Raw genomic sequence first — 40,513 nt, 5'->3', positions numbered from 1 at the left:
GTATTGAAACTACACCCCGCGTGCTGTCAGTTTGGCAGCCCAACTGTTGGAAATCCATCGGCAAGCGATTCAGCAAATCAGCCTGATTCCGGCCAAAGGTGGTTGTTTTGAAGTTGAAGTTAATGGGCAACTGCTCTATAGCAAACTGCAAACCGAACGCCACGCCGAAACTGGCGAAGTTGAAGGATTAATCGCGGCCTATCTCGACCAACAAGCCTAAAACGCTACTGCCAGCCCATATGCGGCGTGCAGTGGGCTGGCATATTCCACCTATGCAAATCCGCATGCTATATCGCAGCCACGACATACTATATGTAAACTGTGTTAACTACCTAGTTTTTAAACCAAAAGTGATATTTGGTTTAATGACAAGCCATTCAAGAGGTACTATTTTATGCCATCTGAAACTGAAATTATTATTGTTCCGGTAGATAATCTTGAATTTGATCCAGAAAATCCACGCCTGCCGACTCGTCTACGAGGTGCTAGCAAGCGAGATGTTCTTGAGTGGATGTTACGTGATGCCACGCTTGTGGAGCTTATGCAGTCTATTGGTGAGCAAGGATATTTTTCAGGTGAACCTTTATTAGTTATAAAAAGTCAAAAGACTTCTGATAAATATATTGTAATTGAGGGTAATCGTCGCCTTTCAGCATTAACACTGCTTAATCATCCTCATGATGCGCCTGTTAAAATTTATGCCGTAGAGCAAATTGTAAAAGAGGCAAGGAGTATACCAACAGAAGTTCCAGTTGTTGTATTTGAAAATCGATCAAAAATAATTGATTATTTAGGATATCGCCATATTACTGGAGTTAAGCCATGGTCATCATTAGCAAAAGCTCGCTATTTAAAGCAACTGGCCGATACCTCTAGTCTACCTGTAGTTGAACGAAATCGACATCTGGCAAAAATTATTGGTAGTAGAGCTGATTATGTAAGTAAACTTCTTTTTGGATTAGAAGTATATGATCTTATCGTATCAAAAAACTTTTTTGGTATATCCGATTTGAATGATGAGAATTTTGATTTTTCTATTCTCACAACTGCCTTATCGTATAAAAATATTGCTAAATATATTGGTACAAGTAATTATGAAGATACAGATTCTATTAACTATTCTAACTTGGCTGATATAGTTTCTTGGTCATTTCAGAAGCATAATGGAGTAACAAGAATTGGAGAATCAAGAAACTTAAAAGACCTTAGTATTATTGTCGATCATAAAGATGCATTACAAAGATTTAAGCAAGGTTCTACATTAAAAGAATCGTTGTTATTTACATCTCATCCGGTTGAAATTTTCATGGAATCTATTGAGGAAGCAAAAAAACGTATTAATGATGCTGCATCAATTATTATTTATATTGAAAATATTGAAATGCTTGATCAAATGATAAGTAAAGTAAAAGAAATGCAAGCTGGATTAAGAAGTATAAGTGTATTATTAGCTGATAAGAAAAAGGGAGATGACCATTATGAGTAAAGCTGAAAAGCTTATTAATACTGAAGTGATTCCAGATAAAAGAGATATCTATCTTTGGTCAGATTATATAGAATTATTATGTTTAGTAAATATCGATGGCGAAATATCTACTAGTTCTATAACTAATATGATAAGAAAAGATGATGATATTTCGCCAGATTTCAACGAGTATGGCCTTACACCAGAGAATAATGATAAGGAAGAAACATTTTTAAATGATTGTTTTAGGCAGATACAATATAGGATTGGACTATTTGATGATTTTTACCCATTTATACTTTCATCAGATAATAATACTCTCATAAAAAAGCAAGTTATTACTGAAAATCATAACCTATATTTATTCTTGCTTTTTGCGTCAAGTATGAGTAATATACCATCTAGGGCTATGCGTAATAAATTAGCAAAAAGCTTTGAAATACTTTCTCAGCAATACTTACGAATTTTTTTGCCTAGCTTTGCTCAAGTATATGGATTTGGTGCTGGATCAAATGAAAGGTATACGGGTAAACTTCTATCAAAACTCCAAAAATTAGCTGAAGATCTAAATTGTCGGTTTATAGGATCAGAGAGTGATTATAATGTTAAAAATAGTGGCGATGGAGGTATTGATATTGTAGGATGGATACCACTGGATACATCTTTTGGTACGCTTAGTATTTTTGGGCAATGTGCCTGTACATTAGAATGGGTAAAAAAGCAATTGACTGCAAGCGCTGAACGATGGCGAACTACATTTAATTTCCAACCTCTTCCAATTACGATGTGCTTTATTCCTTTCTGCTTTCGCGATAGTGATGGTGATTGGTATCAAACTAAAGATATCAATAGCCTCTTGATCGATAGAGTGCGACTTATTTTGCTTATTAAGACTAATCCTGATATGATAAAATCGATGGAGTTGCCAGAGTTGCTTCAGGACTACCTTTCATTTCGTGAGCATTTAACATAACTATTTGTAATACGAGTATGTACATTTTGAAAGGAGTTACTACAATTTTGATATAAATCTAAGTTGTACAATGTCGGAGGAACAAACGTTATGCCTACAGCAGTATCACTTTTTTCTGGTTGTGGAGGCTTTGATTGGGGTGCTCAACAGGCTGGAGTAGATATTATTTGGGCAAATGATGTTGACCCAAGAGCCGTCTCAGCCTATCAGTCGGTATTCCCTAACGTGCCAGTTGTACTTGATGATATTGCTAATATCAATGAGTTTCCCCAGGCAGATATTATCATTGGATGTTATCCCTGTACGGGATTTAGTTTGGCTGCTCGTCGCCGTGCTAGGGGACAAAATCAACGAGATTTGATTCAAAACGAAACAAATTTCCTTTATAAGCAATACTTGCGGGCAGTAAGAGAAATTAATCCCCGTTATATTTTTATTGAGAATGTTCGTGGTATGATATCTGCCAACAATGGCTGGTTTTTAAATCAACAGCTTGAAGCCTTTAATAGTTTAGGCTATACCATAACCTATAAGCTCCTTGATGCGAGTGACTTTGGTGTTGCCCAAACACGAAAACGGATTTTTCTTGTGGGTGTGCGGAATGATGTTGGTTTTGATTATGCTTTCCCTGAACCAACACATGGAGTTGGTAAGCACCCAATTCAAACTCTTGCAGATGTTGTAAATCAACCTTTCGAGAATGATGATATTTGTGAATACCCTTTTCATGGACATTACTTAACCCGTAATCGCAAGCGTGATTGGAATAAGCCTAGCTACACTATCGTTGCTGATTCTCATCATGTACCTCTTCACCCTTCTGGGGAGCCAATGAGATATCTTTACAAAGATACTTGGACTTTGCAAGGAGATATTAACAGGCGTTTATCTTGGAAAGAATGTCGTGCAATCCAAGGGTTGCCTGATCATATGGAGGTTGATGGCCCGTTATCAGCAAAGTATCGTGTCGTCGGGAATGCCGTACCTCCCACATTTGGTAATATTCTGGTGCAGCCAGTGGTTGCATTTGAACAAGGTCAAATGTCAACACAAGCTTAATCTTAATAACTGGTAGGTAGCTTCCGCCCATCTGGGCGGTTTTTATTTAAGCGAAATCTAACAAAATTACCATGATCGTCGATTGATCCTTTCTCAAATACAGGAGAAAATATAATTAGGGTAATTAATTAAGCTATTTGTGCAGTGGGCTGGCACATTCCACCTATGCAAATCCGCATGCTATAATCGCAGCCACGACATACTAATCAAGGAGTCTCCCGTGTTGGTTTTGATCACAGGTTCCAGTGGGCAGATTGGCACCAATTTGGCGCTACGCCTTCTCGCAGATGGCCATGAAGTGTTTGGGGTTGATCAACGGGTCAACACGTGGACAAAAGCCTTTGAGTATGTGATTCAGGATCTTGGCGCACCCTACCGCGATTTCCAAGGCGGCATAGGCGGCGTGCCTTACCCTAAGCCTGATGTTGTGGTGCATTTGGCGGCCAATGCCAAAGTTCATGAACTAGTAACCTACCCCCATCGAGCGTTGGAAAATGTGATGACCACCTACAACGTATTGGAATACTGTCGCCATCAACAAGTGCCAATCATTTTTAGCTCATCACGCGAAGTCTATGGTGATATTCATCGCTACTTAACCGAAGAAGCCCAAGCCGATTTCGTCTATACCGAAAGCCCCTATTCGGCCTCAAAAATCAGCGGCGAAGCATTTATCTATTCCTATGCCCGATGTTACAACTTGCCCTATTTGGTTTTTCGTTTCTCGAATGTTTATGGGCGCTACGATAACGACATCGAACGCATGGAGCGGGTAATTCCCTTGTTCATTCGCCGCATGCGCGACGGCCAACCTGTGACCGTCTTTGGGCGTGAAAAAACCCTCGATTTCACCTATGTCGATGATTGTGTCGATGGGATTGTGCGCGGAATCGAGCGGATTGTCAGTGGCCAAGTTGCCAATCAGACCTTTAATTTAGCCTATGGTGAAGGCAATACCTTGGTTCGTATGGCCGAATTGATCGCCGAGGCTCTGCAAATTGAAGCAACGATTAACGTGCAACCGTCAAAACTCGCTGGTGAAGTGACCTACTATGTGGCCAACATCGGGCGAGCACGCCAACTCTTGGGTTACACGCCCCAAGTTGCTTTAGCCGATGGTTTACGGCGAGCAGTCGCGTGGAACATTGCGTGGGATGAGGAACAGCGGCGATGACTGAACGATCACGGCAACGCGGCCATCAACAGCTCCAAACAATGCGCAGCAAACGGATTCAAGCGCGGCTCCTAGCGCTCTCACGGGTCATGAACGATATTATGAATGTTGATGATCCAGCGCGATTGATAACCGCTGCCAGTGCCAAATTGCGCCAGGTTTTAGCTGTTGATGCCATTGCAGTGTGGTTTTATAGTCCTACTTCACATCGTTACCTACTAAGCCACTTCAATAATGCCAACCACGAAGATTTTAGTGCTGACGATCGCGAGGCCTTAAGTGCCTTGCAAGTGCGTAGCGGCGAGGCACTAGCTGGGCGCGTGGTCAGCGAAGGCCATGCGATCAGCGCCCGCAACGCCGACGAATATCGCAGCATGTTTGGCGCATTGGGTCGCCGCCGCGAGGCCTTATTCAATCGCTGGCGAGCGCTGCTGCCAATTTCGTTTCAAGTAACCGGTTTCACGCTTGGCGGCAATGGGCGGCCCAGCGGCGTGATTGAGTTTTTCAGTAGCAAACCCAGCATCAATGCTAACTCGGCAGTTTGGTTGCAACCAACCCTCGATCAGCTTGGTTCGCTGTTGCAGCTGGTGCGTCAACAGGCCGATGCCCGTAGCCAACGCCGCCGTTTAGCCGCCCTCGATGCTGTCGTCACCGCGATTAGCACCTCTTCCGACTTGCCCGACCTGTTAAATGTTGCCTTGTTGGTGGTAATTGAGGTGGTTAGCGCCAATGGTGGGGCGATTTGTTTGGCCTCGCCTGGTGGCCGCAGCATGACTTTAGCCGCGCAACATCAACTCCCGCAGCGTGAAGCCTTGCTACTTGGTTCGAGCCAAGCCAACAGCGTTTTGGAAGATGTGGTCTATTATGGCCAGCCAACCTTGCGCCCCGTGATTAGCACCAGCGATCAGGGTGAGGATATTATGGGTCGCGCCGCCATGCCTTTGCTGGCTGGTGGCACAATCGTCGGGGTTTTGGTGTTGTATGGCAATTATCAAACGCTCTCGAATAATATCGATTGGCCTTCGCTGGTGTCGATGGGTTCGCAAATTGGCATTGCAATTGCCAACACCCGTTTATACGAAGAAAGCCAGCGCGAACGCCAACGGCTGGGCACGGTGATCGAATCGATCGCTGATGGCGTGGCAATTTGTAATGGAGTTGGCGAATTAATTCTGGCCAACGAGACCGCAGCGGGCTTAGTTGAAATCTCAATTTTGCCAACCTTGGCGACCACCAGCGAATCAGGTGCACGCTATCTTGATGGCACATTTGTTGAGACCGATATGTTGCCATTTGCCCGCGCTTTGGCTGGCGAGGTTTTTCGTGATTATCGGTTAATCGTGCCAGGCAGCCAAGATCAAGATGTGGTGTTGAGCTTCAGCGGTGCACCATTGCGCCGCTCAGTATTAATTGATAGTACTGAAACGTCGTTTGATGGTGCGGTAATTGTGTTTCGCGATATTACCGAGCAACGCCGTTTGGAAGAGGCCAAAGATGAGTTTTTGGCGGTCGCTGCCCACGAATTGCGCTCACCACTGGCGGCAATCAAAGGCTACAGCGATTTGTTGCTGCGCCGCGAGTTGAAGCAAGCCAGCGAAGGCCGTGATTTGCGTGGTTTTATCACGCTGAGCCAACAAGTGAATATTATGGTGCAGCTGGTCGATAATTTGCTTGATGTTTCACGAATTGATGCCGAGCGCTATACGATTCAGCTTGATGCGGTTGATTTGGGTATCTTGCTTGATTCGGTTGTGACGCATGCACGCCAAACTGCCAACAACCATACTCTGCATTTTGAGCAACTCAACCCTAGCGTAGTCTATGGCGATTCGCTGAAATTGCGCCAAGTTGCTACCAATTTTCTGACCAATGCAATTCGCTATAGCCCGCAACAAACCCAGATTTGGGTTCAGGTTTTTAGCGATGAACAATTTGGCTATGTTCAAGTTGACGATCAAGGGCCAGGCATTCCACAAGGCCAACGCGAACGTTTATTCGAACGCTACTACAGAGTACCGGGGATTCGCCGGACTGGGGCAAGCACTGAAGGTTTAGGTTTAGGCTTGTATTTATGTCGCGAAATTATTACACTGCACAATGGGCGAATTTGGGTTGATAGCGCTCCGAGCGGCGGCGCACGCTTTTGCATCGCCATTCCGCGCTTTATTCCTGAAAAGCATGAAACCAACACAACCCAAACCACCCTCGATCTCGATGCCTTTTTATTCTCGCCCCAACCAGGCCGGAGGAACGATGAATAGTAGTGTGATTGCAGTGTTACGGCGCGTCGATATTTTTGCTGGGCTGAGCGACCTTGAGCTAAGCCAGATTGCCCAATTGTGCAAAGTTGCCAAGGCCAAAAAAGGCCAAATTATCTTCCGCGAAGATAGTGACGGCGATGATTTGTATGTTGTTCACGATGGTGCTGTGGAAATTCAAGTCCAAACGCGTGGCTCCGACGGCCAACAGCGCTTATCAACGATTAACACCGCCTATGAAGGCCAAGCCTTTGGCGAGATTGCCATGCTTGGCGGCGGCAGCCGTTCAGCTACGGCGGTTGCCAGCATGAATCCAACCACCTTGTTAGTGATTAATGGGCCAGAACTTTCGACGCTCTGCGACACCAACACCGCAATTGGCTATCGCATTATGCGCAACTTTATCAACGATATGATTTACAAGCTGCGCTCGGCCTCGTTGCTGCTGCGCGGCCATATCAAATGGCAAGATAATCAATTGAGCCAGATTGATTAGTCTGTTTTTATAGTTCGCCATCCTTCCGTCCCTTCGCCAGAGGGAAATGTGGGAGTCATCGCTTTTCAAGCGAAGCCTTTTAACCAAGTATTTAACGATCACCACCCTTCCGTCCCGCCTCGAGGCGGGAAACGCAGGGGGCTTTAATCCCCCTGCACCCCCTAAAAGTACAATTGGTGGCAGCCAGTGGTTGCTTGATAAACTTCAAACTGGGCGTTAACTTTTGCCCTTATTCTTCGTGCTCTTCGCGTCCTTCGTGGTTTCGTCCCTTCATGCGCTTCGCGTCCTTCGTGTAGCTTCGTGGATCAAATCTGTGGTACGCAACTTGCGATAGTGCTCAGTAGATTGCAATAGCCTGCTAGTGAAGGAGTTTTCGGATGGCTACTGAGAAAAATGTGCATCAAACTGAGCGTTTGCTTTCGGTAGCAAGCGGCAGCGCTTTGGTTGCGTTTGGGATTATGCGTCGGCATTTGCCAGTAAGTTTGGTCGCGATTGCTGGTGGTGCGCCGCTCTTGTGGCGCGGCTTGACTGGCCATTGCCCAGCCTATAGTGCACTCAATATCAATACTGCTGAGCCAACGACCGAAGCCATGTGGAGCAAACCCGCAGCCCCAGCAACTCCACGGATTCCAATTCCTACCAACCATACCAATGCCGATCAAGCTGGCGTAGACCAAGCCAAGGCGATCAGCGTTGAGCAGACAATTACGGTTGATCAGCCAGTCGCCGAGGTGTTTCGCTTTTGGGGTAATTTTGAAAACTTGCCTAAATTTATGCATTACCTCAATAGCGTCAAGATGTTTCAAAATGGTACGAGCCACTGGGAAGCCAAGGCTCCGCTGGGCTTGAGCATTTCGTGGGATGCTGAAATTGCTGATGCCAAACTGAATGAATATATCGCTTGGCGTTCGTTGCCCAACTCCACCTTGCCCAATCAAGGGCGGGTTGAATTTAATGCCTTGAGCGATGAACAAACTGAAGTTCGGGTGCAACTTGATTATCAACCACCAGCAGGCGCGGTTGGCGAGGCTGTCGCCAAATTGTTTGGCAATGATCCCCAAAAGGCGATTGCCGAAGATCTTGAACGTTTTCGCAAGGTGATTGAGAATGAAGAAGAGCGCACAGCGGTCAAGGCCAATGCCGTTGGCGAACAGCCCAATGCTAACGACCCTGAATATAGCGATAAGCTGAAGGTTGAGGCCAAAACCAACAAAGAAGAATCGCTGGAGAATGAAGATAAAGCGGTCGATACCAGTTTTCCTGCGAGCGATCCGCCAGCAACCTGGTAGCAGTTTGCGTATCTGAGGCGTTAAGAGCCGTGGCTATGCTCGTAGCCGCTGCCTTGCAATACGGGAGCAACGCTGTTGGTTGCTCCCGATCAATTTAATCAAGCTGTTTTTCGTAAATGCGATAGGTTTTGTAGCGTCGCCCGCCTAAACCAGCAATTGTATTATTCATTACATCGTTATTTTCAAGAATCCACGACATTTCGGCGGTATGATAACCACGTTTGAGGCCAGCATTGCGGACTTCGCGATAAAAGACTGCATCGATCCCACGCCGCCGATATTCGGGCAAAACCCCCATAATCAACACTCGCATTTGGTTGATCTCGCGTTTGCGCCGCAACATAGTGAGCCAGCCAAATGGCAACAAACGCCCATCACTATAGCGCAAGGGAATATTAATATCGGGCACAGCGATCAGCAAGCCGACCATGCGCCCCTGATCTTCGGCCACAATCATCACTTCGGGGTCGAGAAAAGGCTTGAAGCTATAGGCCAAATGGCGAAATTCAGCCAAAGTCATATGAATTGCGCCCCAATTGTTGGCCCAAGCCTGATTGTAAACGTGCCAGCCCGCCTCAACTTCTTCAGCGAAGCGCCGCATATTTAGTTTGCGAAAAGTTAAGCCAGTTTGGGCTTGCGCCAAGGCTGCCACCCGCTCGATTTTCACCCCACGGCCTTTTTCGGCATAGCTGCGCTGATCGACGATCCAGGCATATAAATCGATCGCCTTGCTAAAGCCATGTTGCTCGATATATTCAACATAACGGGCAGGGTTATAGGTCATCATCATCACGGGGGCTAGATCAAAGCCTGCGATCAGCAAGCCACATTCATCATTAATCGAGAAGTTCATGGGGCCGCGAATCGCTTTATAGCCGCGATCACGAACCCAAGCGCAAGCAGTTTGCAGCAGTGCGGCAGCCGCTTCGGGGTCGTCGAGCACCTCAAAAAAGCCAAAAAAACCAATATGCTCGTTATGGGTGCGATTATGTAGAAAATTGATGTGGGCCGAGATTGTGCCGACAATTTCCACGCCGCGCTGCGCCAGAAACAATTGCACATCGCCATGGGCAAAAAAGCCGCCATGCTTGGGGTTGAAAAAGCGTTCGCGTTCGATCAACAAAGGCGGAACCCATAGCGGGTCGGGGTTCGCGCCACGATAAACCTTCCAGGGAAAACGAATAAATTGTTGCCGCTGGCGGGCATTACGCACTGGTACAATCTGCAACGGCAGCATTAATTAACCTCAAATCAACCTTAAGCGAATCAAGCTCCCCTCGCTCACCGCAGTGGGAGAGGTTTTCAAGGGTAGTTTTTAACAATGATTGGGTGGAATTCGCCGCCGATTGCTATGCCCTCACCCCCTGGCCCCCTCTCCCGCACGCGAGGCGAGGGGGTAACCCTCGCTCATGAACGTTGGCTCCCCTCTCCCGCCGCAGTGGGAGAGGGGTTGGGTGAGGGCATGTCTAGGCTTTACGCCGTTTTGGCCGCACTAAATCATATGAATGGGCGATCAGCGCCAAACATTCCTCGTCGGGCACGCTGCCATCAAGCACAATTGTGTTCCAATGGCGCTTATTTAAATGATAGCCAGCCGTAATCGCTGGATATTGTTCGCGCAACATCTCAGCCCGATCAGGATCGCATTTCAGGCTAATTTGGGCTGGCTCACTACGCACGAGCAGGGCAAACATTTTGCCGCGCTCATCGCCAATTTTAAACACCAATGGCTCAATCCCAAACGGATAATCTTCAATCGCGTCGTCAAGGCTCAGGCAATAGCTGCGAGCTTGGGCATAATCAACGTGGTTGCTCATTGGCTGGCTCCTTTGCTTGGTCTTTGTTTTGCTTGGGGGCTTCGCCATTGACGGCATTCATGGCTTTGGTCACGCCATCACTTAGGCATAATTCGCACGCCTCAACCGCCCGATCGTAGAGTTTTGGCAAGGTTTCACGTTCGGCAGCATTCCAATTGCCGAGCACAAAATGAATCACTTCCCAACCTTCGGGTGGGCGGCCAATGCCAAAACGCAAACGGGCAAATTTTTGGGTTCCCAGCAATTGGATAATCGAATTCATGCCGCGCTGACCACCAGAACTCCCTTGATTGCGCAGCTTGATCGTGCCAAAAGGCAGATCTAAATCATCATAAACCACCAATAATTCGCTGGCTGGGTCGATTTTGTACCAATTTACGAGGCCAACGACCGATTTGCCACTATCGTTCATAAAGGTTTGCGGGCGAGCCAAGGCCACTCGTTGACCATTGACCAAGCCCTCGGCAATCCGAGCATCGGAGCGCTTGCCATCGAAACTTAAGTTATGGCGACGAGCAAACTCAGCTACACATTGAAAGCCCACATTATGTCGATTATTCAGATATTTCTCACCTGGATTGCCCAGCCCAACAATTAAAAACATGACATCCCCACGACAGGTTTGGTTAAAATCGCGATATACTACAGGCAATGCGCCGCCAATGGCGCAGGCTGAAGCATTGTACCATAGGGAAGTATGCGCATTCTACGATTTCTGTTTGTGGCACTAGCGCTGCTGGTGCTCCTGCCCAACCGCGCTTTCGCGGATAATCCAAACGAGCAAGTGTTGATCGACGAGGTACGCGGAGCCTATCGGGTTGTTGCCACACTTGCCCCGAATCCTCCAGCAGTTGGTGAGGCGCTTTTGCGGGTTGTGATTACCGATGCGACCTCGGGCCAACCTTCGCCACTCAATTTGGTGCAGCTTTTTGCCGCGCCCGATAGCATTGGCCGCGAAGAATTATTTACCATGCTGCCGGAAAATCAAGATCGCAACGCAGGCCGTTATACCAGTGACCGCCTACGTTTTACGATTAGCGATCAATGGAATTTACGCTTGGTACTCGGCGCTCCCGAAGGCGAAATGGTGTTTACCACCAAAGTCCAAGTTGATTCTGTGTTTAAGGAGATCGGCGAAGCAGCAGTGATTGCCGTGCCTGCAACCTTGGTCGGTTTGGCAGTGGTCTTTATTGGCTATAAAATTTGGCGCAAAAAACGCCAAGCAGCCAGCTAAATTACGGCCAATTTTTGGTGGCGCTAGGCTACTCAACACCCATTAAGTACGTTTTAGCGTCGCCACATTGAGTTAATCCATGCAACTAACACCAGAAAATTATCACGACCAGTTGATCGCATTGGCGTTAACTGATGATTTTGTGCGTCTGACCATGAGTGGCGCTGCCCGTGCCGCCGATCTACGTTGGCAACGGGTGGTGGTGCGGCCTGTGCAATTGAAACAAGGTCGCGCTTGGCAAGCAGCCTATTTTGACCAGCGCCAAAATATCACCAAAAATTACTCAATCGAGCAAGCCAACAGCGCTCTCAGCGAGATTATCGCTATTCCGCTGAGCAATATTACGCTGGAAACCACCAGCGAGCGGATTCAAGTTCAACGCAGTAAAAAGGGCAAAGTCATTATTAGTCGGGCACGCAATCAAGCGGCAGCCCCAGATTTGCGCCATAATCATGTTAAAGCCCTGCCCTTGCCCAGCGACCGTCCTGATGTCTATTTGCAAAAAACGGGCATTATGACCAACGATGGGGTGATTCGTGCCAGCATGAGCAAAAAATACACCCAAATCAACGAATTTTTGCGGGTGTTCGATGAGCTTGATCTCAAGTCCAGCCCTGAGCAACCGTTGCGAATTCTTGATGCTGGCTGTGGCTCGGCTTATTTGACCTTTGCGGCCTATCATTATCTGGTCAACATTCGTGGCTTAGCAGCAGTGGTCATTGGAGTTGATTCAAACGAGTATTTAATTGATAAATGTCGTGCTCAAGCAGAAGAATTAGGCTATGTTGATATGCAATTTATCGCCATGCCCTTAGCCGATTGGCAGCCTGAGCAGCGGCCAGATGTGGTCTTTTCGTTGCATGCCTGCGATACAGCCACCGACGATGCCTTGGCTTTGGCGATTCGTAGCCAAGCCCAAGCAATTTTGAGCGTGCCATGTTGCCATAAACATCTGACTCATCAAATTCAAGCCGAGGTGCTCAACCCCATGTTACGCCATGGCAGCATTCGCCAGCGCACCGCCGATTTAGTTACCGACAGCCTGCGTGCCCAACTGTTGCGAATCAACGGCTATCGCAGTGAGATTATTGAGTTTGTTGATGCTGAACAGACTGGCAAGAATTTAATGATTCGGGCTATTCGTAGCAAAAATCCTGATTCTAAAGCCGTAGCCGAATATCAGGCACTTAAGCAATTTTGGGGTGTTACGCCCTATTTAGAGCAGTTGTTGGGGTAGAACGAGGGCACAGGGAGCAGGATTCAGGGGCTTAGAGAATAACTTCAACTGCCTGCGCATGATGTTCCATAAACCCAAAACCTCGTGGCGTTGGTTGGCGAATTACTTCCAACCTACCACGAGGTTCGTTCAACCCACTTTTGGGAGTTTTAGGGCTTAATAGAGCTAGGGGATTCAAGCGCGACAATTGCTTACTCACTCAATCGTTATCTGTAGTTTTTAGGCGCGGGCAGTAATTTGGCGGCCCGTCAAGCGTGGGCTGAGCAAGTTGTCGAGCGCCAATGAGCCTGAGCCAAGCAACACCAAAGCCACGCTAGCAGCGATCAATGCCAACACATATTCGTAGCCACCTTCGCGTGATGAGAAGCCAGCATCCAAGTGCACGGTAACCAAAGCCACAACCATAGCGATTGCTTCAGCCACTGCAACATAACGAGTAAACAAGCCGAGCATCAACATAATCCCGCCGATCAATTCCGTTGCAATCAACAAAATTGCCATAAAGGTTGGCGCTGGAATTCCAAGGCTGCTCAAGAAGCCAGCAGTTCCGTCAATCCCGCCATTGAATTTATCCAAACCGTGCATAAAGAAAATAAAACCAACAACAATCCGCAAAATGGCGATGCCAAAACCTGGCTTATCGAGTAGTTTATTGATGCTTGCCATGACCGTTTGCTCCTTTCAAGCAGTGGTTGATTAGACTGCGCTCACTATAAAGCTAGATAGTCCGAAACAACGTCCTTGCTCACGTCCCAAAGGTCAATAAAAGATTAATAAACGATGAAGTAGCGATGAAGATTAAGCAAAATGGTTAATTTTCGCAGTTAAATGCTCGTTTTAGCAGCTAAAATCTGCAAGGCTTTAAACCAAAGCCCCTCGCCTGCCGCAGCAGGCGAGGGGTTGAGGTAAGAGCATTTTTCTATTTATTTGGCGGTCACGCTTTGGCGTTTGACGGCAACCTCAGTTTTGCGCTGCTGCAAGTGCTCGGCAATCACATAGGAGCCAATCACGAATGCCCCAGCCGCAACTTGGGCTGCAATGCCTTCCCATGTCGCATAGAAGCCCAGCCACATATTAGCCCAATAGGGGATTTCAAGGCTGCGAATTGGGTGCAGCGGCATCCAACCAACCAATTGCATAATGTGCATGGTGTTGCCAACCATAATCAACAAGACTGCGCCAATCATCACCCCAGTTACAATTAGCATCTTCTTGTGCGGCAATTTGGCTTGCAGCCCAAAGACCAGCACGCCAACCAAAGCTGTGCCACCAAGCCCCATGGCCACACCTGCTAACACCACTTGGGTACTGGCTTCGAGCACGAGCGCTTGCAAAAAGAGCACAGTTTCAACGCCTTCGCGGTAGATGCTGGTAAAGCCCAAGGTGATCAAACCGAGCCACAGCCCAGCCTTGCCACCAATAATCCGGCGCTTTTGGGCATGAAAATTGGCCATCCAGCCCGTCCAGTAGACTTTGTGAAAAAACCAGTTGGTAATTAACAACAGCACGGCAATGGCAATTAATGAAACAATCGCTTCGATCTTTTCTTGATCACCACGCCGAATTAGTTCGTTGATCAAGCCGCGAGCCAGCACCCACGTTAGGGCTGTCGCAAGCATAGCGAGGCCTGCGCCGATCCAAATTGGTTTGCGATAGCCGCGTTGTTCACCAACTTTGAGGCTCGCCAACAACGAAGCCAAAATCAACACCGCCTCTAAGCCTTCGCGAAACACAATCACGGCGGCGCTGGTTGCCACCGCTTCGGGTGTACTAGAGCCACCAAGCGCATCTTGAGCTAGATCTAATTGTTTATCCAAGGCTTGGCGGCTAGCACGAATATCACTGAGCGAAGCTTTTTGGCGAATCAATTCGGCCAGGCCAGTAAACTCATCTTTGCCATACCAAAAAAGGTTTTCAATGGGCGCTTTATATTCAGGCGCAAATACAATCAAACGGGCTTCTGGGCCAGATTCCAACACAGCGTAGGCTTCCAAACGAGCCGATTCAGCCAAATCATATTGGTCGCCAGCCACCGCATTTTCCATCTGATCAAGCATCGAAGCGATCACATCAAAATCGCCTTCAAGGCTGGATTTTTGCCAATCGGCGGGCATAATTTCGGCCAAGGTTGTGGTGATATGATCGACTTTGGCTTGAACTACATCTGGCTCGGCCACGCTAGTACGTTGGGCCGCAGCGGTCAGAATCGTTTCAAGCTCACGCAGATCGCTGGCAACTTGTTGGGTTTTACTAGGATCAATTGCAATCAAAAGGCTTTCGAGATCGCTAAAGGCAGCGGCTGCGCCATTGCGAAAGGTCGTCGCCTCTTGAATTTCGAGATCCAGCGTAACTTCGCCGTTGCGCACGCCCCGTTCATATTCAACTGGAACCAAACTTAAGAAACGGCGTAATTGGCCAGCGCGGCGGACTTGCTCGGCTGGGCTAAGTGGCGCTGCCCGAAAACCGCTTAGCGAGCCTTCAAAAGTGCTAATTGCCGCTTCAAGTTGGTTGTTGCTGAGCGCTGATTGGCGCAAGTTTTCGGCATTGACCAAAGCCGTATCGGCCTGCTCGGGATATTGGCTACGATAGGCTGGCTCTAAAATAGCGAAATAGCCTTGAATCGCTGCCCCAGCTTCGGCTTGTTGAATTAAATTGCCTTTTTGGGCAGCACTGCGTAAGGTGCGCAAACTTTCATTCAGTTTAGCTTGATAGGTATCCAACAAATCGGCATCAAGGGCAGTGCGGGCATCGGCAGCGCTGTAGGCTGCTTGTTTCCATTGCTCGATTGCCCGAGCCGCATCGCCGTTGGGTCGCGAAAAACGGGTGGCATTGCGAAATTCGCGCACTGGCAACCATTGTAGTGCTTGCTCCGGCTTGCCGCTGTCAATCGCTTGCCCAACAATCGCATAACTGGCTTTGAGCAAATGCGTCCAGAGCAAAGCCCGTTGTTGGGCAAATCCGGCGACATCTTGGTTTTTCAAGGCTTGGGTTAAATCGGCCCAGCGTGTGCTGATTTCAGTAGCCTGTTGGGGCGCTAAATTGGTTAAATCTTTAGCCAGTGCCTGATCATACAAGGCTTGGGCATCATTGAGTAGGCTTTGGGCTTTGGCAGGATCATTGGTGAGAATCAATTGGGCTTGCACCAGCAACGAACGCACCGATTCGCTGGCTTGGGCTGGTGATGGTTCGGCTGCCATGGCCGACCATGGCAATAAAGCGACAACCAACGCCAGCAAAAAACGACGCAACCACATACAAGCTCCTAAAAATGTGATTTGCTGCTGCTCACGTCGGGCAACAGCACAGTAAACCGACAAAGGACGTGACCTGTATGCCAACAGTTCACGCCCTTTGCTGCTTAATGGAGGGACGCACACCCAGCTCCATCAACCTTACTCCGTTGCAACTTCTTGCTCATTGCTAGCCTAGATATAACTGTGGTGTAGCCAGCATATCTATTTTACGAGGATTTGTTAATCCGTTCGCGAACCTATTTCATGTTTAGAATAATCAGATTATTCGCTGATTTTAACATTCAAGCGAGCAGCAATTTGGCTAACTTGACCCGTAATTGCATCAGCACGGTTTTGAGCTTCAGCACCAAGCAAATCGGCTTCCTCGCCTGTAAAGCGTTGACCATTTTGCTCTTTTTTATAGACATCGGCCACAAAATCACGCAACGCTTGCAAATTAGTTTTGATTTGGCGATCTTGGTCGGCATCGAGGGCGGCAACTTTGGGGCTAAGGCTATCATACACCACTTGCAAACTGCCCAAAATATCGCCAATATCGGCCAAGCGTGAGATTGCCACAAAATCGCGTTGGGTGCTGCTATCGCCAGCAACAAAGCGCGAGTTCTTCCACGAATCGAAATATTCGTTCATGGTTGGCACCATCACCACCAAAGCGCTAAATGCATCGGTGTCGGTTGGTTCCCAGGCCTTGGCAGCAGTATCAAGCTCGGTTGCGGTGGTTTTGAGCTTTTGGGCGGCGGCCAACAGCACATTGGCTTCGGGCAAGGCTTCGCCAAATTCTAGCGTGCCATTGCCATTGATATCAGCTTCAACATCGGTAACGCGGAAGGCATCGTAAGTGCCCCAGAGCGTGCTTTCGGTTACGCCAAACAAATTACCAGGCTTGGCAATTGTGCGGCCATCAGCCAACGTCAAATCATAATTAACCACGCTATCGCCGCCTTCTTGTGCTGAAGCACCAGCGTCAAGCGTCACATCAAAATCGGCCAAATTGCTGACGCCTGCAACGATCCCTTCCATTTGTTCGTAGGTAGGGCTGGATTTCAACCAAGCGGCTTTGGCATCGTTTAATGCAGTGCCAACTTCAGCTTGTTTGCCACTCCAGAGGGTTGCATAATCAAAATTGGCAGCTTTGGCCAAATCATAATAGCGCTGACTAGCGGTTTCCAAAGCGGTGGTGCTGGTGATCAAATCGCCAGTTTTGCCCAAGAGATAGGTCTTGATTGCCCCAAGGTCGCCAGCAGCAGGTGCTTGGGTTGGTTGAGTGGTAGGAGCAGTTTCAGCGCCACAGCCAGCGAGAACTGCCACAAGGGTTAATGCACAAAGCCAACGATACATGAGCCAGAAACCTCCAAATGCCAAAGCATGTAATTAAATCGGTTAATACTGAAAAAACAGTTTTTATTGTGATTGGCAGAGTATACGTCGCGCTAATGTATCTGTCAAACGAGAATGATTCTTAGATTTAGCTAGTTAAACGAGGGGAAACATGTGTTAAGGTGAAGGCCAGACAATGGTACAATTTGTGATAATACAGCGCTGTTGAAAATAGGATGTATGTGTCATAGATGCCTTCACCCCTCGCCCGCCGACCAAGCGAGGGAGAACCATACATTTGATAAATGTGGTTCGGCCCCTAATTGTGCTTAAGGGGGTGCAGGGGGCTTTAATCCCCCTGCGTCTCCCGCCTTGAGGCGGGACGGAAGGGTGGTGATCAACCAAGGTAGTATTAACAAGCTATCCTTGATTAAGGATGAGACAACCCACTGCATTGCTAACTTAATCAACTATTACCCAAACGCTGTAACTATTTTATTTTATGAGAAAGGAACAATTGAATGCTAAGTGACATAGCCAGCGAGCTAGGAATTGTCTTGGTATTGCTGGTTGCCAACGGGGTTTTTGCTGCATCGGAGCTAGCCATGGTTTCGGCGCGGCGTTCTCGCTTAGAACAACAAGCCGCCGATGGCGATCTTCGGGCAAAGAAAGCCCTGCAACTCGCCGACCAACCTGATCGTTTATTAGCCACGGTTCAAGTTGGCATCACATTAATTGGTACGTTTGCAGCAGCTTTTGGGGGCGCTAACATTAGCAAGCCCTTTGCCGAATACCTTAAAACGGTTCCTGCGCTCGCTCCCTATGCCGATTCAATTGCATTTACGGTGGTTGTGCTGCTCATCACCTATCTTTCGTTGATTATTGGTGAGCTTGTGCCCAAACGCTTAGCATTGCTCCATGCCGATGCGATTGCCCGTAATTTAGCACCGCTGCTGGCTTGGCTTTCGTGGTTAACCCGCCCAATTGTCTGGGTGCTGACCACTTCATCAACCGTGATTCTGACGATCATTGGCCAGAACAAAAAACCAGATTCCAGTGTGACTGAAGATGATATTTTGTATATGACCCGCGAAGGTCGGGCTGGCGGCACAGTCGCCCTACACGAAGAGGCCTTGATCTCGCGCGTGTTTGATTTTTCGGATCGTACAGCACGCATGTTGATGACTCCACGGCCCGATGTAGTGGCGGTGAGCGCCAACACGCCTTTGGCCGAAATTACGCGGATTGCGGTTGAACATGGCTATTCGCGCATGCCAGTTTATGAGGGCGATTCGCTTGATCGAGCGATTGGGACGATCTATATTAAGGATGTGTTGCCTTCAATGCTCGGCAACGATCAACGTCAATTGCGCGAACTAGTGCGCCCGCCAACCTATGTGCTGGAGCACGAACCAGTTTCCAAGATGTTGACCCTGTTTCGGCGAACTGGCTCGCATATGGCTTTGGTTGTTGATGAATATGGCCAAATTTCGGGGATTTTGACCCTCGAAGATGTGCTCGAAGAATTGGTTGGCGATATTCGCGATGAATATGATTCCAACGAAGAACAAACCATGGTCAAACGTGATGATGGCTCATGGCTAATCGACGGCTCGGAATCATACGAAGTGATTGCAACCCGCTTGAATATTCCAATTAACGACGCGAATGACTTTGTGACGATTGCTGGCTATGTGTTGAACGAGCTACATCGTTTGCCCAACGTTGGCGATCATGTAACTTGGGATGAATACGATGTTGAAGTGATCGATATGGATGGTCGGCGCATTGATAAAGTGTTGATCAAAAAACGCGCCTAAACTGCTAAATCGACAATCGAGCAATGACGAAGCTCCTTGGAGTTTCGTCATTGTTGTTAATCGGCCTAGATTTGAGGTGCTATGCTTGATTTAGCGCGTGCTTTAGCCCAATTCCCGTTGTTGGAAACTGAGCGTTTGGTGTTACGCCAGCCCGTACTAACCGATCGTGATGCAGTTTTTGCGATTATGGCAGATCCGCAGGTGCTGCGCTATTTTGGCCAATTGCCAATGGAAGCGCCGGAGCAAGCCGAACGCCGTTTGCGCAACATGAGCCAATCATTTGAACAAAAAATTGGTGTCCGTTGGGCGATAACCTTGCGTGAAACTGGCGAATGGCTTGGCTCAGCTGGTTTTTGGCGTTTTATGAGCGAGCATGCCCGGGCCGAAATTGGCTACGAATTGGCCGCCGCTTGGTGGGGCAAAGGCATTATGGTCGAGGCGTTGCAAGTTATGCTTCAATTCGGCTTTGAAACGCTCAAATTGCATAGCATTGAAGCTCAGATTCATCCACTTAATCATGGTTCGCGGCGGGTGCTCGAAAAACTTGGCTTTCACCAAGAAGGGCTGCTACGCGAAAACTATTTTGATCTGGTTGAGCAACGTTTTACCGATACAGCTGTGTTTGGTTTGTTGGGGGCTGATTGGCACTTACAGCATGGTGTGAAAGATTAAGCGTAGTTAAACCAAAGCTTTGACTTTTTATCTCCGCTACGGTAGCATAACCTGCGATTGAAACCCATGGAGGTTCTTACAGATGCGCAAACAAATTTTGGCTAGTCTCTTAGTTTTGGCAATCTTAGCTGGTTGTTCAACTACGGGTTCGGCCCCGACCACCGCGCCAGTGGTCAGCCAACCAACCAGCGCCGCTCCGGCGGCAACTCCTGCGGCCTACCCAACCCCAGTCGAGGGTAATGTGGTCGGCGAACCGACCTTGGAGCCAGCCCAGTACCCAGCGCCACAAGCCTATCCGGCTCCAACTCCCTAGGTTGCACGGGCTTGGTGGTAGTGATATACTGTAACCAGAATGAAGTACACAGACCGAAACGTGGGTGTCCCCCACGTTTCTTCTTGTCAGCAATGTTAACCAACGCAGGGTGGCTCGATCAAAGCAGGTATTATGCTGATGCCTGACCCACTGCACCCCCTAAGCGAGGCTAGATATGAAAAGTGATTTTTACGCAGCTATTTCACAGATTGCCGCTGAACGTGGCATTCCCCGCGAGTCGGTGCAGGATGTTGTCGAACAAGCCTTAATTTCTGCCTATCGGCGTTATTTGGGCAGTAATCCACCACCAGTTGACGTTAAGATTGAATTAGAGCCAAATACTGGACGGATTCGGGTTTACGCTGAAAAGCAAGTCGTCGATGAAGTGATGGATGATCGCTTCGAAATCGACATTGAAGATGCCCGTAACGTTCGCGCCGATGTTGAAATTGGCGAAACGGTTTACGTTGAAAGCACTCCCGACGATTTTGGACGGATTGCCGCCCAAACCGCCAAACAGGTAGTGTTGCAACGGATCAAAGAAGTTGAACGCGACCATATCTATGGCGAATACTTTGATCGTGAAGGCGAAATCGTGACTGCCACAGTGCAGCGCACCGCCAAAGGCAACGTGATTTTAGAAGTTGGGCGAGCTGAAGCGATTTTGCCCCAAAAAGAGCAAATTAGCCACGACAATTATCGCCATGGTCAGCGCCTCAAAGTCTATTTGATGGAAGCTCGCCGTGATGATCCACGTGGCCCACGCTTGGTAGCTTCGCGCACCCACAAAGATTTGATCAAACGCTTGTTTGAAATGGAAGTGCCCGAAATCTACAACGGCACAGTTGAAATTAAATCGATCGCCCGTGAGCCAGGTTTACGCTCGAAAGTCGCCGTGCATGCCCGCCAAGAAGGCATCGATCCGGTTGGCTCGTGCGTGGGCATGCGCGGGATTCGGATTCAAAATATTGTGAATGAACTAAACGGCGAGAAAATCGACGTGGTGCAATGGGGCGCTGATATGCGGGTATTTATTGCCAACGCTCTCAGCCCAGCCCAAGTCGTCGAAGTTCATCTTGATGAAGGCGAAAAAACGGCCACGGTGGTCGTGCCAGATAAACAATTGTCGTTGGCAATTGGCAAGGAGGGCCAAAACGTTCGTTTGGCAGCCAAACTGGTTGGCTGGCGCATCGACATCAAGAGCGCATCTTCACTCTTAGAGGAAGAACGTGCTGCTGCTGAAGCGCGTGAGGCTGCCGCGTCGGAACAAATGCTGCAAGAAGCAGCGCTTTCAACTGCCAAAGTCGAAACGCGCAAGGTGCGGGTCGATTCCTTGGTCACCTATCAAGGCCGACAATATGGCCCCTTGCCAGTTGAACTGATTGGCGAAGAAGTCGCGTTGCGAGCCGCCGCCCAAAAACTCAATATTTATTTCAATGACAAGCTGATTGCTAGCTATATCATCGATGATGAGGCTGGTGACAGCGACGAGACGGATACCGAGGCATAGCCTATGGCTGCTCAAAAGCAGTCGCCGCGCCCACGCCATGTGCCACAGCGCATGTGTGTTGCTTGTCGGCGTACCGAGAGTAAACGTCAGTTGGTACGTCTTGTGCGCTTGGCCGACCAAAGTGTTGTGGTCGATCCAAGCGGCAAGCAAGCGGGCCGTGGTGCATATCTCTGTGCTGAACGCCCATGTTGGACGAATGCGCTGAAACGCGGGGCTTTAGAACGAGCCTTGCGCGTTGAATTGAGCGCGATTGATCAGCAGGCACTCCAAACGATTGCTGATCAATTTCCCGATGCTGAACCAGCGGTGGAGGCTGCGATGAACTAAGCCGCATCACTGCCTTCGCCTCTGGCTTCGGCTTCCCAAACCTCAACACCCACTTGGTGTTGGGTATTAGGAGGACCATAGATGCCAGTTTCTCAAAAAAATACTCGCGATGGCGTAAGTGATCGCGCAAACAATCGCAAATCTGGCCGTGAAGGCTTCTCCGCTAGTAGCGGCGGCAGCGGTGGTAACCGTGGCGGCGGCGGTGGCGGTGGTGGCAACCGTGGCGGTGGTGGCGGTGGCGGTGGTAACCGCAATCGACCGCAATCGCCTGGTGGTGCTCGCCCTGCCCGTAGCGGCGAAGACGACCGTAACCGATCTGGTGGCGGTGGTGGTGGTGGTGGCGGTGGCAACCGCAATAATAACCAAAGCCGTGGTGGCGGTGGCCCAGGTGGTAACCGTGGTGGCGGCGGTGGTGGCGGTGGCGTTCCACCGCGTGGCAGCGGTGGTGTTCCACCGCGTGGCAGCGGTGGCCGTGGCCAAAACAACAATCAGCAAGGCGGTCGTGGCCGGGGCACGCCGATTATGGCTCGCCCAGTTGCCCCTGCTCGCCCACGTGGCCCAGTTGAGCTTGGGCCGGTGATGACGGTGCGTGAGTTATCCGAAGCACTGAGCGTTGGCGCAGCCGACATTATTAAAGAAATGCTCAAGCAAGGCATTTTGGCGAATATTAATCAGCAGCTTGATTATGAAACTGCCGCTGTAATTGCCGCCGAGTTTGATATCGAAACCAGCGAGCATGTGCCTGAACGGATGGCTGGCTTGGTTGATGATATTGGCGATGCGCTGCGAGCTGAAACTGCCGAAAATCTCAAAACCCGCCCACCAGTCGTCACGATCATGGGTCACGTTGACCACGGTAAGACCAAATTGCTCGATGCTGTGCGCTCAACCCGCGTGGCTGAAGGCGAAGCTGGCGGGATTACCCAGCACATCGGTGCCTATCAGGTTGAAATCCATGGCCGCAAAATTTCGTTCTTGGATACCCCTGGTCACGAAGCGTTTACCGCAATGCGGGCGCGAGGAGCCACGGTTACCGATATTGTTATTTTGGTGGTAGCTGCCGACGACGGTGTGATGCCGCAAACGGCTGAGGCGATTGCCCACGTCAAAGCGGCTGGTGTGCCAATGATCGTCGCCATCAACAAAATCGATGTGCCTGGAGCCAACCCCGACCGCGTGCGCCAACAACTTGCTGGCGAAGGTGTAACTACCGAATCGTGGGGCGGCGATGTGCCCGATGTCGAAATTTCGGCCAAGCACAAGAAAAATATCGATGGGTTGCTGGATATGGTGTTGTTGGTGGCCGATTTGCAAGAATTGAAGGCCAACCCCGATAAACCAGCGATCGGTACAATCGTTGAAGCTGAGCTTGACAAGGGTCGTGGTCCTGTCGCAACCGTGCTGATTCAAAACGGCACGTTGCGCCAAGATGATATTGTGGTGGTCGGCGCAACTCACGGCAAGATTCGCGCAATGTTTACCGACATTGGCCGCCGGATTCGTACCGCTGAGCCAGCCACGCCAGTCTCGATCATCGGGCTTTCGGAAGTGCCACAAGCTGGCGATATTTTGCAAGTGCTTGATGACCCACGGATTGCCCGTGAAGTCGCGACAGTACGCCAACGCCAACGCCAGATGGAGCATATGGCTAATCAGCTTGGCAAAGCTACCACGCTTGATGAAGTTTACAAACAAATTCAAGCGGGCAAAATCAAAGATCTCAATATTATTCTCAAAGCCGACGTGCAAGGCTCAATTGGCGCAATTGAACACTCATTGGCGCAGTTGAACGAGAAACAAAGCGAGATTCAAATCAAGATTTTGCACCGTGGTACGGGCACAATCAGCGAATCAGACGTGAGCTTGGCGGTGGCTTCGCATGCAATTATCATTGGCTTTAATGCACGGCCCGATGCTGCTGCACGCCGCAGCGCTGAAGCCAACGGGATTGATATTCGCTTCTACAACATCATTTACCAATTGATCGAAGACCTCAACAAGGCCATGATCGGGATGCTCGATCCTGAGATCAAGGAAGTAACCGATGGCTTTGCCGAAGTGCGCAATACCTTCCGCTTGCCCTCACGCGAAGTTGTGGCTGGCTTGATGATGATCGACGGTAAAGTTACCCGTAACTCATTGGTACGGGTCTTGCGCTCAGGGGTCGTGTTGCACGATGGTCGGATTGGCTCGCTACGCCGTTTCAAAGACGATGTGCGCGAAGTGCTTTCAGGCTATGAATGTGGGATTCAGATCGATGGCTTCAACGACATCGAAACTGGCGATACCATGGAATTCTATCGCAAGGAAAAGATTATTCGCACCTCGTAAGCTGAAATAAACCTTAGCGTGGAGACAAATAGATCTGTTGGCGACAGCAGATGTGTTTGTCTCCATTCTGCATTATCACTACCGTGGGAGTGACTGTTATGGCAAAAAACAAACGAGTTGAACAAGTTGCCGAAGAAATCAAAACGATTTTGAGCAACGCGATTCAATTTGAAATTCAAGATCCACGCTTGGGGTTTGTAACCCTCACCAGCGTCAATGTTAGCCCAGATTTGTATCATGCCAATATTAATGTGAGCGTGATGGGCGATGATACCGCCCGTAAAGATTCGCTGGCAACGCTTGATCGAGCCAAGGGCTTTTTACGGCGTGAGCTTGGCCAACAGATGAAACTGCGGGCCGTGCCTGAGTTACATTTCCATCTTGACGTGACGATTGATACCCGTCAATATATGGACACGCTGTTTAACCAAGTCGATGAGGAACGGCGGGTTAATCCACCCAAACTAGACGACGAATAAGGATACCACGATGCTGTATACCACTATTCAACAAGCGGCTCCAGCCTTGCGTGAAGCCATGACCGCCGCACGCCACATTTTGGTTACCTCGCATATCAATCCTGATGGCGATGCAGTTGGTTCGAGCATCGGGCTAACCCGCATCCTACGGGCGATGGGCTGTCGGGTAACCATGGTTTTGCCAACCGATCTGCCAAGTTTGGCGGTGGTGTTGCCCGATGCTCCCGAAGTTGGGGTCTATAACCAGGGCGCAAGCTTGCCCGACGATGTTGATTTAGTGGTGTTAGTCGATACTGGCAGCATCTCGCGAATTGAACCGATTTTTAGTGCTGAACGCGCCTATTTGACTCAGCGTCCGCTATTGGTAATCGACCACCATGCCACCAACAGCGGTGAGGGCTTTTTAAATTTAGTCATGACCGAGGCAGCGGCAACCTGCGAAATCTTGGGGTTGCTGGCCCATGCTTGGAATCAAGCGATTGATGCTGAAACCGCCACAGCCTTGTTGATGGGCTTGGTGACTGATACCCAAAGTTTCCAGACCGCCCACACTAGCCCGCGCACCTTGCGGGTGGCCGCCGATTTGTTGGCAGTTGGTGGGCGCTTAAATGATGTGATGCGTTCGATGATGTATGGCAAGCCGTTTGCCCATGCCAAAGCTTTGGGCTTAGCGATAGAGCGCATGCACGATGAAGGCGATATCATCTGGACTGAATTTACCCAAGCCATGCAACAAGGTACCGGGGCTGATGATGAGGCAGGCGATGAAATTACCGCCTATCTCAGCCGCGTAGCCACCGCCAAAGCTTATGTGCTGTTTAAAGAGCGACGTGATGGCACGGTCAAAATCAGTTTGCGCTCGAAGCCAGGCATAGATGTTGGCAGCGTGGCCCATGCGCTGGGCGGTGGCGGCCATCGCGAGGCGGCTGGCGCAACCTTGCAAATGGGTTTGACCGAAGCTCGCGATTTGGTATTAAATGAATTACGAGCGGCCTTAGCCTAAATTAATAGAAAGGTTGATGGCTCGTTGATCAACGGGCCATTGTTGTATATGGTGCATGGATTTTTAAACATCGATAAACCTCAAGGTATAACCTCGACCGATGTGGTGCGGGTGGTCAAACGTAATGCTCGTCAGAAACGGGTTGGTCATGGCGGCACGCTTGATCCCATGGCAACAGGCGTACTGCCGATCGCCTTGGGTAACGCCACGCGCTTGCTAGAATATCTGCTTGAGGAAGAGCGTAAAGCCTATACTGCAACCCTGCGGCTTGGCATTACCACCGATAGCGACGATGCTGAGGGCGCGGTGATCGCCGAAGCACCCATTCCCACGCTTGATCCAGCTTTGATTGAAAGCGTACTTAGCCAATTTCGCGGCGCGATCGAGCAAGTGCCACCCCAATATGCGGCAATTCGGGTTGATGGCAAGCGCATGTATGAATATGCCCGCGAAGGCAAGCATATTGAATTACCAGCCCGCCCAATCACCATTGAGCAACTTGATCTCTTGGCATGGGATGCCCAACAATTAACAATTGCTGTCGATTGCAGCAAAGGCACGTATATTCGAGCGATTGCCCGTGATATTGGAGCATTGCTTGGTTGTGGTGCGCATTTAACTGCCTTACGCCGTACCCGCGCTGGAGCCTTTGATTTGAGCAACAGCATTAGCTTGGCCAAACTTGATCAACAGCCTGAGGCTTTTGCCGCAGCTTTATTGCCACCACAGGCAGCGCTTGCCAACTGGCCATTAATTAATTTGGCTGATGCGGCTGTGGCGGATGTGCGCATGGGCCGAGTCGTGCAGGTTGATAGCCAGGTTGAACGGGTTGGATTGCTCGATCAAGCAGGCCAATTAGTAGCGATTGCCGTATTGCGCGAAACCGGCTATCAGCCAATCAAGGTTTTCGCCGTAGAGGAATAAAGGATGAGACTATGGGCTTTTGGCGATAGGGGTTTATGGTTTAGCTTCCGGTTGCCAATAGCCTCATATGCTCTGTGCCTCTGCGCTAAAATCTAAACTCTGATGAGCTAATCTCTGACCCCTAGCTCCTCATCACTCTGCGCCTCTGCGTTAAAATCTAAAACTCTGCTGGCTAGCCTCTTTCCTACATCATCTACTCAGTCAGCTTACCGAATATCACCACACCGCTATCAGAAGCTAGCGTGTTCATCCAGCGCGGCAAAGCTTGCGTAAATCGTGATACAATGCACAAAGATTTGTGAGCAGCATCTGCAATGGAGCGTTATTGTGGCAGCAAAAATACCAACGACGTTCAGCGATTTACGCGAATGGATCGCGTTTTTGGAAAAGCGCGGCGAATTGAAACGGATCAAAACGCCAGTTTCGGCTGATCTTGAAATCACTGAAATTACCGACCGTGTTTCTAAAATGAAGCAAGGTCAAGGCAATGTCGCTTTATTATTTGAAAATGTAATTGGCTCAGACATACCAGTTTTGATCAATGGAGTTGGCACTGAGCAGCGCATGGCTTGGGCCTTGGGCTTAGAAAAGCTTGACGATCTGCGGGCCCGTTTGGCTAGCGTGGTCAAGCCTGAAGTTCCCGAAGGCGTTTTCGATAAGCTTAAAAAAGTCAGCGAGCTTTCGGAACTTGTGCGCTATCGGCCTAAAACGGTTGCCAGCGCTCCCTGTCAAGATATTGTTTGGACTGGCGACCAAATTGATTTGAATAAATTGCCAATTTTGAAATGCTGGCCTGATGATGGTGGCCGCTACGTCACCCTGACCACGGTGATTTCACGCGATCCCTACAAAGGTATTCGCAATGTAGGCATGTATCGAGTGCAGGTTTACGATGAAAAAACCGTTGGCATGCACTGGCAAATTCACAAAGGTGGCACTGAACATCAACGCGAGGCGCTGCGCAAAGGCGGGGTAAAACTGCCGGTTGCCGTGGCGATTGGCGGCGATTATGCCACGATCTACTCTGGCTCGGCTCCGTTGCCACCAGGCATCGACGAAATTATGTTGGCTGGTTGGTTACGGCGCGAACGGGTTGAGATGGTCAAATGTAAAACGATCGATCTGGAAGTGCCCGCCAATGCCGAAATTATTCTCGAAGGTTATGTTGACCCCAGCGAAAGTCGGCTTGAAGGACCATTCGGCGATCATACTGGCTACTATTCGCTGGCCGATCAATATCCTGTGATGCACTTGACCGCAATTACCATGCGCAAGGATGCAATTTATCCCACGACAATTGTGGGCTATCCACCGCAAGAAGATTATTGGCTGGGCAAAGCGACCGAGCGCTTGTTCTTGCCATTGATGCAGTTGGTCGTGCCTGAGGTGATCGATGTCAATATGCCTGCCGAAGGTACATTCCATAATCTGTTGGTAGTCAGCATCAAGAAAAAATACCCTGGCCAAGTACGTAAAGTAATGTATGGCTTGTGGGGCTTGATGCTCATGTCGCTGACCAAATTTATTATTGTGGTCGATGAAGATATTGATGTGCAGGATATGAACCAAGTGCTGTTCCATGTCACATCGAACGTTGATCCGCAGCGTGATACGGTGATTGTGGAAGGGCCACTTGATGCCCTCGATCACTCGGCTGATCACTTTGCTTACGGCCACAAAATGGGGATTGATGCCACCCGCAAGCGCCAAGATATTGATCGGTTCCCCCGCGAATGGCCTCAGGACATTCGCATGACCCAATCGATTGTGGATCGAGTGACCAAACGCTGGCGTGAATATGGCTTCTAGTTAATCGATTGAATTGATCGAACAGCGCTGACCAATTTTGGTTGGCGCTGTTTTTTTATTGGCTGCGACAAGCTTTTAGCTCAAAAATTGTCGCATGGCTGTCGCATGGCCTTCGCTAAGGTATAGCTGTGTCAATCGAGCGCGACACACTAGACAATGGTGGAGGCCAGAATGAACTCGCATAAACAATATTTGACGCTTGTCGCAACCGTCGCAATTGCCCAAGATTGGAATTTAACCCCAAAACAACACAATCACTTAGCAAAATTACTTGCCCACTATAGTCAACATGCTACAAACGCTACATTAACTGATATAACGATTAATCTTTGGCATGATTATGCGACAGTTCAAGCGGCGCTTGATCCACTGCATCCTGAGCATGAAGCGGTCTGCCACCAAGTGTATCAGTATATTATGCACTGTTTAAAGCAACGCCATGTGCTCGGTGTTGATGATCTTTACCTTGATGATCGCTCACCAGATGTCTGCGCCTATGCTGATGTGATCCAAAATCTTGACCAATTTCGCTTTGAAGCGCGACTAAGCACCTATATTTATCAGATAACGCGGCGAGCCGTGTTGCAGTGGCGACGGGCTACCAATGCCTTGAAACGTGGTGGAATGGGATTTAATCAGCAGCATGCTGATATGCCGAATCTATCAACCCAGCAAGTTTATTATTTAAGCCAAAGCCAATTTCAGCAAGATAGCTTAGTCGCGCCTGATCCAGCGGTTGATGATCTGGTGATGTTACGTCAACTGAAACGCGAAATTTTCAAGGTTGTCGTGGCAATGGATGATGACCCGCTGTATGCGGTTGCCCAGCGTTTATGGAATGAACTCTTGTTTGAGCAAACCAATATTTCGGCCTTGGCCCAAGCTGAGGGCTTAACCGTCAACGAATTGTTTAACTTACGGGCACGCTTGGGGCGGCGCTGCCGTGGCGTGGTTGAACGTTGGCGCGAAGGCTTTAGCGAGTGAAATTTAACCTAGATCGCTCCTACACTTTATGGTAAGATAGTGAACAATTATTGAATAGACAAGCCAGTGGCAACGGCGCTGCTGGCTTTTAGCTAGTTCAAAATCAAGGAGTATGGCCCCATGAGCAACGAGCGCGAACCGGTGTTGTTGAGTGCTGCCCGCACGCCAATTGGCAAATTTGGCGGAAGCCTCGCTGATTTAACTGCGCCTCAACTCGGTGCGATCGCAATTAAGGCCGCGTTGGAGCGAGCTGGAATCAACGGCGATGTTGTTGATGAAGTGATTATGGGTAATGTGGTTGGGGCGGGCCTGGGTCAAGCACCTGCGCGACAAGCGGCTTTGGGTGCTGGTGTGCCCGATGGCGTGAGCGCCCTGACCATTAATAAAGTCTGTGGTTCAGGCTTGAAGGCCGTGATGTTGGCAGCCAGCATGATCAAAGCTGGCGATGCTGATGTGATTGTGGCTGGTGGCATGGAAAACATGTCGCGAGCGCCCTACCTCTTGCCTCAAGCCCGCTTTGGCTATCGCCTTGGCAACGGCGAAATTCAAGATGCGGTCGTCCATGATGGCTTGTGGTGTGCAGTTGAGCATCATCACATGGGCAATTCAGCCGAGTGGGTGGCCGCTGCTTGCAATGTTAGCCGCGAAATGCAAGATGAATTTGCTTACAATTCACATCGCAAAGCAGCAGCTGCGATTGCCCGTGGCGCGTTCAAAAACGAAATTGTGCCAGTTGAACTCAAAAGCCGCAAAGGCGCAACCATTTTTGATACTGATGAGCCAGTTCGCGCCGATAGCACGGTTGAAGCCTTGGCCAAACTAAAACCCGCCTTCAAAGCTGATGGCTCAGTTACCGCTGGCAACGCGCCTGGCATTACTGATGGAGCTTCGGCCTTGGTGGTGGCAAGCATGGCCAAAGCCCAACAACTGGGAGCCAAACCACTAGCACGAATCACTGGCTATGCCCAAGCTGGTGTGAAACCACTTGAAATCTTTACCGCCCCAGCCTTTGCCGTGCGCCGGTTGCTTGAAGTAACCAATACCAGCTTGGCCGATTATGATTTGTATGAATTCAATGAAGCCTTTGCAGCCCAAGCTCTTGCCAACGGCCACGACCTCAAGATCGATTGGGATCGCTTGAATGTCAATGGTGGGGCGGTTGCTTTGGGTCACCCGATTGGAGCAAGCGGTGCACGTGTCTTGACGACGCTGGTGTATGCCTTGCAAGAACGTGGTGGCAAGCGTGGCCTCGCGACCCTCTGTTTAGGTGGTGGCGAAGCCGTTGCCTTGGCGATTGAGTTGATTTAAGCCAGAGTGGAGAAGGTGATGACGGCAGCAAACAACCAACATAAGGAGGAACAATGGGTACTGTTGAGTTGATCTCTACTTTGGATGAAGGCGTTCGTGAAGGTCGAATTGCGCCCTACTTGGCTGATTTTATTGCAGCGCAAGCCCTGAATGTCTCAGCCGACGAAGTTGGCTTTAGCGAATGGGGCAGCCCTGACCGCGACGTGCTATCCCGCGATGGAGCAACCACCGAAGCCCTTTCCCGTCATCAATAAAAAACAAAGAGCGGCGCGGCCAAATTGGCCGCGCCGCTCAGGTTGTATTAGATTAAAAAGTTTGTGAACCTTATCATTTGCAATTTTATTAAGAGTGTGCTATACTCCCACGCGTTGGGCCGGTAGCTCAGTGGTAGAGCATCGGACTTTTAATCCGCTGGTCGTGGGTTCGATCCCCACCCGGCTCACCAACTAGAGTTGTTGCTGAAAAGCGACAACTCTTTTTTTGTACTCGAAATTAGGCTTTGCTGACCTGCATACCAAGAAACATGTGTAAGTGGGCGGCATGCTCTTGAACATGGCGCAAATTGTAGAGCAACAACTCACCAAATGGCACTTGGCCCCAAGCAAAGCTACAGTTGCGCAAGGCTTGTTCGGCTGAGAGATTGTTGATCGTGGTTTGGCAGGCTTGGCGACAATGAGCCAAATATGCAAGTAACTCAGCGCGAGTATAGGTGCGCGGAAGGTTTTCGTTGGCCTGCATTTCTACCAAATCAAATGGTGCTGGTGGCATAAAGCCTTCTTCAGCTCCAGTCAGATAGAGATCAAGCCAAAAGAGCGTGTGATAGGCCAGATACCAAAAGCGCGAAAAGCCCGCCGCGACCCATTGCTCTGGCTCGTCTGGCCATAATTGGCTTTCCCACAGGTGATCGGGGCAAGTGCTAATCGCCTGGTCAAGGTTGGTGATCGTCGTGTCGAACTGTCGCCAGAGCATCGCTTGGTTAATAATCATTCAACAAAGCTCCTGATTGCTAAAACGCCAGCAACGACTCGCTAAAAGTGGACCGCTGAAGCGTGAAACATGAATTATCAAGCGTGCTATGGCCTATACGCCTGCTTAATATTCTTCGGGCAAGGCTTCACCTGTTTCGAGTAAGGTTTTCAAGTTGCTCAGAATCCATGTCCAGCCACCGCTGTTTAGCCCTTGGTAGGTAGCGGTTTCGCCTTGGAAATCTTCGTGCACAACCGTAACTTTGGTGATGCCGCCTGGCAGTGCTTCTAGCTCCCACGTTACTTTGGTTGGCGCATCTTCGTTCATCGGTGGCCAGAGCGAATGGTAGGTATGCACTAAGCGATTGGGAGCATCGACTTCAACCACTTGGCCTTCAACAATCGCTGCTCCATTGCTACGCTGGTAGTTGAAGGCTGAACCAACCGCTAAATTGGTGTCAACTGCGCAGCCATAGTAGTAGCGCGTGGTAAATTCCGGCTTGGTGATTGCCTCCCAGACTTGTTGCTGTGAGGCTCGGATAATGGTTTGATAGACCAACTTCGGCTTTGCTGCTGTGGTCATGCTACTTCCTCCTTCTAGCGCCATTTTGAGATCAACTAAGGCCATCACTCGCGCTGCGGCATATTTGCTGATCCAACGGTCGGAAATAAGTTGAATTGGGACTGGATTGAGATAGTGCAAGCGTTCGCGGCCAACTTTACGGGTGACAATTAGGCTAGCTTCTTCAAGCACCCGTAAATGTTTCATTACCCCAAAACGGGTCATCGGTAGTGCCGCTTCTAACTCCTTGAGCGTGCGGCCATCGCGCTCAAATAGCAGATCAAGCAACTGCCGCCGTGATGGGTCGGCCAAAGCACGAAAGATAAGTTCTTGTTCCATAGCTCTATTATATGTGACTAAATGGTCACATGTCAAGAGTTTTTGAAACATTTGTTTGTAAATGCTCAATTTGCTGCTTGCGAAGAGGGAATAATTTGCAGATCGCGCTACAATTGAAGCGCTAGCAGGATTGATTGCTTGATGGAGAATTCAATGGCTAAATTACACCCTGAGCTAACCGCTGAATTACAGGCATTTATCGCCCAACAACCACTATTTTTTGTGGCGAGTGCCCCCTTGGCTGCCGATGGTCATGTCAATCTATCGCCCAAAGGCTTGGATTGCCTACGCATTCACTCGCCCAAGCAGGTTGCTTACTTAGATTTAACTGGCAGTGGCAATGAAACCTCAGCCCATATTTTAGAAAATGGCCGAATTACTTTGATGTTTTGTGCCTTTGTGGGAGCACCACGGATTTTGCGTTTGTATGGGCGTGGGCGGGTAATTGTGCCGACGATGGCCGAATGGGAAGCCGAGCTAGCGCAGTTTCCGCACTATCCAGGCATCCGCCAAATTGTGCTGGCTGATATTGAGCGGGTGCAAACATCATGTGGTTTTGGCGTGCCCTTGATGGAGTTGGTTGGGCAGCGCGATACTGCCTTACGTTGGGCTGAGGCCAAGGGCGAACAAGGCTTAGCAAATTATCGCGCCGAGAAAAATCTCGTGAGTATTGATGGCTTGCCAACTCATTTGGCGGCTGAGGGTGATTGATGAAGAATCAATGGAGAGCCACATACCAAGTGCATGTGGCTCGATTAGTTTATAGCTAGGAATTCTGCTCAATAAATGTGATTAATTCGGTAAACCTTGGCTTGGTTAGTAAATCTTTCGCACGGGGATGATTGCGAACTTTTTCAAGAATGAAAGTAGCAGCTTTAACTTGTAATTTTGAGTCTTGTAAAGCTTTACAGCGGTCAATAAAACGACCAATTTGATTATTATATTGATGCTGTGGCAAGCGCTCAAGATCGTTTTTGAATTGCTCAAGCGGATCTGGTGGCAGTGGGGCCAACTTCAAACGGCCATAGCCACTAGAGGTTTTAGCCCCCACGCCATATTCAAGTAAGGCTTTTTCCAGAATTGCAAAAGCTGCCGTGACCCACGCTTTTTCGCCACCGATGGCAAATAAATAGCTACCCGTTGCACTCAGAAAGGCCACCGGATTGGGCGAATCGAAGTCGGTGGGCGCTTGTAAATTGCCCTGCTGATAGCTCATATGATGCGGAGTCATCACATCGATTGCCAATGGTTGGCTACTATTGGGAATATGCAAGGCATCAAAGAAGGTCAGATAGCCAGCACTTTCAGGATGCCCGAACATCGTTTGGTAGGCATTCAACGGCTTTTCAGCTTGGGTCTCTGAACCCTTAGCCCATTCATCGCCAAGCTGCTGCCGCGCATAGGCCGCAACCAAGCCTTTGATCGCGCTGCCTGGAATGTAGGGGACACCATACGTATGCTGCAAGCAAATTGACGTTTCGATTGGACTCGTGTTGCCCAAGCCCACAATCATGCGTCCTTGCACCGTGGCTTCGCGACACATAATATCATCCTGATCAAGACTAGCTTTCCAGCGCTCGTAAACCCGGTTATAAAGCTCTGGAACTTTCAACCCGGCTACCTCCTCGACCAAACTGGCTTTAGCTTTGGTCTGATCATCAGCGCCAGCTTTAGGTAAAAATCGATCAAGCCACAAGCCTGCATGAGTTGTAGCGCTTGACTTGATTTGGGATAGTGCGTCTCGTCGCATTATTCTCCCTCATTCGCTAAATCTGTTACATCACTGGCCTCAAGCTCAAGGATCGATTGGGCAAAGCGTTTGAACCAAACCAACACTGCCAAGGTTTGCCGCGTCAAGCGCATATATTCGGTGATTTGGGCGGTTCGACTCTTATCAAGTAATTCTTGCGTATTCTTAAATTCTAAAATCTCAGCCAAATCTTGTAAAAACTGTTTTTGTTCAGCTTTTTTGCGGGTGCTGGCAAAATGCAGCGCTTGGACGAGGCCTGCGCTATGAATCATAATTGGTAAGCTAAATGCTAAATTCCCATAGCGTGTGCGTTCCTCTTTTGTTTTCTCACCGTAAACATTGGCTTTTTCGTAAACCTTGGTTGCATAGCGTTGCTCGAGGGTTTGGCGTTCTAGGTTTGACATTAATGATCTCCTCGCACTACCGTAAGTTGACACAACCCTCGACCAACCGTTGCATTGCCGCCAAATTGAATGAGTTTTTGTTTAGCGACTTGATCAAGTGCATCTCCAACCTCTGCTGCATTGTTATTGCCCTTTTGATCATTGATCGCCACAATTCCAGCTAAGATTGTTTCAGCAGGCAAGGCTTCTTCATACCAAAGGCCGCCCTTTCTCACGACTTTTGTATCATCTTCCAATCGGATGCGGGCGGTAATTTCGGTTGCGGTGGTCACCAAGAAGTTAAAAATCTCATCAGGCACAATACATAGTCGTTCTTTAAGAATTGTTTGCCAATCGGGCTTATCGGGAAACAGTTGGCTAGCCAGCCAGCCAGCCCAAGCATCAGCATCTGGGCCTGCCTCAAGGTCAAGATCTTCAAGGTAGACTTTTTGTTGATAGCTTAATACACTATTTTGGCTAATTAAGGCTAACTCACTGTGCTTAATTTCTGGTGGCCGAAGCTTGCTGGTTTGGGCCTCACGCACAAATCGGCTGAGCACATAGGGCGAGGTTACCCAAGCAAACGTGCCATACAAACTGCGAATTGGCAAGAGCAGCAAGCGTTGATCGGCAAAAATCGCATCGCCAGCCTGTTGTTCAGATCCAAAAATCCTATCTTTCTGATCAGGTTCGGCATTAAAAACATCACGAATCACCCCTTTGACCGATGATCCAGGAATATAGGGTAGATTGGTGGCTTTTTCGCGGGCAATCGGTAAGTCAATCACATCGACGCTTTGGCCCGTGCCAGCATGAATTGGCGAAAGTGCATGCACAAAAATGAGATGAGTTTGCATTATTCTTCCTCTATCGTTGCAAGAAAGCTAGTAATAACACCGGAAGTTGTAAGGATGGGATGGCGATGATTATCAACAATTGTCCTAGCCTGATTCTCCGATACTTCGATGGTTACTGCGGCAGCAGTGATCCGGCGATTTTTGATAATTGGCTGCCGACCATTAAGCGTGCTGCCTTCAAGTACTGCGATTAATCCAAAAAGTTGACCATTTGAAGCGACGGGCTTGAGCAGCATTGGGCTAGCAAAACGATCACCCTTCTGTTGTTTCAAGTCTGAACTGGCTTGGAGTCGCAGTTCTGAATCAACCGGATCATCGCTATCTTTGAAATGGAACATAATTGGTAAGCCAAATTCGCCGCGTGGGAAGGCATCAAGCTCGCTAACTGGCCGTTCATGCATGCGTGAGCGTTGGCGAGTGAGTCGTCGCAGCGCATCTGGCTCTGGCCAACGGCTGCGACCTGGGCGGTTTGGCTGATCGCTCTCGTTGCGCTGTTGGCGAAATTCTTTATAGCGTTTGAGCAAATCAGCCCAAATCTTCAAAGGATCTTGCGTGAGGTTAAGTAAGCGTAATTGCATCTTGGCAGAAAGATGGGGAACATCATTTGGCCAATAGCTGCGGTTGCCAATAATCTCCTTGATCTGTCGTTCTAATTGAGCTTTATTAGTAAAGGCATAGTGATCAACTTGGCTATCAATTCGTTGCAAAACCCCAAAGCCCCGCCGCGTGCGTGCCCCAATGCCACCAAAGGTTTGCCAAGCCCACAGGACTTTCTCCAATTCTCCACGCTGGTCTGCATAGTTCAAGCGAATAGTTAGTGTAAATTCAATATTTATCAAGGGATCATGCGCGTCTTTTAATGGAAATGCGGCATAGCTGTAGGGAGAATCGATATCATAAATAGGAATCAAGCCTTTCTTATGATGTGGATACTGAATTGTTTTCCCTTTGTTGGTCACATTAACTTCAATTTGGATTGCTGACGCACCTTTGCCAATTACTTTTTTTGGCTCACTTGAATCTTCGCTATAGTAAGCAGCTTGGCCGAAAATTGCTGATTCACGCTCAAACATCTGTTCAAGGAGCCAACGTTGTTGCGCAGTTTCATCTGGCAATGTATCAGTGTCAAGATTTGCGCTGCCACCAAAACAAGCTCGCCACCAAAAGCGCAATTGGCCGCGAATACTAGTTGGCCGAATCAGAAAACTAAGGTCATTTTGATTCGTTCTGACCCCGCCACCCATCAAGGGCGTAATTACACGGTAGCTGCGGATGATCGTCACACTTTTATTTTTATCTGGAATTTCAATCTTGGGTGGTTCAGCTGAAGGTTTACGCTTAAACATCACGCTAGCTCCTGTAAATAGCCATCATTCCATGTGCCCAACACCGCTAAGCCAAAGCCATCTTTCGCAGCTTGGTCAGCGATATGGCCCTCTTTAGGTTTTTTATCGCAACTACTAATGTTGTGAAACCAGATTTGGTGCGCCCATTGCTCAATCTCAGCCTCACTGCCAGCCAATTCAACGAATAGCACAGTTCCAGCGGCAGCGAGGCGGCGGGTCTCTCTGGGTGTTTGGGCTTGCAAATCCCAGCCTGAAACATATTCGGGCCGAGGATTGACCACGGCTTTAATGGTGGCTGTGATCGGCAATTCAAAGGTTGGTAATTTGTTTGGATAAAAGCCTGCATCCCAAATGGCTGGGGTTAAGAGCACAATCCGACAGTGTTTAGCTTGCTTAATATCATTTAAAATCGCTGGATGGATGTTTGTAAAGTTGGGCGAAACAGGGATCGCTGATTGCCGCCAATTGATCAAGCGCCGTTCAGCGCCTAAACTTGCCACTGCCGAATCGATTGGGGTTTCGCTCCAAAGGCCTAAACTATAGCTAGCCGCCAAGGTATGAAAATTTAAGCCTTGAGTTTGGAATAATTGGCCGTCCTCGGCAACTTGGGTGCTGGCTGTAATTCCCACATGCGTCCGTGTATCGCGCTCTAAATCAAGCATCTGGCCATCGGCTACTTGCTGTTCAAGGCTGAATTCATGGATGTGTGGATTGATCAACCACGGCAAAAACAGCCCATCCCAGTTCCAAAAGCGTGGCAGGTTTGCGGGTGCTTTACCTTTGGTCAACTGTTGACTGCCAACCAAGGCAAACCTTGGTTGATTGGGATGTTTAGGATCGGGCTGATTAAGATCGGTCTGTTCGCTTGGAAAATAGGCAGGATCAAGTGGCTGCAAGCGATAGCATGTGACATTTGAACCATCTTGGCGAATCAAGGCATCGGCGGGGATTGCAACAAATGGAATCAGCAAATCAAGCGATTCTTTGAGCAGAATTGGACCATGCACCTGCATATTTAACAGCGTTTTATGCTGCTCTGGGGTTAATTTTTGAGCAAAATCGTAGTTTGCCTTTACGCCCGCGCGGGCGCGAAAACCGCCAGCAGTGACCGAAGGCGGCGGAAAACTCAGGCTTTTGGCGCGAGCACCTGGCTGGTTTTCAAATGGGCGACCATCAGCAACCACCAAGGAATTGAACGGCTGGATCAGCCAGAGATCACGTGGCATTATTGGGTTACTCCTTGGCTCTGAGCCTTTTCAAATAAAGCTTGAACCATAGCTAACTCCCGCGCTACCAGATTCATGGCGATAAAATCGCGTAGATATTGGTCTGGTTTGGCAGAATTTGAGGCATGACTCGCACAATAGCCAATAATACTTTGGAGCAGATTAATCATCTCAGCGGCCAAAAAGCTAGCTTTGCCAGCATGCTGCGTTTGTTTACGTTTTAATATGCGCTGCCATTCATGTTCGATAATCTTGAGCGTTTGTTGAAGTTCCGCTGGCTCGTTGATCAACCCAAAGTCAAAGCGTTTGAGCAATTCATCAAACTCAAAAATAAAGCCATCGGGAATTGTTTGTTGGCAATGCAGCTTAACTAAATCATTTAAATGGTGATAAAATGTTGTATTCCACTGACCAACAATTGTTTTATCGGAGCCATTACGTTTGCTGAGAATAATTGCCAAGGCATTACGCGGCTTTTTGGCTAACTTCTCGGCCTTGCGAGCTAATTGAATAGAATCTTGCAAGGCTTCAAGATGATGCACAATTGCCACACCAACCGAGAGGGTTGGCGTGCTAACACCCTGTTGCTCTGCTAGTGTTTGCATATATTCGACAAAGAGATCGCTAATTTCCTTGGTTGCGCGTAAAACTGTATGCAATGGCAAGAGCGCTAACACATCATCGCCACCAGCATAAATAACTGCTGCTTGATATTTTTCCTCTAAAATCTGAGCTGCTGCTTGGGCAAAATCTGTAACAGCTTTGGATAAATTACGATGGGTTTGTACATCAGTAATTGAATCGATTAAATCGCCCATTTTATCGCCATCGGCAGCAATAATCGCATAATAAGGAATAGGAGTCTTTGCACCTAAGAAATGCCGCAGAGCCTTCCGAGCATCTATAAGATTTGAATCATATTTGGACTTTTGTTCTGAAGTAGATTCTTTATTTGGGATCGGAATATCATCGCCTAAACGTGATTCATAGATTAATGAGCCATCATACGTTCCGAAAAATAATTGTTGATTACGAAATCGCAGTGGGAGCTGCTCAAATTCGGTAAATCGTGGATCAAGCTCTTCTAATGTGTCGATATACTCTGCCCATTTTTGGGTAATTTTTGTAGAATCTGAATCCTGCATGCTTTGGGCAAATGCCAGCGCAGCCATATGCGAAGTGCTTGGAAAGCCATTAAGCCCTTCGGGATAGGATGGGTCAATATTATGAGGGTTTAATTTGCGTTTAAGCAAATCAACGGCTGAGAGATTCTCACCTGATTTATCGCCGCTGGTTACCATCGTGTGCCAGCCATCAAGCGATGATTTATTTGAACGTTTTGTCGATCTGCGTACTGCTGGTGGTAACTTAGCCTCACGCTCAGGGCGTGGAAGCGACTGATCCCACCTAATCGAACCAAAACTACGAGTATTTTTACGCGCTGTATATAATTGGTAGAGTTTTTTGCGTTGTTGCGCATAGTGTTGATCATCAGGAAGATCGACGTGTGCATACTGAAACTCAAATAAATCAAACAACTGTAAATCAATTTGCTCACGTTGGTCCACATCAGGGTAATTTTTGTAGATTCTATCGGGATCTTTTTGCAGTAAATCATCAAGTTTATTAACGAATAGCTTAATTTCTTGCTTAAAAGCCCCATAAGCTTGGGTAATTGCCGCTCGGGCATCGGGCACGATCACCAAAATTTGGTTGCTATAACTGATTCGTTCGCGCGTTGGATCAATCCTTTCGAGTTCAGGTGAGGGCAAGCTTTCGCCAGTTGGAAAGATCAAGCCTTCGCGTGGCAGGGTTTGGGCGACCTTTTTAGAAAGATGACTGAGCACCCACGAACCAAACCAGACATCGCGGGTGCGCCGAGCCTGCTCAATAAATTCCTGAACTGGCCCTAGGGCGATCAACAACAACGATCGATTCATTGCAACACTCCTCTAGGCAAACGGGGAACTCTGCGCTATTATAGCAATGCAACCCCATGCTAGGCAAGAGCAGTTTTTAGATGTTTGGATAT

At 48.8% G+C, this 40,513-nt stretch carries 37 protein-coding genes, 1 tRNA gene and 1 pseudogene; 25 read left to right on the top strand and 14 right to left on the bottom strand.

Translation table 11 applies throughout. The features are described from left to right. Positions 1-19: 19 nt before the first annotated feature. The 8 genes and pseudogenes from ABEB26_RS24530 to ABEB26_RS24495 form a co-directional block, all read left to right on the top strand. Positions 20-220 (top strand): annotated as a pseudogene (locus ABEB26_RS24530) (Rdx family protein); the annotation flags it as partial. Positions 221-394: 174 nt separating this feature from the next. Further along, positions 395-1,486, top strand: a complete 1,092-nt coding sequence (locus ABEB26_RS24525; RefSeq protein WP_345724725.1) for a ParB N-terminal domain-containing protein — start codon at positions 395-397, stop codon at positions 1,484-1,486. Next, complete coding sequence (locus tag ABEB26_RS24520) at positions 1,479-2,438, top strand: hypothetical protein (protein WP_345724724.1); 960 nt, start codon at positions 1,479-1,481, stop codon at positions 2,436-2,438. The genes ABEB26_RS24525 and ABEB26_RS24520 overlap by 8 nt, the downstream gene beginning before the upstream one ends. 90 nt (positions 2,439-2,528) lie before the next feature. Then, a complete protein-coding gene (locus tag ABEB26_RS24515) occupies positions 2,529-3,497 on the top strand; it encodes a DNA cytosine methyltransferase (protein WP_345724723.1) in 969 nt (322 codons plus the stop codon). A 220-nt stretch (positions 3,498-3,717) separates the two neighbouring features. Next, positions 3,718-4,671, top strand: coding sequence for an NAD-dependent epimerase/dehydratase family protein (locus ABEB26_RS24510; RefSeq protein WP_012187864.1), 954 nt, complete (start codon positions 3,718-3,720; stop codon positions 4,669-4,671). After that, positions 4,668-6,932, top strand: coding sequence for a GAF domain-containing sensor histidine kinase (locus tag ABEB26_RS24505; protein WP_345724722.1), 2,265 nt, complete (start codon positions 4,668-4,670; stop codon positions 6,930-6,932). The genes ABEB26_RS24510 and ABEB26_RS24505 overlap by 4 nt, the downstream gene beginning before the upstream one ends. Then, positions 6,925-7,425 carry a cyclic nucleotide-binding domain-containing protein gene (locus tag ABEB26_RS24500; protein WP_345724721.1) on the top strand — a complete coding sequence of 167 codons (501 nt, stop codon included), beginning with the start codon at positions 6,925-6,927 and terminating at the stop codon, positions 7,423-7,425. The genes ABEB26_RS24505 and ABEB26_RS24500 overlap by 8 nt, the downstream gene beginning before the upstream one ends. Positions 7,426-7,802: 377 nt before the next feature. Then, positions 7,803-8,714 (top strand): SRPBCC family protein, encoded by a 912-nt coding sequence (locus ABEB26_RS24495; protein ID WP_345724720.1) that lies wholly within the window; start codon positions 7,803-7,805, stop codon positions 8,712-8,714. 94 nt (positions 8,715-8,808) lie between these two features. Here ABEB26_RS24495 and ABEB26_RS24490 read toward each other — a convergent pair whose 3' ends face one another. The 3 genes from ABEB26_RS24490 to pth all read right to left on the bottom strand — a co-directional run bounded on the left by ABEB26_RS24490 (position 8,809) and on the right by pth (position 11,135). Then, the gene (locus ABEB26_RS24490) at positions 8,809-9,951 is read right to left on the bottom strand and encodes a GNAT family protein (RefSeq protein ID WP_345724719.1); all 1,143 of its coding nucleotides are present in this window, start codon (positions 9,949-9,951) and stop codon (positions 8,809-8,811) included. A 229-nt stretch (positions 9,952-10,180) separates the two neighbouring features. Beyond that, the gene (locus ABEB26_RS24485; protein WP_345724718.1) at positions 10,181-10,531 is read right to left on the bottom strand and encodes an MmcQ/YjbR family DNA-binding protein; all 351 of its coding nucleotides are present in this window, start codon (positions 10,529-10,531) and stop codon (positions 10,181-10,183) included. Next, positions 10,515-11,135 (bottom strand): aminoacyl-tRNA hydrolase, encoded by a 621-nt coding sequence (gene pth, locus ABEB26_RS24480; RefSeq protein WP_345724717.1) that lies wholly within the window; start codon positions 11,133-11,135, stop codon positions 10,515-10,517. The genes ABEB26_RS24485 and pth overlap by 17 nt, the downstream gene beginning before the upstream one ends. Positions 11,136-11,228: 93 nt before the next feature. Between pth and ABEB26_RS24475 the strand changes: the two genes are divergently transcribed. Together ABEB26_RS24475 and ABEB26_RS24470 are read left to right on the top strand one after the other, a co-directional pair. Beyond that, positions 11,229-11,765, top strand: coding sequence for a hypothetical protein (locus ABEB26_RS24475; RefSeq protein WP_345724716.1), 537 nt, complete (start codon positions 11,229-11,231; stop codon positions 11,763-11,765). Positions 11,766-11,844: 79 nt separating this feature from the next. Continuing rightward, positions 11,845-13,002: a class I SAM-dependent methyltransferase gene (locus ABEB26_RS24470; protein ID WP_345724715.1), complete on the top strand. Its 1,158-nt coding sequence runs from the start codon at positions 11,845-11,847 to the stop codon at positions 13,000-13,002. Positions 13,003-13,221: 219 nt separating this feature from the next. Here the strand turns inward: ABEB26_RS24470 and ABEB26_RS24465 are convergent, their stop codons facing one another. The 3 genes from ABEB26_RS24465 to ABEB26_RS24455 all read right to left on the bottom strand — a co-directional run bounded on the left by ABEB26_RS24465 (position 13,222) and on the right by ABEB26_RS24455 (position 17,594). Continuing rightward, the gene (locus ABEB26_RS24465) at positions 13,222-13,668 is read right to left on the bottom strand and encodes a DoxX family protein (protein ID WP_345724714.1); all 447 of its coding nucleotides are present in this window, start codon (positions 13,666-13,668) and stop codon (positions 13,222-13,224) included. Between the two features lie 257 nt (positions 13,669-13,925). Then, on the bottom strand, positions 13,926-16,256 hold the full coding sequence (locus ABEB26_RS24460; protein WP_345724713.1) for an FTR1 family iron permease: 2,331 nt from the start codon (positions 16,254-16,256) through the stop codon (positions 13,926-13,928). Between the two features lie 261 nt (positions 16,257-16,517). Then, complete coding sequence (locus ABEB26_RS24455; RefSeq protein WP_345724712.1) at positions 16,518-17,594, bottom strand: imelysin family protein; 1,077 nt, start codon at positions 17,592-17,594, stop codon at positions 16,518-16,520. A gap of 500 nt (positions 17,595-18,094) precedes the next feature. Between ABEB26_RS24455 and ABEB26_RS24450 the strand changes: the two genes are divergently transcribed. The 14 genes from ABEB26_RS24450 (at position 18,095) to ABEB26_RS24385 (ending at position 31,498) form a co-directional block, all read left to right on the top strand. Beyond that, positions 18,095-19,393, top strand: a complete 1,299-nt coding sequence (locus ABEB26_RS24450) for a hemolysin family protein (protein ID WP_345724711.1) — start codon at positions 18,095-18,097, stop codon at positions 19,391-19,393. A gap of 81 nt (positions 19,394-19,474) precedes the next feature. Continuing rightward, on the top strand, positions 19,475-20,065 hold the full coding sequence (locus tag ABEB26_RS24445; protein ID WP_345724710.1) for a GNAT family N-acetyltransferase: 591 nt from the start codon (positions 19,475-19,477) through the stop codon (positions 20,063-20,065). An 82-nt stretch (positions 20,066-20,147) separates the two neighbouring features. Beyond that, on the top strand, positions 20,148-20,378 hold the full coding sequence (locus ABEB26_RS24440) for a hypothetical protein (protein ID WP_345724709.1): 231 nt from the start codon (positions 20,148-20,150) through the stop codon (positions 20,376-20,378). 175 nt (positions 20,379-20,553) lie between these two features. Next, entirely contained in the window at positions 20,554-21,888 is a 1,335-nt protein-coding gene (gene nusA, locus ABEB26_RS24435) for a transcription termination factor NusA (protein ID WP_012188032.1), read from the top strand. 3 nt (positions 21,889-21,891) lie between these two features. Beyond that, positions 21,892-22,215 carry an RNase P modulator RnpM gene (gene rnpM / locus ABEB26_RS24430; RefSeq protein ID WP_012188033.1) on the top strand — a complete coding sequence of 108 codons (324 nt, stop codon included), beginning with the start codon at positions 21,892-21,894 and terminating at the stop codon, positions 22,213-22,215. Between the two features lie 81 nt (positions 22,216-22,296). Further along, entirely contained in the window at positions 22,297-24,546 is a 2,250-nt protein-coding gene (infB, locus tag ABEB26_RS24425) for a translation initiation factor IF-2 (RefSeq protein ID WP_486348330.1), read from the top strand. Between the two features lie 98 nt (positions 24,547-24,644). Further along, entirely contained in the window at positions 24,645-25,025 is a 381-nt protein-coding gene (gene rbfA, locus ABEB26_RS24420; protein WP_012188036.1) for a 30S ribosome-binding factor RbfA, read from the top strand. A 10-nt stretch (positions 25,026-25,035) separates the two neighbouring features. Continuing rightward, positions 25,036-26,028, top strand: coding sequence for a DHH family phosphoesterase (locus tag ABEB26_RS24415; RefSeq protein WP_345724708.1), 993 nt, complete (start codon positions 25,036-25,038; stop codon positions 26,026-26,028). A 24-nt stretch (positions 26,029-26,052) separates the two neighbouring features. Next, on the top strand, positions 26,053-26,952 hold the full coding sequence (truB, locus tag ABEB26_RS24410) for a tRNA pseudouridine(55) synthase TruB (protein WP_345724707.1): 900 nt from the start codon (positions 26,053-26,055) through the stop codon (positions 26,950-26,952). A 327-nt stretch (positions 26,953-27,279) separates the two neighbouring features. Then, positions 27,280-28,761 (top strand): menaquinone biosynthesis decarboxylase, encoded by a 1,482-nt coding sequence (locus ABEB26_RS24405; protein ID WP_345724706.1) that lies wholly within the window; start codon positions 27,280-27,282, stop codon positions 28,759-28,761. A 171-nt stretch (positions 28,762-28,932) separates the two neighbouring features. Then, positions 28,933-29,745: a hypothetical protein gene (locus ABEB26_RS24400; protein ID WP_345724705.1), complete on the top strand. Its 813-nt coding sequence runs from the start codon at positions 28,933-28,935 to the stop codon at positions 29,743-29,745. Between the two features lie 120 nt (positions 29,746-29,865). Further along, complete coding sequence (locus tag ABEB26_RS24395) at positions 29,866-31,053, top strand: acetyl-CoA C-acetyltransferase (protein ID WP_345724704.1); 1,188 nt, start codon at positions 29,866-29,868, stop codon at positions 31,051-31,053. A gap of 53 nt (positions 31,054-31,106) precedes the next feature. Beyond that, the gene (locus tag ABEB26_RS24390; RefSeq protein ID WP_345724703.1) at positions 31,107-31,307 is read left to right on the top strand and encodes a hypothetical protein; all 201 of its coding nucleotides are present in this window, start codon (positions 31,107-31,109) and stop codon (positions 31,305-31,307) included. A 116-nt stretch (positions 31,308-31,423) separates the two neighbouring features. Next, positions 31,424-31,498: transfer RNA gene (locus ABEB26_RS24385), tRNA-Lys, on the top strand. A gap of 47 nt (positions 31,499-31,545) precedes the next feature. Here ABEB26_RS24385 and ABEB26_RS24380 read toward each other — a convergent pair. Then, positions 31,546-32,040: a DinB family protein gene (locus tag ABEB26_RS24380; protein WP_345724702.1), complete on the bottom strand. Its 495-nt coding sequence runs from the start codon at positions 32,038-32,040 to the stop codon at positions 31,546-31,548. Between the two features lie 105 nt (positions 32,041-32,145). Beyond that, the gene (locus ABEB26_RS24375) at positions 32,146-32,919 is read right to left on the bottom strand and encodes an ArsR/SmtB family transcription factor (protein WP_345724701.1); all 774 of its coding nucleotides are present in this window, start codon (positions 32,917-32,919) and stop codon (positions 32,146-32,148) included. Positions 32,920-33,072: 153 nt separating this feature from the next. Between ABEB26_RS24375 and ABEB26_RS24370 the strand changes: the two genes are divergently transcribed. Beyond that, positions 33,073-33,630, top strand: a complete 558-nt coding sequence (locus tag ABEB26_RS24370; protein WP_345724700.1) for a pyridoxamine 5'-phosphate oxidase family protein — start codon at positions 33,073-33,075, stop codon at positions 33,628-33,630. Between the two features lie 55 nt (positions 33,631-33,685). On the opposite strand, the gene cmr6 is transcribed toward ABEB26_RS24370, so the two are convergent. The 6 genes from cmr6 to cas10 are packed head-to-tail and all read right to left on the bottom strand — an operon-like array spanning position 33,686 to position 40,421. Further along, positions 33,686-34,669: a type III-B CRISPR module RAMP protein Cmr6 gene (gene cmr6 / locus ABEB26_RS24365; protein ID WP_345724699.1), complete on the bottom strand. Its 984-nt coding sequence runs from the start codon at positions 34,667-34,669 to the stop codon at positions 33,686-33,688. Then, on the bottom strand, positions 34,669-35,073 hold the full coding sequence (locus tag ABEB26_RS24360) for a type III-B CRISPR module-associated protein Cmr5 (RefSeq protein WP_345724698.1): 405 nt from the start codon (positions 35,071-35,073) through the stop codon (positions 34,669-34,671). Before ABEB26_RS24360 ends, cmr6 begins: the two co-directional genes overlap by 1 nt. Further along, complete coding sequence (cmr4, locus tag ABEB26_RS24355; protein ID WP_345724697.1) at positions 35,073-35,909, bottom strand: type III-B CRISPR module RAMP protein Cmr4; 837 nt, start codon at positions 35,907-35,909, stop codon at positions 35,073-35,075. Before cmr4 ends, ABEB26_RS24360 begins: the two co-directional genes overlap by 1 nt. Continuing rightward, entirely contained in the window at positions 35,909-37,255 is a 1,347-nt protein-coding gene (gene cmr1, locus ABEB26_RS24350; protein ID WP_345724696.1) for a type III-B CRISPR module RAMP protein Cmr1, read from the bottom strand. Before cmr1 ends, cmr4 begins: the two co-directional genes overlap by 1 nt. Further along, the gene (locus tag ABEB26_RS24345; RefSeq protein ID WP_345724695.1) at positions 37,255-38,481 is read right to left on the bottom strand and encodes a type III-B CRISPR module-associated protein Cmr3; all 1,227 of its coding nucleotides are present in this window, start codon (positions 38,479-38,481) and stop codon (positions 37,255-37,257) included. The genes cmr1 and ABEB26_RS24345 overlap by 1 nt, the downstream gene beginning before the upstream one ends. After that, positions 38,481-40,421: a type III-B CRISPR-associated protein Cas10/Cmr2 gene (gene cas10 / locus ABEB26_RS24340; protein ID WP_345724694.1), complete on the bottom strand. Its 1,941-nt coding sequence runs from the start codon at positions 40,419-40,421 to the stop codon at positions 38,481-38,483. Before cas10 ends, ABEB26_RS24345 begins: the two co-directional genes overlap by 1 nt. Between the last annotated feature and the right edge of the window lie 92 nt (positions 40,422-40,513).

The sequence above is a fragment of the Herpetosiphon gulosus genome, from assembly GCF_039545135.1.
Classification (GTDB): Bacteria; Chloroflexota; Chloroflexia; order Chloroflexales; family Herpetosiphonaceae; genus Herpetosiphon; species Herpetosiphon gulosus.
This window is presented reverse-complemented; position numbering and strand designations above follow the sequence as displayed.

Bases quoted from the DNA above. Each gene is read 5' to 3' on its own strand.
- ABEB26_RS24525 (WP_345724725.1), top strand. From the start codon at position 395: ATGCCATCTGAAACTGAAATTATTATTGTTCCGGTAGATAATCTTGAA.
- ABEB26_RS24520 (WP_345724724.1), top strand. From the start codon at position 1,479: ATGAGTAAAGCTGAAAAGCTTATTAATACTGAAGTGATTCCAGATAAA.
- ABEB26_RS24515 (WP_345724723.1), top strand. From the start codon at position 2,529: ATGCCTACAGCAGTATCACTTTTTTCTGGTTGTGGAGGCTTTGATTGG.
- ABEB26_RS24505 (WP_345724722.1), top strand. From the start codon at position 4,668: ATGACTGAACGATCACGGCAACGCGGCCATCAACAGCTCCAAACAATG.
- ABEB26_RS24500 (WP_345724721.1), top strand. From the start codon at position 6,925: ATGAATAGTAGTGTGATTGCAGTGTTACGGCGCGTCGATATTTTTGCT.
- ABEB26_RS24495 (WP_345724720.1), top strand. From the start codon at position 7,803: ATGGCTACTGAGAAAAATGTGCATCAAACTGAGCGTTTGCTTTCGGTA.
- ABEB26_RS24490 (WP_345724719.1), bottom strand. From the start codon at position 9,951: ATGCTGCCGTTGCAGATTGTACCAGTGCGTAATGCCCGCCAGCGGCAA.
- ABEB26_RS24485 (WP_345724718.1), bottom strand. From the start codon at position 10,531: ATGAGCAACCACGTTGATTATGCCCAAGCTCGCAGCTATTGCCTGAGC.
- pth (WP_345724717.1), bottom strand. From the start codon at position 11,135: ATGTTTTTAATTGTTGGGCTGGGCAATCCAGGTGAGAAATATCTGAAT.
- ABEB26_RS24475 (WP_345724716.1), top strand. From the start codon at position 11,229: ATGCGCATTCTACGATTTCTGTTTGTGGCACTAGCGCTGCTGGTGCTC.
- ABEB26_RS24470 (WP_345724715.1), top strand. From the start codon at position 11,845: ATGCAACTAACACCAGAAAATTATCACGACCAGTTGATCGCATTGGCG.
- ABEB26_RS24465 (WP_345724714.1), bottom strand. From the start codon at position 13,668: ATGGCAAGCATCAATAAACTACTCGATAAGCCAGGTTTTGGCATCGCC.
- ABEB26_RS24460 (WP_345724713.1), bottom strand. From the start codon at position 16,256: ATGTGGTTGCGTCGTTTTTTGCTGGCGTTGGTTGTCGCTTTATTGCCA.
- ABEB26_RS24455 (WP_345724712.1), bottom strand. From the start codon at position 17,594: ATGTATCGTTGGCTTTGTGCATTAACCCTTGTGGCAGTTCTCGCTGGC.
- ABEB26_RS24450 (WP_345724711.1), top strand. From the start codon at position 18,095: ATGCTAAGTGACATAGCCAGCGAGCTAGGAATTGTCTTGGTATTGCTG.
- ABEB26_RS24445 (WP_345724710.1), top strand. From the start codon at position 19,475: ATGCTTGATTTAGCGCGTGCTTTAGCCCAATTCCCGTTGTTGGAAACT.
- ABEB26_RS24440 (WP_345724709.1), top strand. From the start codon at position 20,148: ATGCGCAAACAAATTTTGGCTAGTCTCTTAGTTTTGGCAATCTTAGCT.
- nusA (WP_012188032.1), top strand. From the start codon at position 20,554: ATGAAAAGTGATTTTTACGCAGCTATTTCACAGATTGCCGCTGAACGT.
- rnpM (WP_012188033.1), top strand. From the start codon at position 21,892: ATGGCTGCTCAAAAGCAGTCGCCGCGCCCACGCCATGTGCCACAGCGC.
- infB (WP_486348330.1), top strand. From the start codon at position 22,297: ATGCCAGTTTCTCAAAAAAATACTCGCGATGGCGTAAGTGATCGCGCA.
- rbfA (WP_012188036.1), top strand. From the start codon at position 24,645: ATGGCAAAAAACAAACGAGTTGAACAAGTTGCCGAAGAAATCAAAACG.
- ABEB26_RS24415 (WP_345724708.1), top strand. From the start codon at position 25,036: ATGCTGTATACCACTATTCAACAAGCGGCTCCAGCCTTGCGTGAAGCC.
- ABEB26_RS24400 (WP_345724705.1), top strand. From the start codon at position 28,933: ATGAACTCGCATAAACAATATTTGACGCTTGTCGCAACCGTCGCAATT.
- ABEB26_RS24395 (WP_345724704.1), top strand. From the start codon at position 29,866: ATGAGCAACGAGCGCGAACCGGTGTTGTTGAGTGCTGCCCGCACGCCA.
- ABEB26_RS24390 (WP_345724703.1), top strand. From the start codon at position 31,107: ATGGGTACTGTTGAGTTGATCTCTACTTTGGATGAAGGCGTTCGTGAA.
- ABEB26_RS24380 (WP_345724702.1), bottom strand. From the start codon at position 32,040: ATGATTATTAACCAAGCGATGCTCTGGCGACAGTTCGACACGACGATC.
- ABEB26_RS24375 (WP_345724701.1), bottom strand. From the start codon at position 32,919: ATGGAACAAGAACTTATCTTTCGTGCTTTGGCCGACCCATCACGGCGG.
- ABEB26_RS24370 (WP_345724700.1), top strand. From the start codon at position 33,073: ATGGCTAAATTACACCCTGAGCTAACCGCTGAATTACAGGCATTTATC.
- cmr6 (WP_345724699.1), bottom strand. From the start codon at position 34,669: ATGCGACGAGACGCACTATCCCAAATCAAGTCAAGCGCTACAACTCAT.
- ABEB26_RS24360 (WP_345724698.1), bottom strand. From the start codon at position 35,073: ATGTCAAACCTAGAACGCCAAACCCTCGAGCAACGCTATGCAACCAAG.
- cmr4 (WP_345724697.1), bottom strand. From the start codon at position 35,909: ATGCAAACTCATCTCATTTTTGTGCATGCACTTTCGCCAATTCATGCT.
- cmr1 (WP_345724696.1), bottom strand. From the start codon at position 37,255: ATGTTTAAGCGTAAACCTTCAGCTGAACCACCCAAGATTGAAATTCCA.
- ABEB26_RS24345 (WP_345724695.1), bottom strand. From the start codon at position 38,481: ATGCCACGTGATCTCTGGCTGATCCAGCCGTTCAATTCCTTGGTGGTT.
- cas10 (WP_345724694.1), bottom strand. From the start codon at position 40,421: ATGAATCGATCGTTGTTGTTGATCGCCCTAGGGCCAGTTCAGGAATTT.